The 57,671-nt window shown below is 51.6% G+C and carries 52 protein-coding genes and 1 pseudogene (1 of these 53 running past the window's edge); 24 read left to right on the forward strand and 29 right to left on the reverse strand.

The genetic code is table 11. From position 1 onward, the window contains the following. Nucleotides 1-14: 14 nt before the first annotated feature. From DES37_RS06835 to DES37_RS06845, 3 genes are all read left to right on the forward strand, one after another. A complete protein-coding gene (locus DES37_RS06835) occupies nucleotides 15-146 on the forward strand; it encodes a TraR/DksA C4-type zinc finger protein (protein WP_281271475.1) in 132 nt (43 codons plus the stop codon). Nucleotides 147-347: 201 nt separating this feature from the next. Then, entirely contained in the window at nucleotides 348-590 is a 243-nt protein-coding gene (locus tag DES37_RS06840; RefSeq protein ID WP_110025328.1) for an excisionase, read from the forward strand. Then, nucleotides 574-1,698 (forward strand): phage integrase Arm DNA-binding domain-containing protein, encoded by a 1,125-nt coding sequence (locus DES37_RS06845; RefSeq protein WP_110025329.1) that lies wholly within the window; start codon nucleotides 574-576, stop codon nucleotides 1,696-1,698. The genes DES37_RS06840 and DES37_RS06845 overlap by 17 nt, the downstream gene beginning before the upstream one ends. A gap of 112 nt (nucleotides 1,699-1,810) precedes the next feature. On the opposite strand, the gene icd is transcribed toward DES37_RS06845, so the two are convergent. Then, a complete protein-coding gene (icd, locus tag DES37_RS06850; protein ID WP_110025330.1) occupies nucleotides 1,811-3,061 on the reverse strand; it encodes an NADP-dependent isocitrate dehydrogenase in 1,251 nt (416 codons plus the stop codon). A 110-nt stretch (nucleotides 3,062-3,171) separates the two neighbouring features. Between icd and rluE the strand changes: the two genes are divergently transcribed. The 8 genes from rluE (at nucleotide 3,172) to DES37_RS06890 (ending at nucleotide 11,118) form a co-directional block, all read left to right on the forward strand. Beyond that, the gene (gene rluE / locus DES37_RS06855) at nucleotides 3,172-3,825 is read left to right on the forward strand and encodes a 23S rRNA pseudouridine(2457) synthase RluE (RefSeq protein ID WP_036108791.1); all 654 of its coding nucleotides are present in this window, start codon (nucleotides 3,172-3,174) and stop codon (nucleotides 3,823-3,825) included. Between the two features lie 17 nt (nucleotides 3,826-3,842). Further along, nucleotides 3,843-4,301, forward strand: a complete 459-nt coding sequence (locus tag DES37_RS06860; protein WP_110025331.1) for an NUDIX domain-containing protein — start codon at nucleotides 3,843-3,845, stop codon at nucleotides 4,299-4,301. A gap of 56 nt (nucleotides 4,302-4,357) precedes the next feature. Then, nucleotides 4,358-5,458, forward strand: coding sequence for a tRNA 2-thiouridine(34) synthase MnmA (mnmA, locus tag DES37_RS06865; RefSeq protein ID WP_110025332.1), 1,101 nt, complete (start codon nucleotides 4,358-4,360; stop codon nucleotides 5,456-5,458). Nucleotides 5,459-5,491: 33 nt separating this feature from the next. Beyond that, nucleotides 5,492-6,121 (forward strand): high frequency lysogenization protein HflD, encoded by a 630-nt coding sequence (gene hflD, locus DES37_RS06870; RefSeq protein WP_110025333.1) that lies wholly within the window; start codon nucleotides 5,492-5,494, stop codon nucleotides 6,119-6,121. A 20-nt stretch (nucleotides 6,122-6,141) separates the two neighbouring features. Continuing rightward, the gene (purB, locus tag DES37_RS06875) at nucleotides 6,142-7,512 is read left to right on the forward strand and encodes an adenylosuccinate lyase (RefSeq protein WP_110025334.1); all 1,371 of its coding nucleotides are present in this window, start codon (nucleotides 6,142-6,144) and stop codon (nucleotides 7,510-7,512) included. A 263-nt stretch (nucleotides 7,513-7,775) separates the two neighbouring features. Continuing rightward, the gene (gene phoP, locus DES37_RS06880; RefSeq protein ID WP_110025335.1) at nucleotides 7,776-8,450 is read left to right on the forward strand and encodes a two-component system response regulator PhoP; all 675 of its coding nucleotides are present in this window, start codon (nucleotides 7,776-7,778) and stop codon (nucleotides 8,448-8,450) included. Next, entirely contained in the window at nucleotides 8,447-9,916 is a 1,470-nt protein-coding gene (gene phoQ / locus DES37_RS06885; RefSeq protein WP_110025336.1) for a two-component system sensor histidine kinase PhoQ, read from the forward strand. Before phoP ends, phoQ begins: the two co-directional genes overlap by 4 nt. Nucleotides 9,917-9,993: 77 nt before the next feature. Then, nucleotides 9,994-11,118, forward strand: coding sequence for a ribosomal protein uL16 3-hydroxylase (locus DES37_RS06890; protein WP_110025337.1), 1,125 nt, complete (start codon nucleotides 9,994-9,996; stop codon nucleotides 11,116-11,118). Nucleotides 11,119-11,176: 58 nt separating this feature from the next. Here the strand turns inward: DES37_RS06890 and pepT are convergent, their stop codons facing one another. After that, nucleotides 11,177-12,406 (reverse strand): peptidase T, encoded by a 1,230-nt coding sequence (gene pepT, locus DES37_RS06895; RefSeq protein WP_036108335.1) that lies wholly within the window; start codon nucleotides 12,404-12,406, stop codon nucleotides 11,177-11,179. Between the two features lie 322 nt (nucleotides 12,407-12,728). On the opposite strand from pepT, the gene potA reads away from it, so the two are divergent. The 4 genes from potA to potD are packed head-to-tail and all read left to right on the forward strand — an operon-like array spanning nucleotide 12,729 to nucleotide 16,519. Continuing rightward, nucleotides 12,729-13,847, forward strand: a complete 1,119-nt coding sequence (gene potA, locus DES37_RS06900; protein WP_425451692.1) for a spermidine/putrescine ABC transporter ATP-binding protein PotA — start codon at nucleotides 12,729-12,731, stop codon at nucleotides 13,845-13,847. Further along, nucleotides 13,831-14,688, forward strand: coding sequence for a spermidine/putrescine ABC transporter permease PotB (potB, locus tag DES37_RS06905; RefSeq protein ID WP_110025339.1), 858 nt, complete (start codon nucleotides 13,831-13,833; stop codon nucleotides 14,686-14,688). Before potA ends, potB begins: the two co-directional genes overlap by 17 nt. After that, complete coding sequence (potC, locus tag DES37_RS06910; protein ID WP_036108326.1) at nucleotides 14,685-15,476, forward strand: spermidine/putrescine ABC transporter permease PotC; 792 nt, start codon at nucleotides 14,685-14,687, stop codon at nucleotides 15,474-15,476. Before potB ends, potC begins: the two co-directional genes overlap by 4 nt. After that, a complete protein-coding gene (potD, locus tag DES37_RS06915; protein WP_110025340.1) occupies nucleotides 15,473-16,519 on the forward strand; it encodes a spermidine/putrescine ABC transporter substrate-binding protein PotD in 1,047 nt (348 codons plus the stop codon). Before potC ends, potD begins: the two co-directional genes overlap by 4 nt. Before the next feature lie 101 nt (nucleotides 16,520-16,620). On the opposite strand, the gene cobB is transcribed toward potD, so the two are convergent. The 8 genes from cobB to DES37_RS06955 all read right to left on the reverse strand — a co-directional run bounded on the left by cobB (nucleotide 16,621) and on the right by DES37_RS06955 (nucleotide 26,127). Continuing rightward, nucleotides 16,621-17,451 carry a Sir2 family NAD+-dependent deacetylase gene (cobB, locus tag DES37_RS06920; RefSeq protein WP_110025341.1) on the reverse strand — a complete coding sequence of 277 codons (831 nt, stop codon included), beginning with the start codon at nucleotides 17,449-17,451 and terminating at the stop codon, nucleotides 16,621-16,623. Between the two features lie 212 nt (nucleotides 17,452-17,663). Beyond that, nucleotides 17,664-18,908, reverse strand: a complete 1,245-nt coding sequence (gene lolE / locus DES37_RS06925) for a lipoprotein-releasing ABC transporter permease subunit LolE (protein WP_110025342.1) — start codon at nucleotides 18,906-18,908, stop codon at nucleotides 17,664-17,666. Beyond that, the gene (lolD, locus tag DES37_RS06930) at nucleotides 18,908-19,612 is read right to left on the reverse strand and encodes a lipoprotein-releasing ABC transporter ATP-binding protein LolD (RefSeq protein ID WP_110025343.1); all 705 of its coding nucleotides are present in this window, start codon (nucleotides 19,610-19,612) and stop codon (nucleotides 18,908-18,910) included. Before lolD ends, lolE begins: the two co-directional genes overlap by 1 nt. After that, on the reverse strand, nucleotides 19,605-20,804 hold the full coding sequence (lolC, locus tag DES37_RS06935) for a lipoprotein-releasing ABC transporter permease subunit LolC (protein WP_036108311.1): 1,200 nt from the start codon (nucleotides 20,802-20,804) through the stop codon (nucleotides 19,605-19,607). Before lolC ends, lolD begins: the two co-directional genes overlap by 8 nt. Nucleotides 20,805-20,960: 156 nt before the next feature. Beyond that, nucleotides 20,961-21,482: a nitrogen fixation protein NifQ gene (locus DES37_RS06940; RefSeq protein ID WP_110025344.1), complete on the reverse strand. Its 522-nt coding sequence runs from the start codon at nucleotides 21,480-21,482 to the stop codon at nucleotides 20,961-20,963. Continuing rightward, entirely contained in the window at nucleotides 21,482-22,900 is a 1,419-nt protein-coding gene (gene nifB / locus DES37_RS06945; protein ID WP_110025345.1) for a nitrogenase cofactor biosynthesis protein NifB, read from the reverse strand. Before nifB ends, DES37_RS06940 begins: the two co-directional genes overlap by 1 nt. Before the next feature lie 165 nt (nucleotides 22,901-23,065). After that, a complete protein-coding gene (gene nifA, locus DES37_RS06950; RefSeq protein WP_036108304.1) occupies nucleotides 23,066-24,637 on the reverse strand; it encodes a nif-specific transcriptional activator NifA in 1,572 nt (523 codons plus the stop codon). Continuing rightward, nucleotides 24,634-26,127: a PAS domain S-box protein gene (locus DES37_RS06955; protein ID WP_110025346.1), complete on the reverse strand. Its 1,494-nt coding sequence runs from the start codon at nucleotides 26,125-26,127 to the stop codon at nucleotides 24,634-24,636. The genes nifA and DES37_RS06955 overlap by 4 nt, the downstream gene beginning before the upstream one ends. A gap of 353 nt (nucleotides 26,128-26,480) precedes the next feature. Between DES37_RS06955 and DES37_RS06965 the strand changes: the two genes are divergently transcribed. Beyond that, entirely contained in the window at nucleotides 26,481-27,011 is a 531-nt protein-coding gene (locus tag DES37_RS06965; RefSeq protein WP_036108299.1) for a flavodoxin, read from the forward strand. A 34-nt stretch (nucleotides 27,012-27,045) separates the two neighbouring features. On the opposite strand, the gene nifM is transcribed toward DES37_RS06965, so the two are convergent. The 14 genes from nifM to nifH form a co-directional block, all read right to left on the reverse strand. Continuing rightward, the gene (gene nifM, locus DES37_RS06970) at nucleotides 27,046-27,858 is read right to left on the reverse strand and encodes a nitrogen fixation protein NifM (RefSeq protein ID WP_110025348.1); all 813 of its coding nucleotides are present in this window, start codon (nucleotides 27,856-27,858) and stop codon (nucleotides 27,046-27,048) included. After that, nucleotides 27,855-28,298 carry a nitrogen fixation protein NifZ gene (locus DES37_RS06975; protein ID WP_036108293.1) on the reverse strand — a complete coding sequence of 148 codons (444 nt, stop codon included), beginning with the start codon at nucleotides 28,296-28,298 and terminating at the stop codon, nucleotides 27,855-27,857. Before DES37_RS06975 ends, nifM begins: the two co-directional genes overlap by 4 nt. Continuing rightward, nucleotides 28,291-28,560, reverse strand: coding sequence for a nitrogenase-stabilizing/protective protein NifW (locus tag DES37_RS06980; RefSeq protein ID WP_051691343.1), 270 nt, complete (start codon nucleotides 28,558-28,560; stop codon nucleotides 28,291-28,293). The genes DES37_RS06975 and DES37_RS06980 overlap by 8 nt, the downstream gene beginning before the upstream one ends. A 7-nt stretch (nucleotides 28,561-28,567) precedes the next feature. Beyond that, a complete protein-coding gene (gene nifV, locus DES37_RS06985) occupies nucleotides 28,568-29,704 on the reverse strand; it encodes a homocitrate synthase (protein WP_110025349.1) in 1,137 nt (378 codons plus the stop codon). A gap of 12 nt (nucleotides 29,705-29,716) precedes the next feature. Further along, nucleotides 29,717-30,925: a cysteine desulfurase NifS gene (gene nifS, locus DES37_RS06990; protein ID WP_110025350.1), complete on the reverse strand. Its 1,209-nt coding sequence runs from the start codon at nucleotides 30,923-30,925 to the stop codon at nucleotides 29,717-29,719. Between the two features lie 29 nt (nucleotides 30,926-30,954). Beyond that, the gene (gene nifU, locus DES37_RS06995) at nucleotides 30,955-31,791 is read right to left on the reverse strand and encodes a Fe-S cluster assembly protein NifU (RefSeq protein ID WP_036108286.1); all 837 of its coding nucleotides are present in this window, start codon (nucleotides 31,789-31,791) and stop codon (nucleotides 30,955-30,957) included. Between the two features lie 200 nt (nucleotides 31,792-31,991). Further along, the gene (locus DES37_RS07000) at nucleotides 31,992-32,456 is read right to left on the reverse strand and encodes a NifB/NifX family molybdenum-iron cluster-binding protein (RefSeq protein ID WP_036108283.1); all 465 of its coding nucleotides are present in this window, start codon (nucleotides 32,454-32,456) and stop codon (nucleotides 31,992-31,994) included. Continuing rightward, nucleotides 32,443-33,828, reverse strand: coding sequence for a nitrogenase iron-molybdenum cofactor biosynthesis protein NifN (gene nifN / locus DES37_RS07005; RefSeq protein WP_110025351.1), 1,386 nt, complete (start codon nucleotides 33,826-33,828; stop codon nucleotides 32,443-32,445). Before nifN ends, DES37_RS07000 begins: the two co-directional genes overlap by 14 nt. 9 nt (nucleotides 33,829-33,837) lie before the next feature. Continuing rightward, entirely contained in the window at nucleotides 33,838-35,214 is a 1,377-nt protein-coding gene (nifE, locus tag DES37_RS07010) for a nitrogenase iron-molybdenum cofactor biosynthesis protein NifE (protein ID WP_036108278.1), read from the reverse strand. 269 nt (nucleotides 35,215-35,483) lie between these two features. Then, nucleotides 35,484-36,143, reverse strand: a complete 660-nt coding sequence (locus DES37_RS07015; protein ID WP_110025352.1) for a NifB/NifX family molybdenum-iron cluster-binding protein — start codon at nucleotides 36,141-36,143, stop codon at nucleotides 35,484-35,486. A gap of 13 nt (nucleotides 36,144-36,156) precedes the next feature. Beyond that, a complete protein-coding gene (locus tag DES37_RS07020) occupies nucleotides 36,157-36,372 on the reverse strand; it encodes a NifT/FixU family protein (RefSeq protein WP_036108271.1) in 216 nt (71 codons plus the stop codon). A gap of 63 nt (nucleotides 36,373-36,435) precedes the next feature. Continuing rightward, nucleotides 36,436-38,001, reverse strand: coding sequence for a nitrogenase molybdenum-iron protein subunit beta (gene nifK / locus DES37_RS07025; RefSeq protein ID WP_110025353.1), 1,566 nt, complete (start codon nucleotides 37,999-38,001; stop codon nucleotides 36,436-36,438). Nucleotides 38,002-38,056: 55 nt separating this feature from the next. After that, on the reverse strand, nucleotides 38,057-39,505 hold the full coding sequence (nifD, locus tag DES37_RS07030; protein ID WP_110025354.1) for a nitrogenase molybdenum-iron protein alpha chain: 1,449 nt from the start codon (nucleotides 39,503-39,505) through the stop codon (nucleotides 38,057-38,059). Between the two features lie 62 nt (nucleotides 39,506-39,567). Continuing rightward, nucleotides 39,568-40,449, reverse strand: coding sequence for a nitrogenase iron protein (nifH, locus tag DES37_RS07035; RefSeq protein ID WP_110025355.1), 882 nt, complete (start codon nucleotides 40,447-40,449; stop codon nucleotides 39,568-39,570). Between the two features lie 587 nt (nucleotides 40,450-41,036). Between nifH and nifJ the strand changes: the two genes are divergently transcribed. Next, entirely contained in the window at nucleotides 41,037-44,549 is a 3,513-nt protein-coding gene (nifJ, locus tag DES37_RS07040) for a pyruvate:ferredoxin (flavodoxin) oxidoreductase (RefSeq protein ID WP_110025356.1), read from the forward strand. A 157-nt stretch (nucleotides 44,550-44,706) separates the two neighbouring features. Beyond that, on the forward strand, nucleotides 44,707-45,777 hold the full coding sequence (locus DES37_RS07045) for an acyltransferase family protein (RefSeq protein WP_110025357.1): 1,071 nt from the start codon (nucleotides 44,707-44,709) through the stop codon (nucleotides 45,775-45,777). A gap of 42 nt (nucleotides 45,778-45,819) precedes the next feature. Here DES37_RS07045 and DES37_RS07050 read toward each other — a convergent pair whose 3' ends face one another. Continuing rightward, entirely contained in the window at nucleotides 45,820-46,830 is a 1,011-nt protein-coding gene (locus DES37_RS07050; protein WP_036108259.1) for a GlxA family transcriptional regulator, read from the reverse strand. Between the two features lie 151 nt (nucleotides 46,831-46,981). Between DES37_RS07050 and DES37_RS26160 the strand changes: the two are divergent. From DES37_RS26160 to DES37_RS25620, 6 genes and pseudogenes are all read left to right on the forward strand, one after another. After that, nucleotides 46,982-47,047: pseudogene (locus DES37_RS26160) on the forward strand (twin-arginine translocation signal domain-containing protein); the annotation flags it as partial. A 42-nt stretch (nucleotides 47,048-47,089) separates the two neighbouring features. Next, the gene (locus DES37_RS07055) at nucleotides 47,090-47,926 is read left to right on the forward strand and encodes an alpha/beta fold hydrolase (RefSeq protein ID WP_200874784.1); all 837 of its coding nucleotides are present in this window, start codon (nucleotides 47,090-47,092) and stop codon (nucleotides 47,924-47,926) included. 224 nt (nucleotides 47,927-48,150) lie between these two features. Continuing rightward, the gene (gene mfd, locus DES37_RS07060; RefSeq protein WP_110025359.1) at nucleotides 48,151-51,597 is read left to right on the forward strand and encodes a transcription-repair coupling factor; all 3,447 of its coding nucleotides are present in this window, start codon (nucleotides 48,151-48,153) and stop codon (nucleotides 51,595-51,597) included. A gap of 223 nt (nucleotides 51,598-51,820) precedes the next feature. Then, the gene (gene ldtC / locus DES37_RS07065; RefSeq protein ID WP_110025360.1) at nucleotides 51,821-52,747 is read left to right on the forward strand and encodes a L,D-transpeptidase LdtC; all 927 of its coding nucleotides are present in this window, start codon (nucleotides 51,821-51,823) and stop codon (nucleotides 52,745-52,747) included. 507 nt (nucleotides 52,748-53,254) lie between these two features. Further along, nucleotides 53,255-53,887 carry a TetR/AcrR family transcriptional regulator gene (locus tag DES37_RS07070; protein ID WP_110025361.1) on the forward strand — a complete coding sequence of 211 codons (633 nt, stop codon included), beginning with the start codon at nucleotides 53,255-53,257 and terminating at the stop codon, nucleotides 53,885-53,887. 278 nt (nucleotides 53,888-54,165) lie between these two features. Further along, the gene (locus tag DES37_RS25620; RefSeq protein ID WP_170123740.1) at nucleotides 54,166-54,315 is read left to right on the forward strand and encodes a hypothetical protein; all 150 of its coding nucleotides are present in this window, start codon (nucleotides 54,166-54,168) and stop codon (nucleotides 54,313-54,315) included. A 64-nt stretch (nucleotides 54,316-54,379) separates the two neighbouring features. Here the strand turns inward: DES37_RS25620 and DES37_RS07075 are convergent, their stop codons facing one another. From DES37_RS07075 to nagZ, 4 genes are all read right to left on the reverse strand, one after another. Further along, complete coding sequence (locus DES37_RS07075) at nucleotides 54,380-54,928, reverse strand: glycine zipper 2TM domain-containing protein (protein ID WP_036108248.1); 549 nt, start codon at nucleotides 54,926-54,928, stop codon at nucleotides 54,380-54,382. Between the two features lie 286 nt (nucleotides 54,929-55,214). Then, on the reverse strand, nucleotides 55,215-56,519 hold the full coding sequence (locus DES37_RS07080) for an NAD(P)/FAD-dependent oxidoreductase (protein ID WP_036108246.1): 1,305 nt from the start codon (nucleotides 56,517-56,519) through the stop codon (nucleotides 55,215-55,217). Nucleotides 56,520-56,745: 226 nt separating this feature from the next. Continuing rightward, nucleotides 56,746-57,288, reverse strand: a complete 543-nt coding sequence (gene ycfP / locus DES37_RS07090; protein ID WP_036108245.1) for an alpha/beta hydrolase YcfP — start codon at nucleotides 57,286-57,288, stop codon at nucleotides 56,746-56,748. Nucleotides 57,289-57,324: 36 nt separating this feature from the next. Further along, nucleotides 57,325-57,671 carry the 3' portion of a beta-N-acetylhexosaminidase gene (gene nagZ, locus DES37_RS07095; protein WP_110025362.1) on the reverse strand. It continues 682 nt past the right edge of the window, so the window shows 347 of its 1,029 coding nt (coding positions 683-1,029); its start codon lies off the right edge, out of view — the gene reads right to left on this strand; it ends in the stop codon at nucleotides 57,325-57,327.

Raw genomic sequence — 57,671 nt, forward strand, 5'->3', positions numbered from 1 at the left:
TTAACCACAGTGCTATTTCCGCAACTCACTGCAAAGGCTGTGGCGAACCTATTCCAGAAAAGCGCCGTGTAGCCGTTCCTGGCTGCACCATGTGTATTGAGTGCCAGAACTTCACTGATAAACGTAAAAAGGCAGGTATCGCATGAGCCAACCTAAACCGCTTATGAACTATTCCCCGGGAGCTCTTATTTTCATGGGATTTATGGTGGTGGCGTTCATTCTGGCTGCTGGTTACTTAGCAGTGCTGGTTTTGGAATGAAAGTGGCCACCAGCTATTTGGCAGCGAATTTTAAAACCAGCAGTAATTTAATGGCCGGGTGCAGCCGGTCGTCACAAAGGGGGTAATAATGGCCAGATCTATACTACTTACAGAATGGGCAAAGGAAGAGTTCGGGGCTCCCGTTCCTTCCAGTGCAACATTGAGCAAGTATGCCAAAAACGGGATGATCTTCCCGCCCCCGGTCAAAGTGGGGAAACAATGGCGGGTTGAGCCTTCGGCTCGCTATGTTGGCATGACAGTAAAACCTGACGTTCATTCGAGCGATCACCCTTTACTCAGGAGAATACTGGAAGATGGCGAGACCACGTAAATACAACGTGGATATCCCGGGACTGTCATGCTTTACCGATGCGCGTACCAAAAAAGTGTACTGGCGTTATAAGCATCCTGTGACCGGGAAATTCCATGGGCTCGGCACCGATGAAAAATCGGCCCGTGAAATTGCGATAGAAGCCAATTCACGTCTTGCTGAAAGGCAAATGAAGCAGCTCATCAAGGCCCGGGATGAAATCAGCAGGCACTCAGGGAAAAGTATCACCGTACAGACATGGATTGGCAGGTACATGAAGATTCAGGAAGAACGGCTACAGTGTGGCGAAATTAAAATGAACACATATCGCCAGAAAGGGGCACCACTGAAATCATTTCTTGAACATTATGGAATGAAGCCAGTCGATGAAGTAAATGTCCGCGACATCGCTGACCTGCTTGATGAATATCGACAACGGGAACAACACCGTATGGCCCAGATTGTTCGTATGGTGCTAATTGATGTTTACAAAGAAGCACAGCATGCTGGTGAAGTTCCTCCCGGATATAACCCAGCTCAGGCGACGAAACAGCCAAGGAATAAAGTTCAACGAGAGCGGCTCAATATAGAAGAGTGGAAAGTTATTTTCGAAACAGCGAATGGCATGCCCCGTTATATTCAAAATACGATGCTTATTGCACTCGTTACCGGCCAACGGCTTGGTGATATAGCCCGAATGAAATTCAGTGATATATGGGATGGTTATTTGCACATTGAACAAAGTAAAACAGGAACTAAATTAGCTATTCCCCTGAGTCTTAAATGTGAAGCAATAGATACAACCCTTGAGCAGGTAATAGTACGGTGCAGGGATAAAATATTGAGTCCGCATATTATCCACCACCATCACACAACCTCTCAGGCTAAACGGGGTGGGGCCGTATCTGAAAAAACCATCACCTCCGGTTTCAGTAATGCCCGGGATAAAAGCGGCCTTCAATGGAAAAATGGAACGCCACCGACATTCCACGAACAACGTTCTCTGGCTGAACGCCTTTATCGAGATCAGGGTATTAATACACAACACCTGTTAGGGCATAAAAACCAGGCTCAGACAGACAAGTACCACGATGACAGAGGCAAGAACTGGCTGGTTGTTGCAGTGTAATTTTTCACCGGTTTTGCAGAAGAGTTTTGCAGGGATTTTGCAGAAGAATTTACGAAGCCATAAAAAAACGGGAACCCACTGGCTCCCGTTCTTCACTAACCTGCCACGCAGATTACATGTTCGCGATAATCGCGTCGCCAAACTCGCTACATTTCAGCAGTTTAGCACCATCCATCAGGCGTTCGAAATCGTAGGTTACGGTTTTGGCAGCGATTGCACCTTCCATACCTTTAACGATTAAGTCAGCTGCTTCGAACCACTGCATGTGGCGCAGCATCATCTCTGCAGACAGGATCACAGAACCCGGGTTTACCTTATCCTGGCCTGCATATTTTGGAGCGGTGCCGTGTGTTGCTTCAAACAGAGCACATTCATCACCAATGTTGGCACCCGGAGCAATACCGATACCACCAACCTGAGCCGCCAGCGCGTCAGAAATGTAGTCGCCATTCAGGTTCATACAAGCGATAACATCATATTCTGCCGGGCGCAACAGGATCTGTTGCAGGAAGGCATCGGCAATTACATCTTTAACAATAATGTCTTTGCCAGTATTTGGGTTTTTAATTTTCACCCACGGCCCGCCGTCAATCAGTTCACCACCAAACTCTTCGCGAGCCAGTTGGTAGCCCCAGTCTTTAAAGGCGCCTTCAGTGAACTTCATGATGTTGCCTTTGTGCACCAGCGTAAGGGAATCGCGATCATTTGTGATTGCGTATTCAATAGCAGCACGCACCAGGCGTTTAGTGCCGTCTTCAGAACAAGGTTTGATACCAATACCGCAGTGTTCAGGGAAGCGAATTTTCTTCACGCCCATTTCTTCACGCAGGAATTTGATAACTTTTTCAGCATCTGCGCTGTCGGCTTTCCACTCAATACCGGCATAGATGTCTTCGGAGTTTTCGCGGAAGATAACCATGTTGGTCAGTTCAGGGTGTTTTACCGGGCTTGGAGTGCCCTGATAATAACGCACCGGGCGCAGGCACACATACAGGTCAAGTTCCTGGCGCAAAGCAACGTTCAGGGAACGGATACCGCCGCCAACTGGGGTAGTCAGAGGGCCTTTGATGGCAACGCGGTATTCACGAATCAGATCAAGTGTTTCAGGTGGCAGCCAGACATCCTGGCCGTAAACCTGGGTAGATTTCTCGCCGGTATAAATTTCCATCCAGGAAATTTTACGCTCACCGTTATAGGCTTTTGCGACAGCGGCATCGACCACTTTCAGCATTGCTGGCGTAACGTCCACCCCGATACCGTCACCTTCAATAAATGGAATAATCGGGTTATTTGGCACGTCAATCTTGCCATTTTGCAGGGTGATCTTTTTACCTTCCGCCGGAACAACTACTTTGCTTTCCATTCACCTCTCCTTCGAGCGCTTCTGGTTACTCTTTTGTTAATAATTTGTAATGGCGCATCAATACTACCTGAATGTTTTACGCCATGCCAGGCACTTATGTTTACGTTATAATGCGTGAATCAACCTTACCTGAAAATACCATGAATAAAACTTCTTTTAGAAATCACCAGGATAAACGATTCAGCTCAAAACAAGGCACCAGAAATAGCAAACCAGCTGGTCCAAAACGGCTTGTTCTCTTCAATAAACCTTATGATGTCCTCCCTCAATTTACTGATGAATCTGGTCGCCAGACACTAAAAGACTATATTTCCGTGCCGGGCATCTATGCAGCCGGGCGTCTGGACCGAGACAGCGAAGGCCTGTTGCTGTTAACCAACGATGGAAAATTACAGGCGGCACTAACTCAACCTGGTAAGCGAACCGGTAAGATTTATTTTGTACAGGTGGAAGGTGAGCCCGATGAAGCCGCACTGGCAGCCCTGCGCAATGGCATTACACTAAAAGATGGTCCAACCTTGCCAGCCGGGGCGGAGCTTGTTACCGAACCCTCATGGGTTTGGCCGCGTAATCCACCCATCCGTGAGCGAAAATCCATACCAACCAGTTGGCTTAAAATCACGCTTTATGAAGGCCGCAACCGCCAGGTGCGCCGCATGACTGCACATGTTGGCTTCCCTACTCTGCGCCTGATTCGCTACGCAATAGGGCCTTATACACTGGAAAATATTCCCTGTGGGGAGTGGCGGGAGCTACCCGCTTAATGTGAAGGAAGAATACCATGCTAAAACCCCATGTTACTGTCGCCTGTGTTGTTCAGGCAGAAAACAAGTTCTTAGTTGTTGAAGAAAAAGTGCGCGGCAAAGCGACCTGGAACCAGCCTGCCGGGCATCTGGAAGCACGTGAAACACTGGTTGAAGCAGCAGAACGTGAACTGTATGAAGAAACCGGTATCATTGCCAGGCCACAGCATTTTTTACAACTGCACCAATGGATAGCACCGGACAACACACCGTTTTTACGTTTCCTGTTCGCTATTGATTTGCCTGAAATATGCCCAACAGAACCGCACGACAGTGATATTGACCGCTGCCTGTGGGTGGATGAACAAACCTTATTACAGGCCACAAATCTGCGCTCACCGCTGGTTGCAGAAAGCCTGCACTGTTATCGCAAAGGCGAACGTTATCCGCTGGCATTACTTGGTGCTTTTAACTGGCCGTTCACAAAGGATGCCTAACGGTTCGGCGCGTGCTAGAATACGCCGCTTCGAAGTTGATAGTCGTGAGTATCTCCATGTCAGAAAGCCAGAAAAAAGTAATCGTCGGGATGTCCGGCGGTGTTGACTCTTCCGTCTCCGCTTACCTGTTACTGCAACAAGGGTACAAGGTGGAAGGCCTGTTCATGAAGAACTGGGAAGAAGATGATGGCGAGGAGTATTGCACGGCTGCTGCAGACCTCGCAGATGCGCAGGCAGTCTGTGATAAGCTCGGTATTGAACTGCATACGGTCAATTTTGCAGCCGAATACTGGGATAATGTCTTCGAGTTATTCCTTGCTGAATACAAAGCAGGTCGCACGCCAAATCCGGATATTCTGTGTAATAAAGAAATCAAATTCAAAGCGTTCCTTGAATTTGCAGCAGAAGATCTTGGTGCCGATTATATCGCAACGGGTCACTATGTACGCCGTGCTGATGCCAACGGCAAAAGCCAGCTTCTGCGTGGTCTGGATGGCAATAAAGACCAGAGTTACTTTCTTTATACACTAAGCCATGAACAAATCGCGCAAAGCCTGTTCCCGGTAGGCGAACTGGAAAAACCACAAGTCCGTAAAATCGCTGAAGAACTGGACCTGGCCACCGCGAAGAAAAAAGACTCCACCGGTATTTGTTTTATTGGCGAGCGTAAATTCCGTGAATTCCTTGGCCGCTATTTACCTGCACAGCCAGGGAAAATCATCACCGTTGATGGCGATGAAATTGGTCAACACCAGGGGTTGATGTACCACACACTCGGCCAGCGTAAAGGGCTGGGGATTGGTGGTACAAAAGAAGGTAGCGAAGACCCGTGGTATGTGGTGGATAAAGACGTTGCCAACAATATTCTGATTGTGGCCCAGGGCCATGAACACCCACGCCTGATGTCCACAGGGCTGGTTGCGCAGCAGTTACACTGGGTATCCCGTGAACCACTCTCTGCGCCTCTGGAATGCACAGTAAAAACACGTTACCGCCAGGAAGATATTCCCTGCACCGTCACCCCTCTGGATGACGACCGGATCGAAGTGCGCTTTGCCACACCGGTTGCAGCAGTAACCCCTGGCCAGTCTGCGGTATTTTACACCGGAGAAATCTGCCTGGGCGGTGGGGTAATAGAACAACGTATTCCTCTGTAAATCATTCCCGCTGCACAAAAGAAAGGAGTTTGCGTGGCTAAGCAATATCATGACATTACTCTGGCGCTTGCGGGCGTCAGCCAGGCGGCAATGTTAGTGCAACAACTTGCCCACCAGGGGCATTGTGACACGGATGCGTTACATGTCTCACTAAACAGTGTGCTCGACCTCAACCCACCATCTATGCTTGCGGTCTATGGCGGCCAGGAAGCCAACCTGAAACCCGGGCTCGAAGCCTTACTGGGTGTGCTTAATGCAGGCCAGCGCCATGGTATTGTTGCTGATATTACCCGTTATACGCTGAGCCTGGTGGTGCTGGAGAAAAAGCTCTCCGCTAACGCGAATGCACTGAACACACTCGGTGAACGTATTCAGGGGCTGCAACGCCAGTTGGATCATTTTGATGTCATGTCCGATACCTTAATAAGCGCAATGGCCGGTATTTATGTGGATGTTATCAGTCCACTGGGGCCGCGCATTCAGGTTACCGGTTCGCCTGCCGTGCTGCAAAGCTCGCAAGTGCAGGCTAAAGTGCGCGCCACACTGCTCGCCGGTATCCGCGCTGCAGTGCTGTGGCGCCAGTCAGGCGGTAGCCGCCTGCAACTTATGTTTTCCCGAAATCGCCTGTCCACACAGGCACGGCAAATTCTTGCTCAATGTTAACCTCTCAGGAGTTACTACTGATGGAATTATCCTCACTGACCGCCGTTTCCCCCGTTGATGGACGCTACGGTGATAAAGTCAGCGCCCTGCGCGCTATTTTCAGCGAGTTCGGTCTGCTGAAATTCCGCGTCCAGGTCGAAGTTCGCTGGCTGCAGAAGCTGGCCGCACACACAGCGATCAAGGAAGTTCCTGCTTTTGCTGCAGACGCAAACGATTTCCTCAACAATATCGTCGCCGGCTTTAATGAAGAAGACGCGGCACGAATCAAAACGATTGAGCGCACGACGAACCACGATGTTAAAGCTGTGGAATACTTCCTGAAAGAGAAAGTCAGCGAAGTCCCTGAACTGCATGCAGTTTCTGAATTTATTCACTTTGCCTGCACATCTGAAGATATCAATAACCTGTCTCATGCGCTGATGCTGCAAACCGCGCGCGCTGAAGTCATCCTGCCGTGGTGGCGTAAAATTATCGATGCGGTTAAAGACCTGTCACAGCAATACCGTGATATTCCGCTGTTATCGCGTACTCATGGTCAACCTGCTACGCCATCCACCATTGGTAAAGAAATGGCTAACGTCGCTTACCGTATGGAGCGCCAGTACCGCCAGTTAGAACAGGTTGAGATTCTGGGTAAAATTAATGGTGCGGTAGGTAACTATAATGCACACCTGGCTGCTTACCCGGATATCGACTGGCATAAATTCAGCGAAGAATTTGTCACGTCTCTGGGGATTCAGTGGAACCCGTACACCACGCAGATTGAACCACACGATTATATTGCTGAACTGTTTGACTGTGTTGCCCGCTTCAACACCATTGTGATTGATTTCGACCGGGATGTGTGGGGTTACATTGCCCTGAACCACTTCAAACAGAAAACCATCGCGGGTGAAATTGGCTCATCCACCATGCCACACAAGGTTAACCCTATCGATTTTGAAAACTCAGAAGGTAACCTGGGCCTGGCAAATGCGGTTATGCAACATCTGGCCAGCAAGCTCCCGCTTTCTCGCTGGCAGCGCGACCTGACAGACTCCACCGTATTACGTAACCTCGGCGTGGGTGTGGGTTATGCGCTTATTGCCTGGCAGTCCACGCTCAAAGGCATCAACAAACTGGAAGTAAACCGCGACCACCTGCTGGAAGAATTGGATCACAACTGGGAAGTGCTGGCAGAGCCTATTCAGACAGTGATGCGCCGTTATGGTATTGAACAGCCATACGAAAAACTGAAAGCATTAACCCGTGGTAAACGTGTCGATGCAGAAGGGATGAAACAGTTTATTGATGGTCTGGAATTACCGGAAGAAGAAAAAACCCGCCTCAAAGCGATGACCCCGGCTAACTATATTGGCCGCGCCATTCAAATGGTGGATGACCTGAAATAACAGTCCAGTGTGAACGCTGCCACCTGGTGGCGTTCACCTTTATCATTTATGTTTAACTCGCGTTTATTTACTTATCCGTTTCACGGGCAGAATCCCTGCAAATATTTACACTTCTCACCCTGCACGCCGGAATAAGTCACGTACAATCTCCCTGTTATTTTGCCAGAGCCGCTTTGCCATGAAGCTGTTTCAATAAATTCGCCTTCTGTGCGAAAATGGTAAAATGAAATAAGCCTGGTTATATGAAGTTATGAGGACTACCAATGCGCGTACTGGTTGTGGAAGATAACGCGTTATTACGCCATCACCTGAAAGTTCAATTGCGTGAATTGGGCCATCAGGTTGATTCAGCGGAAGATGCCAAAGAAGCGGATTACTTCCTGAAAGAACATGTGCCGGATATTGCCATTGTTGACCTTGGCCTTCCGGATGAAGACGGCGTATCAATGATTAGCCGCTGGCGTAGTGAGCATATTACGCTCCCTATTCTGGTGCTCACTGCGCGTGAGAGCTGGCAGGAAAAAGTTGAAGTGCTTGGTGCCGGAGCAGATGACTATGTGACCAAGCCTTTCCACCTGGAAGAAGTGGTTGCCAGAATGCAGGTATTAATGCGCAGAAACAGTGGCCTGGCATCGCAGGTTATCACTCTGGCACCTTTTCACCTTGATTTGTCTCGCCGGGAATTATCCATTAACGGCACTCTTATCAAGCTAACCGCCTTTGAATATACCATTATGGAAATGTTAATTCGTAATAATGGAAAGGTTGTCAGTAAAGAAGCATTAATGCTGCAACTGTACCCGGATGCAGAATTAAGAGAAAGCCACACTATTGATGTATTAATGGGGCGGTTACGTAAAAAAATACAGTCACAACATGCAGGTGAAGTCATTATCACGGTACGGGGCCAGGGTTACCGTTTTGAACTGGTGCCATGAAACGCGTTTACACGTGGTTATTCCCCCTCTCCCTGCGCCTGCGCTTTTTGCTGGCAACAGCGGCAGTCGTCACCATACTGTCGCTGGCCTACGGCTTTGTCGCCATTGCTGGCTATACAGTCAGTTTTGATAAAAATACCTTCCGCCTGCTACGTGGCGAAAGCAATATGTATTACACGTTTGTTCACTTCAGTGACGGTAAACTGACAGTTGATTTTCCTCCTGAGCTGGATGCGCAAAGCCCAACCCTTGCCATGATTTACGATAAACACGGCAAATTGCTCTGGCAGCAACGCCAGGTATCCTGGGTAAAAGATAATATTCGCCCGGAGTGGCTTAAGTCTGACGGTTTCCATGAAATTGAATCATCGCTGAGCGCCAGCCGGGCATTGCTGAGCAACAACAACGAAATGCAGCAAGCCCTGCAAACGTTGCATGACGATGAAAACAGTGCCTCCATGACGCACTCAGTTGCCATTAACCGCTACCCGGCAACCGCTACGTTACCAGCGTTGACCATTGCAGTTGTCGATGCCATTCCGGTGGAGCTGAAGCGCGCAAACAAGGTCTGGAACTGGTTCATGTATGTGCTGGTTGCCAACATACTGCTGGTTATTCCCCTGCTCTGGCTGGCCGCGCGCTGGAGTTTGCGCCCCATCGAATCCCTTGCAGGCGAAGTACGGGAACTGGAATCCCGCCATCGTGAACACCTTAACCCGGAAACCACACGTGAGCTGACCAGTCTGGTACGCAATCTGAACCAACTGGTGACATCGGAACGCGAGCGCTATACCAAATATCGCACCACACTTACTGACCTCACTCACAGCCTGAAAACCCCACTGGCTGTTTTGCAGTCCACCCTTCGAGCCCTGCGTACAGAGAAAATGGATGTCAGCCAGGCGGAAAGCATTATGCTCGAACAAATCAGCCGTATTTCCGGCCAGATTGGTTATTACCTGCATCGTGCCAGCGTCCAGGGCAACGGAGTATTGCTGAACCGTGAACTTCACCCGGTAGCACCAATTCTTGACAGCCTGGCATCGGCACTCAACAAAGTTTATCAAATCAAAGGGGTGGATATTCGGCTGGATATCTCCCCCGAAGTGGCTTTCATTGGTGAAAAAAATGACTTCATGGAAGTGTTGGGTAACGTGCTGGATAACGCCTGTAAGTATTGTCTGGAGTTTGTCGAAGTCCGGGCCAGCCATTGCGATGAAGGCCTGGTTGTCGTTGTTGATGATGACGGGCCAGGTATTCCGGAAGCTCGCCGGGCCGGGGTGTTCGAGCGCGGCCAGCGTATTGATACTCTCCGCCCAGGCCAGGGGGTCGGGTTGGCTGTTGTTCAGGATGTTGTTGAGCAATATGACGGGGATATCCGCCTGGCAGAAAGCCACCTTGGCGGCCTGTCAATGAGGATACTATTTCGCCGCCAGGATGGTGTCACAACCGACCAGTTCTATTAAAAAAACGTTACAGTTCACCGTGCATCCTCATCATCATCCGTTATAATCCGCCAAGGTCATCGCCCTCAGGAACAAATATGGAATACCACGCAGATATAAACTGGCCCGACTTTATTCAGCGCTACTGGCAAAAACGCCCGGTAGTGCTTAAACGAGCGCTGAAAAACTTTATTGACCCAATCTCCCCCGACGAATTAGCCGGGCTGGCCATGGAGAGTGAAGTTGACAGCCGCCTGGTCAGCCACGATGACGGGCAATGGCAAGTCAGCCACGGGCCGTTTGAAAGCTTTGATCATTTGGGTGAAACCAACTGGTCTTTGCTGGTTCAGGCGGTTGATCACTGGCATGAACCCAGTGCGGCACTGATGCGCCCGTTTCGCGCGCTACCTGACTGGCGAATTGATGACCTGATGATTTCATTCTCCGTACCTGGTGGCGGTGTGGGGCCGCACCTGGATCAGTACGACGTGTTTATTATTCAGGGAACAGGCCGCCGCCGCTGGCGGGTGGGTGACAAAACGCCGATGGTGCAGCATTGCCCACACCCTGATCTTCTGCAGGTAGATCCCTTCACTGCCATTATTGATGAAGAGCTGGAGCCCGGTGATATTCTCTACATCCCACCCGGTTTTCCCCATGAAGGCTATTCGCTGGAAAATGCACTGAACTATTCAGTGGGTTTCCGGGCGCCGAGCGGGCGCGAATTAATCAGTGGGTTTGCAGACCATGTATTGCAACGTGAACTGGGCGGTAAACGCTTTGAAGACCCCGATGTCCCTTCCCGGGCCCATCCGGCAGAGATTTTACCCTCAGAGCTTGATGGCGTTCGTGCCATGATGCTGGCGCTGGTTAATGATGAAGACCAGTTCAATAGCTGGTTTGGTGAATTTATCAGCCAGTCTCGCCATGAACTGGAGATCGTGCCACCTGAACCGCCTTACCAAAGCGATGAGGTGTACGATGCGCTCCAGCAGGGTGAAGAATTGAACCGCCCGGGAGGGCTGCGCGTGTTGCGCATTAATGATGCGGTGTTCGTCAACGGCGAGAAACTGCACAGCCCCAACCAGCAGGCACTTTTCGCACTGGCAGATAACCTGGCAATTGGGAAAGATAAGCTGGGTGATGCCCTGGAAGACCCGTCATTCCTGGCAATGCTGACAACGCTGGTAAACAGCGGTTACTGGTATTTCGAAGCCGAATAACGCAAGAGCCGCGCACACAGGCAGAATAGTGCGCGCGGCTTCGGTCATGCCGGGGTTTTCATTCCCCACGTTGTGCGGTCAGTTCCGCAATTCTCACAATAACACTGACCGCCTTTTCCATACTTTCCAGGCTGATAAATTCATGTTTGCCGTGGTAGTTATACCCACCGGTAAACAAATTAGGGCAAGGCAGCCCTTTGAAAGACAGTTGGGCGCCATCTGTGCCACCGCGAATCGGTTTCAGCACTGGCTCAACATCACAGTCCAGCATGGCCTGGCGAGCCAGCTCAACAATATGCGGGTGCGCAGCCACCTGTTCATGCATATTGTAATAGCTGTCTTCAATGGTCAGTTCGATATAGCAGTCCGGGTGCAGGCCCTTACCCACTTTTTTCGCAATATCCATCATGCGGCGTTTGCGAGCTTCAAATTGTTTACGGTCGAAATCACGGATGATGTATTGCATATCCGCCCGTTCAACCGTGCCTTTCATTGAATGCAGGTGGTAAAACCCTTCATAGCCTTCGGTTGTTTCCGGCGCTTCTTCCGCCGGGACTTCTGCGTGGATACGTGCAGCCAGTGACAACGCATTCACCATCACCCCTTTAGCGGTGCCCGGGTGCACATTGTTGCCAACAATTTTGATGTTCACAGAAGCCGCATTGAAGTTCTCTGCTTCTAACTCCCCCAGGCCACCGCCATCAACGGTATAAGCCCAGCGGGCATCAAACGCCCCGACATCAAAATGCTTTGCGCCCTTGCCTACTTCTTCATCGGGCGTGAAAGCAACGCGAATATCACCATGAGGAATGTTCTTGCCCTTAAGTACAGCCAGTGCCGTCATAATTTCAGCCACGCCTGCTTTATCGTCTGCCCCTAACAGCGTTTTGCCGTCGGTAGTAATCAGCGTCTGGCCCAGCAACTGGTGTAGCACGGGAAACATTACAGGAGAAAGAATTTCATCGCCCATACCCAGTGCGATATCACCACCCCGGTAGTTCTCAACAATTTGCGGATTCACATTTTTGCCACTGGCATCAGGCGCTGTGTCCACATGGGATATAAACCCAATAGCAGGAACCGGTTGCGCCACATTTGCGGGCAGTGTCCCCATCACTGTTCCATGCTCACTGAGCGTGACATTTTGCAGGCCCATTTCTTCCATTTGCGCTTTTAACAGCTGCAATAATTTCCACTGGCCTTCTGTGCTGGGCACATGCCTTACGCCCGGCTTTGATTGCGTATCCAGCACAACATACTGCAAAAAACGCTCAAGTAATTTATCCATGTAGTCACCCTCACTCTCTGTGGTTTCATTATCACGAAGCCATAAAAGCAAAATATTGTTTCAGGTCACTTTTTCCGGGCAATCGTCAATAAATAATCTTCTGGTTGTGGATCAATTACTGTGCATCCTTCTGTCATAACAAGGTGCTTTGATTAAACGTAGTTTAAATATGGCGTTTTTCACCTAAGCCAGGCGGAACAATCATTGGATGTAGGGTCCGTTTGCCGTAGAATGCCAGCCCTTAATCATGAACCCGACCTCAAGGTGGTTAATCACAAACCCCGTATCGGCACTGATACGTCATTTAGGGACTGAAGCACAATTGAACACACAATCACGTTCGCTCTCACCGTTAGTGCAACTGGCGGGGATTCAAAAATCATTTGATGGTAAAACAGTTATTTCTGATTTATCACTGACCATCAATAACGGCGAATTTCTGACTCTTCTTGGCCCTTCCGGGTGCGGGAAAACCACCGTTCTGCGGCTGATTGCCGGTCTTGAATCTGTTGATAGCGGGGCTATTCGCCTTGAGGATCACGATATCACTCAGGTACCAGCCGAGCAGCGCCATATCAATACTGTATTCCAGAGCTACGCCCTTTTCCCGCACATGACGGTGTTTGATAACGTGGCCTTTGGGCTGCGGATGCAAAAAACCCCGTCAGCGGAGATTTCCCCGCGCGTAATGGACGCACTGAAAATGGTGCAACTGGAAAGCTTTGCCCAGCGTAAACCACACCAGTTATCTGGTGGCCAGCAGCAACGTGTGGCCATTGCTCGCGCCGTGGTAAATAAACCGCGCCTGTTGTTGCTGGATGAGTCGTTGTCGGCACTGGACTACAAGTTACGCAAGCAGATGCAAAATGAACTCAAAGCCTTGCAGCGTAAACTCGGTATCACTTTCGTGTTTGTTACCCATGATCAGGAAGAAGCACTCACCATGAGTGACCGTATCGTGGTTATGCGTGACGGGAAAATTGAGCAGGATGGCAGCCCGCGGGAAATCTACGAAGAACCGAAGAATTTATTCGTCGCGAGTTTTATTGGCGAAATAAATATCTTCTCTGCGACAGCAATTGAGCGTGTGGATGAGCAACGCGTGCGTGCCAGTGTAGAAGGCCACGAATGCCATATTTATGTCAATTTCCCGGTCGAGCCCGGCCAAAAACTGAACGTTCTGGTGCGCCCGGAAGACCTGCGGGTTGAAGAAGTACATGGCCATGCGCAAACTGAAGGGCTGATTGGTTATGTGCGTGAGCGTAACTATAAAGGGATGACGCTGGAATCCACGGTTGAACTCGAAAGCGGCAAAATGGTGATGGTCAGTGAATTTTTTAACGAAGATGATCCTGACTTTGACCACTCGCTTGATCAAAAAATGGCTATCAACTGGGTAGAAAGCTGGGAGGTTGTGCTGGCAGATGAAGAGCTCGCGTAAATTCCAGAATATTGTTATCGCGACCATCGTTGGCTGGCTGCTGTTGTTTGTTTTCCTGCCCAACATGATGATCATCGCCACCAGTTTCCTGACGCGTGATGACGCCAACTTCGTCAAGCTGGTATTCACGCTGGATAACTATACCCGCCTGCTGGACCCGCTCTATGCAGAAGTGCTGCTGCACTCGCTGAATATGGCATTGATGGCAACACTTGCCTGCCTGCTGCTGGGGTATCCCTTCGCATGGTTTCTGGCGCACCTGCCGGAAAAAGTCCGCCCGTTATTGCTGTTTCTGCTGATTGTACCGTTCTGGACCAACTCACTGATTCGTATCTATGGGCTGAAAATTTTCCTCAGCACCCGCGGTTACCTGAACGAGTTTCTGCTGTGGACCGGGATTATCGATACCCCAATACGCATTATGTACACCCCTTCGGCGGTAATTATTGGCCTGGTGTATATCCTGCTGCCGTTTATGGTGATGCCGCTGTACTCCAGTATCGAAAAACTGGATAAACCTTTGCTGGAAGCAGCAAAAGACCTGGGTGCCAGTAAATTCCAGACCTTTCTGCGCATTATTATTCCCCTCACCATGCCGGGTATTATTGCCGGTTGCCTGTTGGTGATGTTGCCTGCGATGGGGCTGTTTTATGTCTCCGACCTGATGGGCGGCGCGAAAAACCTGCTTATTGGTAATGTGATTAAGAGCCAGTTCCTGAACATCCGCGACTGGCCGTTTGGCGCGGCCACCAGTATTACTCTGACACTGGTAATGGGCCTGATGCTGCTGGTTTACTGGCGTGCTGCACGCCTGCTGAATAAAAAGGTGGAACTGGAATGATCGGTCGCCTGTTGCGCGGCGGTTTTATGTCCGCTATTTATGCGTATCTGTATATTCCCATTATCATCCTGATTATTAACTCGTTTAATACATCACGCTTTGGGATCAACTGGCAGGGTTTTACCACGAAATGGTACAACCTGCTGGTCAACAACGACAGCCTTATCCAGGCAGCACAACACTCCCTGACGATGGCAGTTTTCTCTGCCACATTTGCCACACTGATTGGTTCATTAACGGCTGTTGCACTTTACCGTTATCATTTCCGCGGTAAACCTTTCGTCAGTGGCATGTTATTTGTGGTGATGATGTCCCCGGATATCGTCATGGCGATTTCATTACTGGTGCTGTTTATGCTGTTGGGCATTTCCCTGGGCTTCTGGTCATTGCTGTTTTCTCACATTACCTTCTGCCTGCCTTTTGTCGTGGTCACCGTGTACTCCCGGCTCAAAGGCTTTGATGTGCGTATGCTGGAGGCAGCCAAAGACCTGGGAGCCAGTGAACTGACTATCTTACGCCAGATTATTCTGCCGCTGGCGATGCCCGCCGTTGCCGCAGGCTGGTTATTAAGCTTTACGCTGTCGATGGACGACGTAGTTGTCTCGTCGTTCGTGACCGGGCCGGGCTATGAAATCCTGCCACTGAAGATTTACTCAATGGTAAAAGTCGGCGTTTCACCTGAAGTGAACGCGCTGGCCACCATTTTGTTAGTGCTCTCACTGGCATTGGTTGTTGTCAGTCAACTCATCCTTCGTGATAAAACGAAAATTCAGGGGACGTTAAAATGAAAAAATGGTCACGCCACCTGCTTGCCGCTGGCGCGCTCATGCTGGGTGCCAGCGCCGCCCATGCAAACGACAAAGATACAGTCTATTTCTACAACTGGACTGAGTATGTGCCGCCGGGCCTGCTGGAGCAGTTCACCAAAGAAACCGGTATCAAGGTTATCTATTCGACTTATGAGTCGAATGAAACCATGTACGCAAAGCTGAAAACGTATAAAACCGGTGCCTATGACCTGGTAGTGCCATCCACATACTATGTGGCAAAAATGCGCAAAGAAGGCATGTTGCAGAAGATTGATAAAAGCAAACTGAGCAACTTCCATAATCTTGACCCGGCGATGCTCAATAAGCCTTTTGACCCGAACAATGACTACTCCATTCCTTATATTTGGGGTGCAACCGCCATTGGGGTTAATACCGATGCCATTGACCCGAAAACGGTCACCAGTTGGGCAGACTTGTGGGATCCGAAATACAAAAACAGCTTGTTGCTGACCGACGACGCGCGCGAAGTCTTCCAGATTGCTCTGCGTAAACTGGGTTATTCTGGCAATACTACAAACCCTAAAGAAATCGAAGCGGCATACCACGAACTGCAAAAGCTGATGCCTAATGTCGCGGCATTTAACTCCGACAACCCGGCTAACCCATACATGGAAGGCGAAGTTAACCTGGGTATGATCTGGAACGGTTCAGCCTTTGTGGCACGCCAGGCAGGTACTCCACTGGATGTCATCTGGCCGAAAGAAGGCGGGATTTTCTGGATGGATAACCTGGCTATTCCGGCTAATGCGAAAAATGTCGACGGGGCACTGAAGCTGATTAACTTCCTGCTGCGCCCGGATATTGCCAAACAGGTTGCCGAAACCATTGGTTACCCGACACCAAACCTGGCGGCACGAAAACTCCTGCCAAAAAATATCGCTGAAGATAAATCGCTCTACCCTGACGCCAGCACTCTGGAAAAAGGTGAATGGCAAAATGATGTGGGCGATGCCAGCACGCTGTACGAATCGCTGTACCAAAAACTGAAAGCCGGGCGTTAATTTAATGCGCAACGACCTGGGCTGATTTCGCTGAAGTGGCCCATTCAGGCAATAAAAAACCGCGTTTACCGCGGTTTTTTATTATTCACAGAACATGTATCTCAGGCCTGTTTCAGGCTTTGCAGCAATTTTTCGACGTACTCCGGTACGACTTCACTTGCCAGCCCATAATGGCACTCTTCGAACTCGTTACCTACCTGGCTTGGCTCCAGGTTCAGTTCTACGGTGTGTGCCCCTTGCAGGCGTGCTTCGTGTACAAACCCTGCAGCCGGGTAAACATGGCCAGATGTACCAATCGCAATAAAGTAGTCAGCACCGGCCAGTGCGTGGTAAATCTCATCCATACCCAGTGGCATTTCACCAAACCATACAACATGTGGCCGTAGTACGGCCGGAATTTGGCAGCAATGGCAACGGTCCTGCGGCGTTACATCCTGGTTCCATTTGTAGATATGGCCACTTTGGGAGCAACGTACTTTCAGCAGTTCACCGTGCATATGAATAATATGCTTATTACCTGCACGCTCGTGTAAATTGTCGATATTCTGCGTAACCAGTAAGAAATTCTCACCTAATTCAGCTTCCAGGCGTGCCAGAGCCAGGTGAGCCGCATTGGGTGTTATGTCTGGTGCCTGAAGCTGGCTACGGCGTGCGTTGTAGAACGCCTGCACTAACTTCGGATCTCGTGCGAACCCCTCGGGGGTTGCCACATCTTCCACCCGGTGCTCTTCCCACAGCCCGTCTGCTGCACGAAAAGTACGGATACCTGATTCTGCTGAAATACCTGCGCCCGTGAGGACGACAACTTTTGGTTTTTCCATCGTTTCCGGTACCATTCTGTCTCTGAAAAAAATACGCTGGCGTAACCGCTCCCGGAGGCGACGCTTATTTTTTTTGAAACGACACTGTTGGTGTAAACGCCGCGATTGCATATCAACCCCTGGTTGTATTCCTGAATGCCGGGCTACGCCCTCTCCATCTTCACCCAGGCGCACAGCTTTGCCAAATTAAACCCATAGCAAAACAGTGCGCAACTTCAAAAACAGGGCCATTTACGGCCACTCATTATTGTGGGCGGCAAGCGGCAATTCCGCTTCTGGTCTTCAGGGTAGAAGCCTTCGCTTCTCCCTGCAACTCCGTCTTTTTATTGCCCGCTGAGCACTCTGGCCGGATCTATCCGGCTGGCACGCCGTGCCGGGTACCAACTGGCTAACAGGCTCAGTACAATGGCGGTCAGCAATACAATCACCACATCTTCCCAGTGCAGTTCCGAGGGCAGGAAATCAATGAAATAGATATCGCCGGATAAGAAGTGGTGGCCGATTAATTTTTCAATCCCACCAATGATGGCTGTCAGATTCCAGGCACCGAGCACACCAATTACCACACCGCTCAGGCTGCCAACTAACCCGGCCATCAGACCGTACCAGACAAACACCGCACGAATCAGTCCATCTTTCGCGCCAAGAGTACGTAATACAGCAATATCGCTGCTTTTGTCTTTTACCGCCATCACCAGAGTGGAAACAATGTTAAAACAGGCCACGCCGATAACCAGCACCATAGCCAGGTACATAATTGCGCGGATCATCTGGATATCACGGTACATATAGCCGTAAGTGCCAATCCAGCTTTTGATATAAACATACGCATTGGTAACTTCACCGGCATCCCGCACCAGTTTATTGGCGTGGAAAACATCTTTCACTTTAATGGCAATACCTGTAACACTGTCTCCCATATCCAGATATTGCTGCGCATCAGCCATTGGTACCATGGCAAAGCTGTGATCAAGCTGGCCGCTCAGTTGTAAAATACCACTGACATGCAGGCGGATACGCTTCGGCTGCAGCAGTTTTCCGGCACTGTCTGAGTTGGGGATCATGATAGAAATCCAGTCGCCCTGATGAACTTTAAGTGCATCGGCCACGCCTTTACCCAGAATAATTTGCTGCTCACCCGCACGGAAATTATCCCATGCATGGTTTTGCACAAATTGCGGCAAAGCGCTGATATGGGTTTCCTGCGAGGGATCCACACCTTTGACCTGAATAGCACGCAGGCTGGTTCCACTTTCTACCAGCCCGGTGAAGTTCACATAAGGGGCCGCGCCAACAATACCTTTAACTTTCTCAATACGCCCAAGAACAGACTTCCATTGCACAAAAGGCTGGTTTACTGGCTCAATTTCACCATGTGGAACAACGGCCAGAATGCGGTTATCCAGTTCCCGTTCAAAGCCATTCATTGCACTCAGGCCGATAATCAAAACCGCAACACCCAGAGCGATGCCAATGGTGGATATCACCGAAATCAGCGACACCATGCCACCTTTACGACGCCCGCGGCTAAAGCGCAGCGCCACTCGCAAAGAAAGAGGCGACGCCATTAGCGGCCCTCCATAATAGTCAGTTCCGGGTTCAGGTGCCCGTCACGCATTTCCAACTGGCGTGACATCCGTTTTGCCAGGTGCAAATCATGAGTCACGACCAAAAATGCGGTGCCCTGTTGCCGGTTCAGTTCTCCAAGCAGCGCGAAGATGCTGTCTGCATTACGGGCATCGAGGTTACCGGTGGGTTCATCGGCCAGCACCAGACGTGGGTTATTTACCAGTGCACGGGCAATGGCCACACGCTGACGCTCACCGCCAGATAATTCAGATGGCCGGTGGTGGCCACGATGCTCCAGCCCAACCGCCGCGAGCATTTCACGGGCTTTCGCTTCAATTTCAGCCGGCTTACCTTTGCCAATCAGCAAAGGCATTGACACATTTTCCAGCGCCGTAAAGTCGGGCAGCAGATGGTGAAACTGATAAATAAAGCCCAGTTCGCGGTTACGCAATTCCGCACGTGCTGAAGAAGACATCTTGCTCAGGGATTTACCACCAAACACCACATCACCGGATGTCGGTGTATCCAGCCCGCCCAACAAGTGCAGCAAGGTACTTTTCCCTGAGCCAGAACTCCCGACAATCGCCATCATCTCGCCAGGTTCAATGGCAAAGCTCACGTTATGCAGCACATCAGTTTGTACCGCACCTTCCTGGTAGCGTTTGCACAAATTGTCGCATTGCAACAGGTTAGGATTACTCATAACGTAAAGCCTCAGCAGGTTGAGTGGCGGCAGCGCGCCAGGAAGGGTACAACGTTGATAACAGTGCAACAGCCATAGCGGCCAGCGCAATCACTGTTACCTGAACCGGGTTAATATCTACAGGAAGCGCAGCGCCATCCAGCATCGCACCAATAATTGGCATCAAAGTATTAAGCTGGCTGGCGAGCAAAACGCCAAGCCCTGCACCCGCCAGTGCACCAATCACACCGGCTCCTGCGCCCTGGACCATGAATACCGCCATAATCTGGCCGCGAGTCAGCCCCTGGGTTTGCAAAATAGCGACTTCACTCTGCTTCTCCATGACCAGTAAGCCAAGAGAGGTAATAATATTAAATGCGGCGACGGCCACAATCAGGCTCAACAACAGCCCCATCATGTTTTTCTCCATACGCACCGCCTGGAAAAGCTCGCCTTTGCGCTCACGCCAGTCATGCCAGACCATGCCTGCTGGCAATGCCTGTTGGCTCAGGGTATCCACCGCCAGCGGGTTATTCAGCCATAACCGCCACCCGGTAATGTTACCAGGGGTATAACGCATAATACGGGAAGCATCTTCGATATTAACCAGCATCTGGTAGCCATCGACTTCGCTGTTCGCCGCAAATGTCCCGATAACGGTGAACAGGCGCTGGCTGGGGATCCGCCCCATTGGGGTGAACTGGCTGGCAGATGGCACCATCAGGCGAACTTCATCGCCTGTGCGCACCCCCAACTGCCCGGCGAGCTGCTCGCCAAGAATGATGTTGTATTTCCCTGGTGCCAACTGGCTTTGTTTCACGCCCACCAGGTAGGGTGTCAGCGGGTCAGCCTGAGCGGGGTCAATGCCCAGCATTACGCCAACCGCAACATTGCGCGCACTTTGCAGAACGACATCACCGGTGGTTAACGGCGCAACCCGTTTCACCCCAGTAAGGTGCAATGCACTGGCAGGTTGTTTTGCGGGGTTAACGGACCCGGAAGACGAAGAAATGACAGCCTGAGGCATCAGGCCAAGGATATTGTTTTGCAGTTCTTTTTCGAACCCATTCATCACAGAAAGTACTGTGACAAGCGCCATCACACCCAACGTAATACCGATGGTAGAAAGCCAGGAAACAAAACGACCGAAGCGGTCTGCTGCACGGCCACGCATATAACGTAGCCCGATAAATAACGCGACAGGTTGGTACATGAAGTCCGTCTGGTTGCGGTTTTCCAAAATTTTGAGGAGTATATAAGTGAACGCCAGTCAAGTAAATGAGATATAGCCGAAGCGCTCCGAATGTCCGCCATTTTATTATTTTAGAATCAGCCAGTTAAATAAACCGTAACCACGCATTACACCCTGTCAGTGCTCACCTTCAGGCGCAAAGCAATGCACCCACTCACAACAGTCGTCGCAACTTGGTGAGCGGCAAACCAGGTCGCCTTCCTGCTGCAGGCAGCGCTGGCGGTAGAAGAACTTTTTCCAGCGCATTTTTTTATCATTCATTACCACCAGTTGTGGAAAACAATCCTGCATCAATTCCCCCAGTTCCGCTCTGGAGTCCAGCCCCAGGTCTTCCCACAAATGGTTGAAACCCATTGCGGCACTGGCAAGCAACCAGTGCACAGGCAACGGACTTTGTGCATACCCTTTCAGCCACAAAGCCAGCTGGTCGCGCTCCGCCAGGCGTGGTTGTAACAAAGTGGTAGCCAGAGAGCGCCTGGCCGCTATCTCCGCTGCCACAGGCGGTGTTTCATCACATTGCAGAGTGCGCGACAAAAGAGACCAGGCCCCGCTATCGAGGCCCATTAATTCAGGAAAATGCCCGCGCCCGCTGGCATAGTTGTCATACAGGCGTTGTAACCAGTAAAGGGTTTCCGGCATCAGGCTGCCCCCTGTTCATCCAGCAAATTCCCTGCCTGGCGGCGTGCCTCCCACCACCGGCTCAGCACGTCTGTTACATTCTGCCAGGCACCTTCAATACAAGGCTGAATCCCCTGCTGTTCCAGTTTCACCCAGGGGCCATAACCAATACGGGCACTGAATACGGCTTTTACGTCGCCAAGCAGCGCCAGTATTGCGGCCATGCGCACTTCAGGTGCCTGAGTACTTTCACCTTCAGCTTCACAGGAATCCGGCCCTTTGCAGTATTGCGGCATAAAACGCTCATTAACCAGTACCACACCGGCATCTGAGAGGCTGTAGATCTGTACCCGCTGAGCATGCCCGAAATGGCAGTCAATCACATCGCCACGGGAAGTGGTTACCGCAACCAGGCAGGCTAACGGGTCATCGGAAGCACCACGGGTTGCAATACGCGCCTGGATGGCGGCACGTTTATGTACCTGATCCGGGCCCGGGCGCGCCTGTTTTTCCATTTCTGCCAACGGCAGGCTCTGGCTACGGTCTTCCCCCAACATGCCAATGGCATCTGCGCGGCACTGTTTACAATGCGCCATTTGCGGCATCATTGGGCTACATTCGGCACGTACTGCATCCACCATCGCGCTGTCGGGTTCCGGTTGCCCGTTAAGGCCAAACACCGTGCCATGTTCAGGCCTTGCAATCAGTGGCATCACATTGTGTAACAGTGCCCCCCAGCCACGGACAGCCTCACTTACCCGGGCCAAATGCCGGTCATTAATGCCTGGAATCAACACGGAATTGATTTTCACCAGTATGCCTTTTTCTGTCAGCTTCCTGACGCCTTCTTCCTGCCGTGCCAGCAGGATTTCCCCGGCCTCACGGCCGCTATAGCGCTCACCGTCCACCCACAGCCAGGCGTAGATTTGTGCAGAAATATCCGGGTCGATGGCGTTAACAGTGACGGTGACATGGTCCACGCCGCTATCAATAATGCGGTCGGTCACGGACGGTAGCATCAGGCCATTCGTAGAAAGGCACTGCTTCACATCAGGTAACTGTTCGCGCAGTAACGCAAGTGTGGAAAATGTCCGGCCAATATTGGCCAGCGGGTCGCCAGGACCGGCGATACCCACCACTGACAATTGCGGCATTACACTGGCAACTGCGACCGCTCTTGCCACAGCCTGTTCCGGTGTCAGAACTTGTGACACCACTCCCGGACGGGATTCGTTGCTGCAATCATATTTACGGTTACAGTAATTGCATTGCAGATTACAGGCTGGCGCCACGGCCAGATGCATGCGGGCATACTGGTGATGTGCACTGGATGAGTAACACGGGTGATGCGCAACTTTGCTGGCCTGCAGCGCAGTGAACTGAGCACTGTTGTCTGTGCGGCAACTACGCGCGGTTTGTGATGAAGGACAAGGCGCCATAATCTCTTCCGGTTCGTGAATGATATCCCACTATTGCAAAGGCTGAACCAGTTTCTTAAAGAAATTAAAACCATTAAAAACATACAGTTAAATAGCATCCTTGCCATAAAAAATTGTCAGTATTGTCGCACAGACCTGACAATGTGCCAAAGATCACAATATTTTTCAGAAACGGTGCATGTTGATATCCATAATCTGGATACGGTAGGCCACCTGACGCGGCGTCATACCCAGCAAACGGGCGGCTTTCGCCTGAACCCAGCCCGTTTTTTCCAGCGCCGCAATAATACGCTGCCGCTCATCCAGACTTTGATCCAGCCAGTCTTCATCAGGCACCGGGCTGGCGGTCATTTTGCTGACCAGCGGCAGTGCCTCATTGTGGTTGAACAAAATCACGTCGCGGTCTATTACACCGTTGTCACTCATCACTGCCGCACGTTCAAGGCAGTTTTCCAGTTCCCGTACATTGCCCGGCCACGCATAGTTCAGTAACAGGCGAATGGCGCCATCGGTAATACGTAATGAACGCCCCTGATGCGCGGCAATTTTATTCACCAAATGCCGTGCCAGCAGGTCGATATCGTCCTGGCGTTCCCGCAAGGGTGGAAGGGAAACCGGCATAACATTCAGGCGATAATAGAGATCCTCGCGGAAGTTCCCGGCCCGCACTTCTTCTTCCAGGTTCCGATTAGTCGCGGCGACAATACGTACATTCACTTTGAGGGTTTCGTCACCCCCCACACGCTCCATTTCCCCTTCCTGGAGGATACGCAACAATTTGGCCTGGAAAGACGGGCTGCTTTCACCAATTTCATCAAGAAACAGTGTGCCGCCGTCTGCCAGTTCAAAACGCCCTTTCCGCTGACGCACTGCTCCGGTAAACGCCCCTTTCTCGTGGCCAAACAGCTCACTTTCCAGCAAGTTATCCGGCAGCGCCGCGCAGTTGAATTTTACAAAAGGAGCAGCCGCTCGTGGCGATGAGTAATGAATTGCATTGGCAACCAGTTCTTTACCCGTGCCGCTCTCTCCACGCACCAGCACCATCGTATCCCAGCGCGCAACCTGCTGAATAACCTCACGAATTTGTCGCATGGTGGGGCTGCTACCCACCATATTTTCGAAACTGAAGCCGCGTGGTGTCTGGCAATTTACTGGCTGAGACGGTTGTGGTGCGGCGGTTGTGGTTTTCGGCTGGCTGTAGTGCGTGAGCCGGACTGTTTGTGCAATCAGGCTGGCAATGGTTTCTAAAAAGCGCGTGCTGGCAGGCAGGCGTGATTCAAACAGCGCCATCGGTTGTGCCGCCAGAACACCAATCGGTTTATCTTCTCCAGGGATAGGCACGCCAATGAAAGGTAAGTCGTAATCATACAGGCTTAACCGGTCAAGAAAGCGCTGGTCATCTGCCACGCGCGGCAGCACAACGGACTGAGCAGAACTCAGAATTGTGCCAACCAGTCCCTCGCCAGGACGGTAACGAACCTGGCTACTGCTGCCGACAACATGCTGCCTGTCACAATGCAAAGCCTCTACAGTAAGAGCGCCTCGTTCATGATTGAACAGGCATATCATACCGTGTTGCATAAACGCATCGTCGTGCAGGATACGTAAAACTGCCTGCAGAGTATCGCTGACACTGTTGCAGCGGCCGAGTTCAAGGCTGATACGCTGAACTGCGGTGAATTGTTGCGACAGATCAAAACGCCAAACGACATTGCCCGTATCCGGGGACTGGGTCATTTTGTACCTCCTGTCGGAGCTGCCGGCAACGGCAGCCTGATAGTTAAGCAACTTCCGCCTTCGGGGTCAGATGTCAGGTCAATAGCCCCCTGGTGATTGGCAACCAGGGTTTGCATCAGGCGCAGTTCCATGCCCTGCCCCGGGCCGGTTGCTGTCGTCTGATTGTGGCTATATCGCGCCCGATGGACGGGAATATTGTCAGTAAGGTAGAGAGTCAGCCCGCGCTCATCACGGCTGCCAATTATTTGCATTTCCAGTTGAAAAGGTTGTAATTCCTGTACCAGGACCAGTGCACGGTCCAGCCACAGGCTCAGGACAGCCAGCACCTGAATTCGGTGCCCGAAGGCCTGTATCGCACTGTCTTCGATTGAGACATTCAGCGTATGGCAAGGTTGAAATCGGGTATGGTAAAGCGCAGAAAGATCGGCCAGTAGCGGCTTAAGAGGCCACCATCCTGGTGGTTCATTATCTAATTCCGGGCGGCATGCCTGCAGGCGGCTGACAGCGGCTTCGCCCTCACGCCAGGCAGATTCCAGCGCCATATTGCCATGCTCATCGCCATTTAACCGGCGGGCAGCGGCCAGCATATTGATTGGGCAGTTAAGTTGCACCAGGGCTGCATCGACTGATTCGCGAATCGCCGCCAGTAATTTCCCGTAAGTTAACTGCTGTTTCAGGCGGTCAAGACGCCCCTGTTGCTGCTGTTGATGCTGTTCGGTGCAGTCGCTCACCAGTACCAGTGTGCGGGGCTGTGCGTTATCGGTAAAATAGCGGCTCGCTTCTTCACTTACCCCGGGTAAAGGCCAGTAGCTCAGGTTGAACCAGCGCCGTTTCCCCCGCACAATAAGCGGCAGAATCTTGCCTTCCTGCTGGCGGGCTTCATTATGCTGGTAGCCAAGCAAAGACAGGGCTTCCATACCACCGCAATCCGCACACAGCGTTTTATAGGCAAGGTTGTCCATTACTACCTTGCCTTCTCCATCAGTCACAACCACGGCTGCCGGAATGTTATTTAGCACGGCGGTAATTAAGGTCATATGGTTGCGCAGGCGTTGCTGCAGCGCATAGTTGTCGCTGATGTCTTTCTGCATCGCCAGAAAATAATCAACTTTCCCGCTGCCACCGAAAATGGGCGTGATATCGACTTCACCTAAATAAAGGCTGCCATCACACCGCTGGTTAATCAGCTGCCCGCGCCAGGGAATGCCCTGAGTAAGGTGGTGCCACATTTCGTCATACACGGTGCGCGGTGTTTGCCTGCTTGCCAGAATGCGATGGTTTTGCCCAATGAGTTGCGAGGCGGTATAACCCGTTAACTGGCAAAATGCATTGTTACAATAGACAATACGCGCGTCGGCATCAGTAAGAGAGATTGCCACAGCGGATTGTGCCACCAGCGCGGTGAACAGTGCATTTTGCTGGTGTAGCAACGTATCGGCAATTTCGCTCTGTGGATAAACATCCGATACGAACGATAACGTATCACTCATCCTCTCCCCCTTATTCACTACCTGGTGTCACGTTTGCGACAATGTTTGGTGCGTAAAGCCAACAAAATTGGTTACGGATAACACATGCGAAAAGCGTGCAATCAGGCGGGGAATAGACCTGATATATGCATGGGTATTGACGTAGCGCAAATTTTGGCCGCTTTTTCATCGTCAGGCTGTGATCCACCGTGTTGTTTGCTCACTGTTTTGCTTGCCACTCCTGCTATTCCGATCACTTTTAGTGCATTTTTGCGCCAGTTTTGTGCACCTGAAACTCTGGCACGTTGTTCGCACTATCAGGTGAAAATCATGGCGTCAGATTCCTGGCGCTGAGCTCACCTGAGGAGTCAGTTATGGCAAATGTCGGCATTTTTTTTGGTTCTGATACGGGGAAAACCCGCAAGATTGCGAAGTTGATTCATAAAAAGCTGGGAGACGCGGCAGATACCCCCGTAAACATCAACCGGACATCGCTGGAGGCATTCTTGTCTTACCCGGTGTTAATGCTGGGAACGCCTACATTAGGTGACGGGCAGTTACCGGGTATTGAGTCTGGTTGTGAGTCCGAGTCCTGGCTGGAGTTCCTGGATTCATTGCAAGGTGTGGACTTAAGTGGCAAACACATTGCCTTATTTGGTCTGGGTGACCAGGTGGCTTACCCGGATAACTTTGTCAGTGCACTGAAACCCTTGTATGACGTACTGAGCGCATGTGGCGCGAAACTGATTGGTGACTGGCCAAATGAAGGCTACAGCTTTAACCATTCTGCTGCATTAATTGGTGAAAAATTCGTGGGCCTGGTTCTCGATCAGGATAACCAGTATGACCTGAGTGAAGAGCGCCTGGATAGCTGGCTGGAACAAATTACCCCATTGTTTGCCTGAAATGTACGACTCTCTGCCTGCTGGCAGAGAGTACTCAGTGTGCTGCCGGTAACGTTAACAGGCTGGACAGCCACTGCTGCTGGTAACGTTTTCTTGCCTGCTCAGTTAACCAGGCGCGTGATTTTTCCAGCGCCACCGCTTCATCCAGCGCTTCAGCAGGGCGAATGTCCTCACACAGCAAAAGATGCAACCCCAGCACTGTTTCCACCACCTCACTCAACTGGCCTTTTTCAAGGGAAAACAGGCAACTGTCGAGCTCCGGGTACAACAACCCCGGGCTTATCCAGCCCAGTAATCCACCTTCCATTGCACTGGGGCAATGGGAAAAGCGCAACGCCTGGTCGGCAAAGCAGCCCGGGGATTCAGTAACAGCCTGAACAATTGCGGCAATTTGCGCGCGTTCCGGGGCCCTGTCCTCATCGTTGTCACAAGTCAGGAGAATATGCCGTGCTTTTCTCTGGGCCGGGCGGCAAAAACGCGCTGCATTCGCCTGGTACCAGGCAACCACTTCCTGGTCATCGGGCGGCGGAGCCTTGCGGGCAACCCGGTTCATCACCGAAGTTACATGCGCCTGATGGACAGCAACCGCCTGCTGTTCGTCATGAGTAAACCCATGTGTATCCATAAAACCGGCCTGTTCTTTGCGCACCAGCGCCGCCAGTTGCCCCACTGAATTATCGGCCGGGTAATGACGGCAAATTGCCAGTTCCAGAGCCATTTGCCGGGTAAGCTGTGCCTGAAAAGCGCTCTGTTCAGCAACAGGGATTTCTTCAGGCAGGCATTGCCAGTGGCGTTTGGCCAGTTGCAGTGCAGCAAAGCGTTGCCAGGGCAGTTGAGCTGTATTCATCCGGCCTCCACCTGGCGCAGTAACCGGGCGGGCACTTGCAAAAAACGGTCGCCAAACTGAACAGTAAAGCTTTCGCCCTGCAAGCCTTGCCCAGTGGCTGTTATCTTGCCAACCGCGCCGGGTGCCGCAACAACCTGCCCTTTCAGGGTCAGTGTCGCGTTGACTTCAACCTGGTCGCCGTACTGGAATAACCCGGCGTCCCAAAAAACTTCTGCGGCGATAAGTTCACTTTCGCGGCACCCTACCACCCGGCCTTCAGAGGGAAAATGCACCTGGTAGACAATATGTTCTTGCAGGTACACCCCCCATTCCCTCACATAACCAATACTGCCCCGGCGCACTAGCTGATCACCTTTTTGCAGGCCAGGATAAGTACCGTCATTGCGTACCGTGCGCACCACGCGGACTTCATCACCAAAGGAAAACCGTGGTTTATTCATAAGATGCCTCTTGATCCTCGCAGACCGCAAGATAGCTTTCATTGAGCAAACGGCGGGCCAGTTGCCAACCCGGGTCAGTGTCACTTTCCAGGCTGTTACGCAATGGAACTGCGTCCTGCAGGCGCTGGCGAAACTCGCGCAGGATTAGTACCGATGCACGCTGTAAGCGTTCAGGTTCGCAGGGCACCTCGAAGAAGGAGAAAAAGCTTTCCAGCGAATCCAGCGCATTAACGCCAGGTAATTGATAAAACCACTCCATCATTGCCCCCTTAACCAGAGCAGGCCAGGTCACCCGGGCAGGTTTGTTGGTACATCTGTAACAACTCCAAATCACCCGGGTTGCGTTTCAGGCGCTCAGCAAACCCCTGTACTGCACGCAGTAATGAGTCACATTGTTGTTCGCTCAATATGTATCCCATGCGGGCGAAGACACCGCTTACCGCCTGATGCCCGGAATGTTTGCCCAGCACCAGGTTATATTCCCGCCCCAGGATCGCCGGGTCTATTCCCTGGTAGCTTTGTTTATGGAGCAGTAACGCCGCCACATGCAGGCCCGATTCATGGGTAAAGACCTGGCCCCCCACCAGCGGCTGCTGGGCATCAATCGACCTGCCCGCGGCAATCGCTACCAGTTGGCACAAGTCGTACAGGTGTGTCAGGTCAACACCACTGCTGGCGCCAAGGCAGGTCATCAGTGACACCACCACACTTTCTAAGGCGGCGTTTCCTGCCCGCTCACCTAACCCAAGCACGGTGGTATTGACATGGGTTGCTCCGGCGCGCACTGCAGCGAGCGTATTGGCAGTTGCCAGACCCAGGTCATTATGGGCATGCATTTCCAGTTGGCCAGGCCAGTGAGACCGCAAGGTGGAAATGCGGTTCCAGGTACTGAAGGGATCCATAATTCCCAGCGTGTCGGCAAACCTCAGGCGCTGTGCCCCGGCCTCACCAGCCAGTTCGGCAATACGTTGCAGTTCATCATCAGTGGCCCTTGATGCGTCTTCACACCCGACACACACCTGCATGCCCTGCTCACGAGCCAGCATAATCAGCTTTTTCAGGCGCGCGGCGACATCGGACCAGGGCTGGTGCAGCTTGTATGACATCAAAAAACCGGAGGACGGAATGGAGATGTCCACCCAGTTCATACCCAGTTCAGCACTCGCCAGAATTTCCGGGGCATTCATTCGACACCAGGTCATCATTGCCGTGTCTGGCAAATGCTCACGCAATTCGCGAATGCGCCGGCACTCTTCTTCGCCCATCGCTGGCGTGCCTACTTCCAGTTCTTTTACCCCGGCCATCACCAGTGCCCGGGCGATGGCTAACTTTTCGTTAGCCAAAAACGCAACGCCCGGGCTCTGCTCGCCATCCCGCAATGTTGTATCGTTAATCACCACATCCATCGCAGACCTGCCTTAACCGTAAGTCGGCAAAAAGTCCTGAGTAATCGCCGCCTCTGGCTTACCTTCCTGCCAGTAAGGCGACAGTGTACGCAACCGGGAAACAATCGCCGGGAGTTGCTCAATGACGTAATCAATCTCTTTCTCGCGGGTGTAACGTGACAGAGAAAAGCGAATACTGCCGTGGGCCGCAGTGTAGGGAATCGACATTGCCCGCATCACATGGGAAGGCTCCAGTGACCCGGAGGTACAGGCGCTGCCACTTGATGCCGCAATCCCCACCTGGTTCATCAACAGTAAAATGGCTTCCCCCTCGATAAACTCAAACGCGATATTCAGTGTATTGGGGGTTCTTGGCTGGCCCTGGCCCATCACCAGTGCATGAGGAATTTGCGCCACCAGGCCTTGTTCCAGGCGCGAGCGCAGCGCTTCAATGCCACTTTGCATCATGGGCATATGAATATCTGCCAGCTCACTGGCCGCGCCCATTCCCACAATACCGGCGATATTTTCGGTGCCAGCCCGGCGGCCACGCTCCTGGTGCCCGCCACGCAGGAAGGGGCGGAAACGTGTATTGCGGCGGATATACAGCGCACCAATGCCTTTTGGCCCGTGGAATTTGTGGCCGGAGCAGGAAAGCATATCAATGGCGGTATTTGCCAGCGATATTGGGCATTTCCCAACAAACTGCACTGCATCACAGTGAAAGAGGATGTCCTGCTCATGGGCCATCTCCGCCATTTCTGGCACAGGGAAAACCACGCCAGTTTCATTGTTGGCCCACATCACAGTGACCAGCGCGACATTGGGGTTTAGCAGAGCGCGGTACTGCTCCAGATCCAACGCCCCTTGCTCATTGACGGCCAGGCGATGAATGGTATACCCCATGCGTTCAAGGTTTTCGCAAACCGCGAGCGTCGCAGGGTGTTCCACCGCCGTCGTAATTATCTCTTTTTTCTCAGGCGCCAGGGTCACCGCCGAATGGATAGCGGTAGATGTCGCTTCCGTGGCACAAGAAGTAAACACAATTTCACTTTCATAGCTTGCGCCTAATAACGTAGCCAGCTGTGCCCTTGCCCGGGCCAGTGCCACGCGTCCCGGCCCGCCGAAGTCATGAATAGAGGACGGGTTACCATAATGCTCAGTGAGATAAGGCATCATTGCTTCGAGCACCATCGGGTCAAGACGCGTAGTTGCATTATTATCAAGATAAACAGGTTTCATTCCGACTTCCTCTCTCAGTCAATAAACACTCAGGCAGCAATCACTTCCATGTAACAACCCATCCGTTCAACCAACTTCTGCTGAAGCCAGCTCAGTGTCATATCGGTCATCATGCAGCCACTGCAGCTGCCGCTCAGGCAGACGCGCACCTGGCTCCCTTCCACACTGACCAGTGACATATCGCCACCGTCCGCCTGGATATAAGGCCGTAATTCCGCAACGGTATCGGCTACTGTCTGCCAGGCCGGGTCATTTTCTGCTGCAACAGGTACCGCTATCTGGGTTGCAACTGCCGGGGCTTCTTTAAGAATTTGTTCGAGTGCCAGTTCAATTTTTTCATGGCACGCTGTGCATCCCCCACCCGCTTTGGTGTAGTTGATAACTTCCTGCAAAGTGGTCAGCCCGTTGGCAAGCACCGCCCGGCGAATTTGGCCTTCATCTACCGCGAAACATTTGCAGATAAGCGCACCTTCTTCGTGGTCATCTTCAAGGGTTTCACCGTTATACTGGGCAATAGCGGCTCGCAATGCCTCCTGGCCCATAACCGAGCAGTGCATTTTTTCCGGTGGCAGGCCATCGAGATAGTCGGCAATTTGTTGGTTGGTCAGTTGCCCGGCTTCTTCCAGCGTATGGCCGATAATCAGTTCCGTCAGTGCGGATGATGACGCGATGGCACTCCCGCAACCAAAGGTCTGAAACCCGGCATCAAGAATCACCCGGGTTTCAGGGTCAACCCGCAGCATCAGCCGTAATGCATCGCCACAACTCAGTGAGCCTACATCGCCCACAGCGTTGGCATCCGCCACCACTTTGGCGTTGCGCGGGTTAAAAAAATGGTCTTTCACTTTTTCTGAGTAATTCCACATAGCCTGGCTCCCAATAGGGGGAGTAACCCCCGTTGTTGTCGTGTCGCCTGCTGTGTTTTGTCAGCCTGCGCTTTAGGTATCAGCAAATGCGATGCCACCTAAAAACTCTTTTTAAAACAATGCGAAATATAAAAACTGTCAGGTTTGCAAATTCGCAATGTGGGCATTTATGTCGGGTTTGTCACAGAAATGACATCAACTTACTGGCTGGCGTCTTCTTCCCAGTGTGTTTCCTGAAGCAGCCTGTCAAAACGGTCTGGCTCACGCTGGCGGCGCTGGGTGCGTTGTTCGTTTTCCGCCCAGCACGCCTGGATCTGTTCCAGCAACTGTGCAATCGGGGTTCCCTGGCTGACACGCACCGCTCTCACCCCCACCTGTAGTAACTGGCGAAATACCACATCACCAATTGCCACACAGTAGAGCGATACACAATCTTCGAGAGCCTCAATACGGCTGTTGAGCTTTTGCTCCTGGTGGCCACATACCACTGTAAAATCGACCACTTTCAGCAGTGTCACCTGGTCTTCGCGCACGCCGTACACCACCAGCCGGGGCGTGGCACCAAAATGTTGGTCAACATGGTGATAATCTGAACTGGCGAATGCCACACGCATTGACCAGTCGCTGGTGCACACAGTGCGAAAATTACGGTTAACAGGATGCATGGACCTGCTCCTTATCGGCTGCGCCGGCAAATTGTTGTTTCAGAGGAGAGCGCCATACTGGCGTGTGGTGATGGCGTTCCTGCATCAGATTCGCCAGTTCAAACAGCGTGTCACGGATACCGGCATAGCCCTGGCGCATACGCCGGAAAGTGCCTATCTGGTCATAGATGGGGAAGCCGGCACGAATCAGCGGGATCTTCATGTGATTTGCCAGGTCTGCCCCGTGGGAGTTACACACCAGTAAATCAACCGGTGATGCCTCCAGCAGGTGTGCCATATCCTCCAGGTCACCAATTTTGACCTGGTCTACCGGCAGCGTTGCCAGGCCCTGCTGGTTAGTGGCTGCAATCACCGGGCCGGGTACCATGCCCTGGCTGACAGCAAAATCACACCATGCAGACAGCACATCACTTTCACCTGCCAGCGCAATATGCCTGCCCTGAAGCCATAAGTGGCAGTCAATCATGGCATCCTGCAACTGCCCGCGCTGGCGGGTTATCCATTCAGGTACATCATGCCCGGCAAGCTGGTGTAAATAGCTGATAAACTTATCGACTTGTGCCAGTGTCATTAAATGAGGCAGAGCCAGCACGTCACCGCGGCTGCGTTGTTGTATCAGGCTGGCAGCGCGGCTTAATGAGCCCCCAATGACGATAGTGCCCATGCTCTGCCCCATTTGTTCAATCGCCCGCAGTGGCGTTCCCCCCTGGCTGACCGGGGTGAAATCGCCGGTCGCCAGGTGGCCGTCCATCGACATTGACAAATCTGGCAGGATCACAGGTTGCAGGCCAAACGCCTCCACATAGGTGCGAATAAGCTCGATATCACCGGGGGTGGTACTGTGGCTCAGTAAAATATTTACCCGTTTATTACGTTGGCGGGGTTGCGGCTCAGCAGGCACCCACTGAGTGATAACCTGCTCCACCAGCGCACTAAACCCATTTTCCAGCGAGCCATAAAAATCCGGCGTATTGACTGTCAACAATGCGACAGACTTAAAGCGCGTTTCCGTTGCCCGAAATTGCCCAATTGCCCGAGATAAATCAGCCCCCTGCGCTTCGGACAACCCGGTACTTATCAGCACAATCATGCCGGGGGAGTGTTTGCCGCATAGTGTCGTCAGTGCCGTTACGATATTGTCGTCAGAGCCCATCACGGTAGTCGTGGGATCCATGGCGGTTGACTGAATGGGAACCGGCTCGCGAAAGTGCTGTATAAAAAAGACTTTGGCAAAAGAGCTGCACCCCTGTGCGCCGTGAACCAGCGGCATCGAATGCTCCAGCCCCAGGCTTGCCAGAATAGCGCCGAGAGGTTGCCCACTTTTAATTGGGCTGGTTGCCAGCGGTTTTTGATTACGAATTACGGTTGCCATAACACAGCCTTAGCCCAGCCAGGGCGCACGTTGATGGGATTGCGCCCAGACAGGGCTTTCCAGCGTCAGGCACAACGACTGTGCCATCGCCACCAGGCCGGTATAACCGGCATAGGCATGTTCACGCTCCTGGTTGATATCCAGAAACGGCAGGCGGGCTTTCCATGCGGTATACATGTTGCGCCCACCCGCAATCATCATGTCGGCGTTGTAGCGGTACACCACATCCAGCAAAGTGCGGGCATTCCCTTCTTCGAGCATGATGGCGTCTTCCCCCATCAACTCGCGGATCCGTTGCTTATCTTCTTCGGTTGATTTCCGGGTGCCGGTTGCCACTACCTGCATTCCCAAATCCTGGAGTGCCGAAACAATTGACCAGGACTTCACACCGCCGGTGTAAAGCAGCACTTTGCGGCCAGCCAGGCGTGCACGATAAGGTTGTAATGCCTGTTCAACCCAGGCTTCTTCGCGGGCAATAACTGCTTCGGTGCGCGTTAGCAAATCGTCATCGTTGAGCAGTGCCGCCAGTTTAAGTAAGGAATCCCGCATTGCGCGGATCCCATAAAAACTGCCTTCAAACCAGGGTGTCTGGTAACGCTCCTGCAACTGGCGGGCTACGTTAATCAATGCCCGGGAACAAACCAGCATGTTCGCCTGCGCACGGTGCATGGTCTGGATTTCCTGGAAACGGCCATCGCCGGAAAGGCTGGCAAGCACCCGGATGCCCAGTTCATCCAGCAAGGGTTGTACCTGCCAAAACTCACCGGCAATATTAAACTCGCCAATCAGGCCAATATCATGGCGATGTTCCGGTGCAACCGGGCTGCCCTCAGGCCAGGGCGCGGGTTCACGCTGACCTATCACTTTTTTCACCAGCACTTCGCCGGCAATACGGTTACCCAGGTTTTTGTTGCCGTAAAAACCGGCCGCATCAACGCACACCACAGGTGTTCCTGTATCCTGCTCTGCAGCCCGGCATACCGCTTCTATGTCATCACCTTCCATTGCCGGTACACAGGTGTTGTAAATAAAGACTGCCGCGGGGTGGTAATGCTGCACAATGTGCCGAACGGCGTGGAACAGGCGGCGTTCTCCGCGCCCCATGATGACATCCTGCTCGCTCAGGTCGGTGGTGAATCCCAGGCGGTTAATCTCCGGCCCGGAACTCTGGCTACCACGGTTATCCCATGAACTGCCTGCACAGCCGATTGGCCCGTGAACAAGATGCGCAACATCCGCAAGAGGTAAGAGTGTGATTTGGGCGCCATCAAAAGCGCAACCGCCAACAGTCGCACCGGGCTTGGGTGCGCTGCATCCCATTTTCTGCTTGTGATTATGTTCACAGGCAGGTTCATCAAGTAATGCCAGTATTTCATTACCTTTCATTGCAGTCTCACCTTGTTGTTGGCCCAGTAACAAGTAAGGTGCAAGAGTCATTCCATAATCAACTTATTGATTTTTAAAGTTTTAATTTTGTAGGTTTTATAACAAAAGGAATGGACATCACAAAAAAATGGCGACAGTGTCTGTCGCCGAAGTGTGTGAATCACGTACTACTTGTGGTGCACCTGGCGGTGACACCCTGCGGTTGTTAGCCGCTTATCCATTGCTGCTCGCAATGTTTTTTTGCCGAACTTAATGAATTGTTGCCGATATCAAAAAACACGTTGCTCCAGCGGGTTATCCCGGCCGAGGCGGCGTGCCAGCCAGGGTGGAAGGCTGCTGGTCAGCATCTGCAGCACACTCTGGCATTGATCCTCTATGGTTGTTCCGGCTGTCACTTTCATGGGGTGAATATTATAGCGAATCAGCCTTGCCGCAGCCGGCCCGCCTATTGCTTCACAAAACAACAACTGGCAGTCGTCCACCAGCCGTGCCCGGGTCTCGTTATCTTCCTGGTCAGCAACTACCGCGAAACGACGCAACCCGGTTAACCAGTAACCGTCTTCATCGAAACCATAGATAAAGAACAACCGGCACTGGCCAAAGTGACCATCAATGTTGAGACCATCCTGAGAGGCAAATGCCGCCTGAATTTGCGCTGGCCGGTGAGTGGGCGGCACAACACTTAAATGCTCAGGCAATTCACCGTGCAGGCAGGCCGAAACCTGTTGCCAGCGGGCAAATGTCATGCAGTCGGCATCACCAGGGTAGGAGGCTTCCAGTTGCGAAATGGACAGCCCTTCCAGCCAGCTTAACGAGGGCGATGGTGCTTTATCGCCGCCCAGCCAGCTAATCACCTGCTTAGGGGGAAGCTCTGGCAGCACCTGAATCAGTGCAAACAGACGCCAGAACAGTTCATCATCACTGGACATTGTCTTGCTCCTGTTATAACGCAGCACGTGTGGCCCGAAGTGAAACAGGGAAAACGGGTCTGGGTACCTGCGGGTGGACGTGATATGCCCGACCGCCTTCCAGCTCAATCCGGCCGCCCCAGTTGTCATGCTGATCAAACTCGACCGCAGTCACTTTGGCTTCCAGATCAAGTTTTGCTATGTAGCAATACAGCGCCTGATCGCGCTGACGAAAAATCACCATTGGCACAGGGCATCCTCCTCATTATCAGACCCGACAAAGTATCGGGTCTTTGATCAGCGACATAAACCGTTAACGAACCAGGTCAAAGTTGTAGTCAGTTTTGCCGAGTTTCATGGTATCCCTGTCGAGTTTTTCGAGGACGGCGTTGACCAGGGTTGTCAGGATGGTCATGGCGCCTTCGTAGCCCCAGGTTGCCTGGCGGTGTAAATGATGGCGGTCAAACAACGGGAAGCCCAGGCGAATCAGTGGCACTTCAAACTGCTCACCTTTTGCCAGTGTGTCGCGCTGAATAAACTTGCCGTAGGAGTTACCAATCATAAAGTCAGGCTTGTTGGTGAACATCAATGAGCGGAAATGCCACAAGTCGCAGTTGATATACACTTCAGCTTCCTGCCCGTACGGGGAATCTGCCAGCATTTTTTTCATGGCTTTCATCCAGCGCTTGTTGCCGTTGTGGCACAACACGGTGGTAGGTTCACAGCCAAGTTCCATTAAAAACTGCGTCATCCCCATCAGGAAATCCGGGTCGCCATACAGTGCGAAGCGTTTACCATGCAACCAGGTGTGGGAGTCAATCATCATATCGACTAACCGGCCACGTTCCTGAGTCAGGCTGTCGGCAATGGGCTTCCCGGTCAGTGAACTGATGGTCATCAGCAGTTTGTCTGTCGCATCAAGGCCAATCGGAACCGCGACATCCGTTGCAGGCTGGTTCCACAACTCCTGAACCACTTTTTTGGTTTTAGTCAGGTGCCAGGGTTGCAACAGCAGGGTGTCGATAGCATCACCTGCTTCACGCATTTCCTGTTGACTGGTGCCGCCCGCGTACATGCGGTAGTGGCCATCTGCCGGGGTATCCAGCACTTCAGACGGGTCTGACAAAATGCTGCAGGCGACACCCATTTGCGCCATCATGCGTTTAATAACCCGGTAGTTACCCAAATAGGTTTCAAAACCGGTTACCACATTCAGTTTTTGGCGAGTGCCTGGCGCTGCAGGTTTATTCGGGTCCGCCAGCGTTTTTGCAACACCCTCAAACATGTTGTCCCAGCCCGTCACATGGCTGCCGATAAAGCTCGGCGTATGGGCAAATGGAATGGGCATATCTTCAGGAACATGGCCGTCTTTTTTCGCGTTACCGATAAACGCGTGGAGGTCATCACCGATAACTTCCGCCATACAGGTCGTTGATACGGCTATCATCTCTGGTTTGTACAATGCAGCCGCATTTTCCAATCCGCTGTTCATGTTGTTATTGCCACCAAACACCGCTGCATCTTCGGTCATCGAATCCGATACACAGGCAATGGGTTCTTTAAAATGGCGGCTAAAGTAGGTCCGGAAATATGCCACGCAGCCTTGAGAACCATGGACGTACGGCAAAGTATTGCTAAAACCCAGGGAACACAGCACTGCACCTAATGGCTGGCAGGCTTTGGCCGGGTCAACGGTCAGGGCTTCGCGTTTGAAATTAAGATCCTGGTATTCCTGAGTGGTAGTCCACTCAAAGACTTCCTGGACACGTTTTGGGTCATGGCCTTCTTCGAGGGCCCGTTTGCTCCGGAACAAATCTTGGTATTCATCCTGCTCGAACAAGGGATAGCAGGGCTGAATGTTATCAGCAGATTGACTCATTTTTTTCGCTCCTCCCGCGCCACAAATCTGTGAACTGACGGGTCATCAGGATAATTCAGGCGGTTTTTAACCAGGGTGCCGTCAGGGCGCTCCAGCTCGGATTATTCAGGGTCATGTCCATGTCACGGGCAAAAATGGCAAAGCCGTCATAGCCGTGATACGGGCCGGAGTAATCCCACGAGTGCATTTGGCGGAAAGGCATGCCCATTTTCTGGAAAATGTATTTTTCTTTAATACCAGCAGCAACCAGGTCAGGCTTGAGCGCTTTCACGAACTCTTCCAGCTCGTAACTACTCGCATCATCAAACAGCAATGTGCCAGTTTTCAGCTCCGGTAATGTGCGGTCGTAGTCATCGTTGTGGGCAAATTCGAACCCGGCACCAATGATTTCCATCCCCAGGTCTTCATAAGCACCGATCACATGGCGGGAACGCAAACCACCGATATAAAGCAACACTTTGAGCCCTTCCAGCCGTGGCCGGTATTTGGCAATAATGGTGTCTGCCATGACCTGATGACGGGCAATCACCTCTTCCGCTTTTTGCTGGATAGTTTCGTCGAACTGAGCAGCAATTTTGCGCAATGATTCAGCGATTTTGGTCGGGCCAAAGAAGTTATATTCCATCCACGGAATGTTGTTCTGCTCTTCCATATGGCGTGCGATGTAGTTCATTGAGCGGTAGCAGTGCACGAGGTTAAGTTTCACTCGTGGCGTGTTTTCCATTTCAATCAATGTGCCATCACCTGACCACTGAGCGACAACTCGCAGGCCAATTTCTTCAAGCAAAATACGTGACGACCAGGCATCCCCACCAATGTTGTAATCACCAATAATCGCGATATCGTAAGGCGTGGATTCAAACGGCTGGTCTTTGCGATTATCCAGGATCCAGTCACGGATGACGTCGTTCGCAATATGGTGCCCTAAAGACTGGGATACCCCACGGAACCCTTCGCAACGCACCGGGATGACCGGTTTGCCAATTTTTTTGCGGCTGGCATTGGCTACGGCTTCAATGTTGTCGCCAATTAACCCCACCGGGCATTCAGACTGAATACTGATACCTTTGGTCAGCGGGAACAGCATTTCGATTTCGTCGATGACTTTATCGAGTTTTTTATCCCCACCGAACACAATGTCGCGTTCCTGAAAATCGGTGGTGAAGTTCACTGTCCCAAAGCTGTCGATACCACTCATCCCGGTGTAGTAGTTACGGCGCCCGGCACGGGAATACTGCCCGCAACCAACAGGCCCATGAGAAATGTGCGCCATATCTTTGATTGGCCCAAAGACCACGCCCTTGGAACCTGCGTAAGCGCAGCCGCGCACCGTCATTACGCCTGGCTGGGATTTACGGTTAGAAATAATACACTTGCCAACCGACTCCATTTCCTGGTCGGTGGACATAATGTGTTTTCGGCGTTCTTTACGCGTTTTTTCGGGGAAGACTTCCAGGACTTCCTCGACAATCGCCTGATGTTGCTCTGTCAGTGTACTTGACATGTTCTACTCCTCATCTCCGCGGCTGCAGACCCTACACAGCCTGCGCCGCAGGTGAAATGGACTCAGGCTGCGTTTTCCTCAGCTGCCGTTTTCCCGATAATGCTGGTGTCTTCTTCTTCCAGCACGCCGAATTCCATCAACAACTCTTCCAGTTCATCCATCGTTACCGGAGTCGGAACCACTTTCATGGTGTTATTGATGATTTTGCTTGCCAGTGCGCGGTATTCATTGGCCTGGCTGCAGGTTGGGTCGTATTCAATAACGGTCATACGGCGGATTTCCGCACGCTGAACAATATTGTCGCGTGGTACGAAGTGAATCATCTGAGTGCCCAGCTTTTCAGCCAGGGCCATGATCAGTTCGTCTTCACGGTCTGTCTGGCGGGAGTTACAAATCAGCCCGCCCAGGCGCACTTTCCCGGATTTTGCGTATTTAACAATGCCGCGGGAAATATTGTTGGCGGCATACATCGCCATCATTTCGCCAGAGCAAACAATGTAGATTTCCTGTGCTTTGTTTTCGCGAATTGGCATGGCGAACCCGCCACATACTACGTCGCCCAGTACGTCGTAGAACACAAAATCCAGGTTGTCTTCATAAGCCCCTTCCTCTTCAAGGAAGTTAATGGCTGTAATAACACCACGGCCAGCACAACCCACACCCGGTTCCGGACCACCTGATTCAGCACAACGGACGTTGCCGTAACCAATTTGCAGGACATCTTCCAGTTCCAGGTCTTCTACAGAGCCCACTTCAGCCGCCATTTCCATAATGGTGTTCTGTGCTTTTGCATGCAGAATAAGGCGAGTTGAGTCTGCTTTTGGGTCGCAGCCCACAATCATCACCTTTTTGCCCAATTCAGCCAGGGCAGCAACCAGGTTCTGAGTTGTGGTGGATTTACCAATCCCACCTTTGCCGTAAATTGCACATTGACGCATTGCCATAATCATTTCTCCTGTGAGTGATGTGTTACCACTCCTATAAGTGCAGAGAATGTACCAGCGTGAACAAAAACTTATATCTTTATGATTTTTAAATATTTTTAATGTACGCCTTTGTCATATCCGCGCAGCAGACAAGACAAACTCCGAACCAATTGTCGGGTATGTTGTGGTAAATAAGACAAAGTGGACAGCGCGCACAATCCCACTGGCACAATGTGATCCCGGTTGGAAAAATACGTGGTAATAGAGAAGAGAAAGTGAACGGGAGAGCCAGCAAGGTTTGCCCGGTTCCACAGTGACCTGAGCGGATTAAACCAGGAGCAATACGCTACAACCCGAAAGACAAACCCCACAGATTGTTCACAGCGCGACAGGTTGTCGCCTGTTGTGTCTTGTTTCGCCCAAACTTGCCATAACAATTTTGTTACCCGGCAAAACAAAATATTCTTATCTGCCTGATAAATATCAAATTTAAAACCACACTCTAGAATGGCACAGACCATGCTTTCTGGGTTGATAGCGGAATTTACCCGCCTTTGACATCAGACCTCAGCGGTCTGGTTCCTGTCTCGCAAGAGGATGATGATATGGCGCAGAAAATGAAGACGATGGATGGTAACGCCGCCGCCGCCTGGATTTCTTATGCATTTAGCGATGTCGCAGCAATTTACCCCATCACGCCGTCCACCCCGATGGCGGAAAACGTGGATGAATGGGCAGCCAAAGGGCAAAAAAACCTGTTTGGCCAGCCTGTTCGCCTGGTGGAAATGCAATCTGAAAGTGGTGCAGCAGGCGCCGTACATGGCGCATTGCAGGCGGGTGCCTTAACCAGCACCTACACCGCTTCCCAGGGGTTGTTATTAATGATCCCTAATTTGTACAAAATTGCCGGTGAACTGCTGCCCGGTGTATTTCATGTCAGCGCCCGCGCCCTGGCGACCCACGCACTGAACATCTTCGGCGACCACCAGGATGTAATGGCTGTGCGCCAGACCGGGTGCGCAATGCTGGCTGAAAGCAGCGTCCAGGAAGTTATGGACTTGTCTGCTGTCGCACATCTGGCCGCAATTAAAGGCCGGGTTCCCTTTATTAACTTCTTTGATGGTTTTCGGACTTCCCACGAAATCCAAAAAATTGAGGTGCTGGAGCACAGCCAGTTGGAGCCGTTACTGGACCGCGACGCGGTGAACCAGTTCCGCCGCAATGCGCTGCACCCTGACCACCCGGTGGTACGCGGAACCGCACAAAACCCGGATATCTATTTTCAGGGCCGGGAAGCGGCTAACCCCTTCTATTTTGCTTTGCCGCAGTTGGTTGAGGACTACATGCGGCAAATCAGCGCCATTACCGGCCGTGACTACCGTTTATTTAACTATTACGGTGCGCCAGACGCGGAAGATATCGTGATTGCAATGGGGTCGGTGTGTGAAACGCTCAAAGAAACGGTGGATTACCTTAATCAGCAAGGCCACAAAACCGGTTTCCTGAATGTACACCTGTACCGGCCATTCTCAGTCAGCCATTTTCTGGCAGAGTTACCGGCAAGTGTTAAACGGATTGCCGTGCTCGACCGCACCAAAGAGCCGGGCGCGCCCTGCGAACCACTGTGCCTGGATGTACGTAATGCATTCTACGCCCTGGAAAAACGCCCACTGATAATCGGTGGGCGTTACGGCCTGGGAGGCAAAGATATTATTCCTGCCCACCTGGTCTCTGTGTTTTTAAATCTGCAGCGCCGTATCCCGCAGGATAACTTCTCTGTGGGTATCGACGACGATGTAACCGGCATGTCTCTGCCTGTACCTCCGGCCATGCCTCGCCTGGCATCCGACGATATCACTGCCTGTAAATTCTGGGGGATGGGGTCCGACGGCACTGTTGGCGCCAATAAAAGCGCCATTAAAATTATCGGTGACCATACACCGCTGTATGCCCAGGCATATTTTTCCTACGATTCGAAAAAATCGGGTGGGATCACCGTCTCTCACCTGCGTTTCGGCAAACACCCTATCACTTCGCCCTACCTGATTCAGGAAGCGGATTTTGTTTCCTGCTCTCAGCAGTCTTATGTCAGCCAGTACGATTTACTGGAAGGGATTAAACCCGGCGGAACACTGCTGCTTAACTGCACCTGGCAACCGGATGAACTGGATGCACACCTGCCTGCTTCACTGAAACGCGCTCTGGTTGAACGGGATATTCACCTTTACACCATCAACGCGGTGGATATTGCCCGCGAGCTCGGCCTTGGTGGGCGGTTTAATATGATAATGCAGGCGGCATTCTTCAAACTCAGCGGGATTATGCCGCAAGAGGAAGCTGCCGGTTACCTGAAAGCCGCTGTAGAAAAAAGTTACGGGAAAAAAGGCCCGCAAATAGTCGCTATGAATAATGCGGCGATTGATAAAGGCATGGGCGCAATTACCGCCATTGCCCTCCCGGCAAGCTGGGCAGATGCCCACGACCATACACCAGTTGATACGGTGCTGGTGCCTGAGTTTATTCGCAATATTGTTCAGCCCATGAATCGCCAGCAAGGTGACAGCCTGCCGGTTAGTGCCTTCCAGGGGCGTGAAGATGGCAGTTTCCCTTCCGGCACCAGTGCCTGGGAAAAACGCGGCATTGCGCTGTCGGTGCCAGTCTGGCAGGCGGAAGGCTGCACCCAGTGTAACCAGTGTGCTTTTATCTGCCCCCATGCTGCCATTCGCCCGGTATTGATGACAGACGATGAGCGTGCAACATTGCCCGAAACGCTGCTTGCCCGCCCGGCAACTGGTGCCAAAGAGTGGCACTATCATTTGGCGGTGTCACCGCTGGATTGCTCCGGTTGCGGTAACTGTGTGGATGTTTGCCCGTCACGCGGGAAAGCACTGGCGATGGCACCACTCAGTGTACCTAACGCTCAAACCGAAGTCTGGGCCCGCTTAATGGAACTGCCTCTTAAACCGCACCCATTCCGTAAAAGCACGGTTAAGGGCAGCCAGTTTGAAACGCCGTTACTGGAATTTTCAGGCGCCTGTGCAGGGTGTGGCGAAACACCTTATGCCCGCCTGATAACCCAATTGTTTGGCGACCGGATGATGATTGCCAATGCGACCGGCTGCTCATCTATTTGGGGTGCCAGCGCGCCGTCCACCCCCTACACCACAAACCATGCGGGGCATGGCCCGGCCTGGTCTAACTCGCTGTTTGAAGACAACGCCGAGTTTGGCCTGGGTATGGCATTAGGCGGGCAGGCGATTCGTTCACAACTGGTCAGTGATGTAGAAGCCGCTATTTCGTTACCGGTCAGTGAGCCGTTGCGCAATGCAATGGCTACCTGGCTTGAAAACCAGAAACAGGGTGAAGGCAGCCGCCAGTGGAGTAATGAATTACTGGCTCACCTGGCTAGTGAACAGGAAAGCCACCCAACGCTGGCGCGTATTTACCAGAATAAAGATTACCTGACTCGCCGTTCTCAGTGGATCCTCGGGGGAGATGGCTGGGCTTATGATATAGGCTTTGGTGGCCTCGACCATGTGCTGGCAAGCGGTGAAGATATCAATATTCTGGTATTTGATACCGAGGTTTACTCCAATACCGGCGGTCAGTCTTCCAAATCGACTCCTGTGGCAGCCATTGCCAAATTCGCCAGCGACGGGAAACGCACCCGTAAAAAAGACCTGGGGATGATGGCAATGAGTTACGGCAATGTTTATGTCGCACAAGTCGCCATGGGTGCAGATAAAGCCCAAACGCTTAAGGCGATTATGGAAGCTGAAGCCTGGCCCGGACCTTCACTGGTTATCGCTTATGCCGCCTGTATCAACCACGGCCTTAAAGCCGGGATGGGGTGCAGTATGCGTGAAGCGAAAAAAGCGGTCGATGCGGGATACTGGCACCTGTGGCGCTATGATCCTGCCCGGGAAGCGATGGGGAAAAACCCGTTCACCCTCGATTCCGAAGAGCCGGAAGAAGATTTCCAGGAATTTCTTATGGGCGAAGTTCGCTATGCCGCACTGGCCCGCCAGTATCCGGAAATGGCAAACGAACTGTTTGAAAAAACGCACCAGGACGCCAAACAGCGTTTTGCCCAGTACCAACAACTTTCCGACCGATAACCGCCCTCTGAGCCGAATAAGGATGTTCGGCATTTCCTCCCGGCTTGTGAGGATTTTCTTAAAGTCTTTTGGACTGCCGGAAATACAGACTTATGCTATGGGTGTATTTCCGGAACTTTTCTTATGCTGTGGTTTTCGTTGTATCTCAGGATTAATTATGAAAGCCAAAGCCCTCTGGATAAACCAGATAAAAGGTTTGTGTATCTGTCTGGTCGTTATTTACCACTCTGTGATTACTTTTTATCCGTATCTACTCGAAATGGAAGATACTCACAGCGTATTTTTAGCCAAATGCTGGGTTTACCTGAACCTGTATATGGCACCTTTTCGTATGCCGGTATTTTTCTTTATTTCTGGCTTTTTAATCACACGCTATATCAATGACGTCCCCTGGGGAAACAGTATGCGCAAACGTATATGGCCCATACTTTATGTCCTCGCTTTATGGGGCGTCATTCAGTGGTTATCCCTGGTCAGTATTAATCAGTGGCTGGCACCGGAAAAAATATTAAGCACCAGTAATGCGGCGTATTCCGAAACAACGGCCGATTTTGTGGCCCGGATGGGTACTGCCAGTACCAGCCTGTGGTATTTGTATGCAATGATTGTTTACTTCCCACTGTGCAAATTACTCTCCCGCTATAAAGCCGTATTATTGCCAGTAATTATGCTGATAAGCATTGCTATCAATTTCTTCCCAACACCGTTTTGGGGGATGAATAGTGTGATTCGTAACCTGGTCTATTACGCCACTGGTGCATGGTTTGGTGCCCAACTGGTGCCCTGGATTAAAACACACGCATTAAGGGATAATCTGCTGTGGTTTACTGCTGCAATTATTTTTTCTTTTGCTATGTACAACCTGAAAATTAACCTGTTCCTTTCTTTGCTGTCGATTGTGCTTATCATGCGTGTATTCTGGTTACTTGAAGGCAAGCTGCAACCAACAGAACACAGTATAATGAACCAACTGGGTACCAACACCATCTCGATTTACACTACACACCGCATCATTATTGAAGCATTGAGTTTATGGTCGTTGTCGTTAATCAAAGGCGATGTCCTTTCCACACCGGTGATTTTGGGTATTCTGCTGGTTTATCCGTTTATCAGCCTGGCAATTTGTACCGCCGTGGGGATGGCAGCACGCAAAGTGTCCCAGCGCCTGTTCAGCGATATTCTCTTTACTCCGCCACTCCCCGTCGCGACACAAAGCCCGGCGCGTTAACCCAGAGCCAGAGCGGATACCTTCATCTATCCGCTCTGGCACTCACTGTGCGTTACTGGTTAAATTCGCAGCAAGCACACTGAAGCGCTGGCGGTATATTCCCGGTGTCAGCCCGGTCAGCTTGTGGAATATTTTGCGAAAAGCCGCCGGGTCTTTATACCCCACTTGCCAGGCAATCTGTTCCACTGGCTGCACTGTCAGTTCAAGAGCCTCGCGAGCCTTCATAATGCGTATTTGTTGCAAATACTCCACCGGGCGCAGGCCTGTTGCTTTAGTAAAACGGCGCAAGAATGTGCGCTCAGACATCCCTTCTTTTTCAGCCAGTTCAGAAATCACCTGCGCTTCACCGGCGCTGGCATGCAGGTAATGTTGAACGCGCAGGATAACGTCGTCACCATGGTTAAACTGGGGAATGAACACAGCAAAAGGCCGCTGATACAGGCGGGGTGGGTCAAGCAGCAAGAAGCGCGCCGTTGAAAGCATCACCTCCGCACCAAGAAAACGCTGCACAAGTGACAACCCCAGGTCAGCCCAGGCAAGGATGCCACCAGCGGTGATGATATCGCCATCATCAATAACCATATTGTCTTCCGCGACATTAACCTGCGGGTAGCGGGCCGCCAGTTGCCGGGCAAACGCCCAGTGGGTTGTCACGCGCCGGCCATCCATCAGCCCGGTCTCTGCCAGAATAAATGCGCCTGCACACACAGAACACAGTGTACTCCCCTGGGTATGCATGGTTTTCATCCAGGTAGCCGCGGCTGGCGGAATATGCATGTTTTCGGGCATGACTATACTGGGCGGCACAATAATATGCGCCAGCACATGGGGCTCGCCCGGGTGGCTGTCCCAGATACAGGTTACGCATTCACCTTCATCTTCTACTTTCCAGTGAGACACACGAATAACCGGCATGGCTCCATGGCCAGAGGCTTCCTGCGCCCATTCGCCAGAAATGCGAAACAGGTCCGTCAGCCCGTAAATCGCGGCTAACTGGCATTCCGGGTAAATTAACAGGCCAATTTCAGCCACAACGTTCGCTGTTTTTACCATTTGTCTGTTTTACCTCTCATGATGTCATTTTCGCCTCGGTTCAAACCCTGTGCCGCAGTCTATCTTATCCCCTGTCAAAACGTTACTGGTCCCTGAACAGGGACCTGAAGAGGCCGGAATGAATGAAGCCGCCGGTACACCCTTTGCAAATATGAGCAGGCGGGATGTTATCAAGCTGGGAGCAGCCGCAGCAGCACTGGCTGTACTACCCTTTACATCTGCAGCCCAACCGTTTCAGTCCACAACAGGAGTAAAGAACATGGCTACACTGACAACTCAAGATGGCGCAGAAATTTTCTATAAAGACTGGGGCCCGCGTGATGCCCAGCCAATTATGTTCCACCATGGCTGGCCGTTAAGTGCCGATGACTGGGATGCACAGATGCTGTTTTTCCTGTCTCAGGGATTTCGCGTTATCGCCCATGATCGCCGGGGACATGGCCGCTCTTCACAAATCAGTAGCGGCCATGATATGGACCACTATGCCGCTGATGCTGCTGCAGTCGTTGCTCATCTGGATTTACATAATGTCGTCCATGTGGGTCACTCCACCGGTGGTGGTGAAGTAGCACGCTATGTCGCGAAATATGGTCAGCCTGACGGGCGTGTAGCTAAAGCTGTACTGATGAGCGCAGTACCGCCTTTAATGGTCAAAACGGACAGCAACCCGGAAGGCACCCCGCTGAGCGTATTTGATGGTTTCCGTAAAGCTCTTGCTGAAAACCGTTCACAGTTTTACCTCGATGTCGCCTCCGGGCCGTTCTACGGCTTTAACCGGCCAGATACCAAAGTTGTGGACGGCATGGTTTATAACTGGTGGCGTCAGGGCATGATGGGGTCAGCACTGGCACAGTACCTGGGCATCAAAGCCTTTTCAGAAACTGACCAGACTGAAGACCTGAAAACGATTACCGTACCAACCCTGGTAATGCAGGGAGATGATGACCAGGTGGTGCCTTATAAAGATGCCGCCCTGCTGCAGGATAAACTGCTGAAAAACAGTACGCTGAAGGTCTACCCCGGGTTCCCTCATGGCATGCTGACAACCCATGCAGAAACAATCAATAACGATATTCTTGCTTTTATTAAAGGATAAGCGAGGTACTCGTTAATCACAAAAATGCCACCCAGCGTAAGCCTGTTCATGCGTTGGGTGGTGGCTCTTGCGAAAACATATTTATCTGCCTGTAATGAATCCCCCGCCCCGGGTTGCTTCTCGCCAACGAACAAGGATAATAACGACACGATTTCTGGAACACGCCCAGCGAGGATGCAGCCGTTGCTGTTCCCGGGCCAGCAATGAGATGCCTTATATCTGCTATGTCGGAAAACTACCGTTATACTCTGCCCGTTCGTGCAGGCGATGTCCGCCAGCTTGGTGAATTAACTGGCGCTGCCTGCGCCACCGAAGTTGCTGAAATGGCCGCACGCCACAAGGGCCCGGTCATTCTGGTTGCGCAGGATATGCAAAATGCGCTACGCCTTCAGGATGAAATTCGCCAGTTTTATAGTGGCCCGGTATCCAGTCTTGCAGACTGGGAAACCCTGCCTTACGACAGTTTTTCGCCACATCAGGATATTATTTCTGCGCGTCTTGCCACGCTGTACCAGCTTCCGTCAATGGAGCAAGGTGTATTAATTCTGCCCGTCAGTACGCTTATGCAACGCGTTTGCCCGCACAGTTTTCTGCACGGCCATGCACTGCTGATGAAAAAGGGCCAGCGCCTGTCCCGGGACATTCTGCGCGGCCAACTGGAACAGGCCGGTTACCGCCATGTGGATCAGGTCATGGAGCATGGTGAATACGCTACCCGCGGTGCATTGCTGGACCTCTACCCCATGGGCAGCGAACACCCTTACCGCATTGATTTTTTTGATGACGAGATAGACAGCCTGCGCATCTTTGATGTCGACAGCCAGCGAACCCAGGAAGAAGTGGAAAATATCCATTTACTGCCTGCTCATGAATTCCCCACCAGCCAGGCTGCGATTGAAGTTTTCCGTAGCCAGTGGCGCGATAAGTTCGAAGTAAAACGCGACCCGGAGCATATTTACCAACAAATCAGTAAAGGCACTCTGCCAACCGGGATTGAATACTGGCAACCACTGTTTTTCAGTGAGCCACTAAGCGACCTGTTCCGTTATTTCCCGGCAAACAGCCTGATTGTGACCACAGGAGATACCGAAAGCAGTGCGGAACGCTTCTGGCAGGATGTTACCGCACGTTTTGACAGCCGGGGTGTGGACCCCATGCGCCCGTTATTACCACCGGATTCACTGTGGCTGAAAACGGATGGTCTGTTCGCTGCACTGAAAGAGTGGCCCCGTGTCCAGCTGAAAACTGACCTGCTGGCGGAGAAGTCCGCCAATACAAACCTTGGCTACCAGGCTCTGCCGGACCTGGCTGTTCAGGCTCAGCAAAAAGCGCCTCTCGATAATCTGCGCAAATTTTTAGAACAATTCACCGGGCCAGTTGTGTTCTCGGTTGAAAGTGAAGGCCGCCGTGAAACACTGGCGGAATTGCTGGGGCGTATCAAGCTCAGATTAACCACCATTAACACACTCAGTGAAGCGACGGGTAATGGCCGCTACCTGATGATAGGTGCCAGTGAGAAAGGCTACATTGATACTTTGCGCCAGCGAGCGTTTATCTGTGAAAGTGACCTGCTGGGTGAACGTGTTGCCCGCCGTCGCCAGGATAACCGCCGTACACTGAACCCCGACATCCTGATTCGTAACCTTGCCGAGTTGCACCCAGGCCAGCCAGTGGTCCACCTGGAACATGGTGTGGGGCGCTATGCCGGCATGACAACCCTTGAAGCGGGCGGCATCACTGGTGAATACCTGATGCTCACCTATGCAAATGACGCCAAATTATATGTTCCGGTGTCATCATTACATTTGATTAGCCGCTACGCTGGTGGTGCAGAAGAAAATGCCCCACTCCACAAACTGGGCGGTGACGCCTGGGTTCGGGCACGGCAAAAAGCGGCAGAAAAAGTGCGCGATGTGGCGGCAGAGCTTCTGGATATTTATGCGCAACGCGCTGCCAAAGCTGGTTTTGCTTTTAAGCACGACCGCCAGCAGTACCAACTGTTTTGTGAAAGTTTTCCGTTTGAAACCACGCCGGACCAGTCTCAGGCAATAAACGCCGTGCTTAGTGATATGTGCCAACCACTGGCTATGGACCGGCTGGTGTGTGGCGATGTGGGTTTTGGTAAAACAGAAGTCGCCATGCGTGCTGCTTTCCTGGCTGTCGAAAACCACAAACAGGTGGCTGTACTCGTGCCCACCACACTGCTGGCACAACAGCATTTCGACAACTTCCGCGACCGTTTTGCCAACTGGCCGGTACGTATTGAAATGCTCTCCCGTTTCCGCAGTGCCAAAGAGCAAACCCAGATCCTCGAACAGGCCAGTGAGGGGAAAATCGATATTCTGATTGGCACGCACAAATTATTGCAAAGTGACGTGAAGTGGAAAGACCTGGGATTATTAATTGTCGATGAAGAGCACCGCTTCGGTGTCCGTCATAAAGAGCGTATAAAAGCCATGCGTGCCGATGTTGATATTCTGACACTGACCGCGACACCAATCCCCCGCACGCTCAATATGGCAATGAGTGGCATGCGTGACCTTTCCATCATTGCCACGCCCCCGGCCCGCCGCCTGGCGGTGAAAACCTTTGTGCGTGAATACGACAGCCTGGTGGTGCGTGAAGCCATCCTGCGTGAAATTTTGCGTGGCGGCCAGGTGTATTACTTATACAACGATGTCGAGAATATCCAGAAGGCTGCCGAGCGCCTGGCCACACTGGTACCAGAAGCACGTATCGCCATTGGGCACGGCCAGATGCGTGAACGGGAACTGGAACGGGTCATGAACGATTTTCACCACCAGCGTTTCAATGTGCTGGTGTGTACAACGATTATCGAAACCGGTATCGATATCCCAACGGCAAATACCATCATCATTGAGCGAGCCGACCATTTCGGCCTGGCTCAGTTACACCAGCTACGTGGCCGAGTTGGGCGCTCTCACCACCAGGCTTATGCCTGGCTGCTTACGCCCCATCCGAAAGCCATGACACCCGATGCACAAAAACGGCTTGAGGCAATTGCCTCTCTGGAAGATTTAGGTGCGGGTTTTGCGCTGGCAACCCACGACCTGGAGATCCGCGGGGCCGGGGAATTACTGGGTGAAGACCAAAGCGGTCAGATGGAAACAGTTGGCTTCTCTTTGTATATGGAACTGCTGGAAAATGCAGTCGATGCGTTGAAGGCAGGCCGGGAACCCTCCCTTGAGGACCTGACCAGCCAGCAGACTGAAGTTGAATTACGCATGCCAGCCTTGCTGCCTGAAGATTTTATTCCCGACGTCAATACCCGGCTTTCGTTCTATAAACGGATTGCCAGTGCGAAACAGCCTGGCGAACTGGATGACATCAAAGTGGAGCTGATTGACCGTTTTGGTTTATTACCAGACCCGGCGCGCAACCTGCTGGAGATTGCCGCTCTGCGCCAGCAGGCACAAAAACTGGGGGTGCGTAAAATTGAGGCCAACGAGAAAGGTGGCATGCTGGAATTCGCGCCACAAAACAGTGTTGACCCGGGTTGGTTAATTGGGCTGCTGCAAAAGCAACCCCAAACCTGGCGGCTCGACGGGCCAACCCGCCTGAAATTTTTCGTCGATTTAGCTGAACGCAAAACCCGCATCGACTGGGTACGGCAGTTCATGCAACAACTGGCAGACAACGCACTGGCCTGATGTATCCCGGCTTCCCGTAACCAGTTCACCGTTACGGGAGGCCGGGCAAAGTTTTACAAAATATTGCAATACGCCAGGAAATCCTCACATCCGCCTGCACCATAATTTGTTTTTTTGCTTTAACTGGTGAAGGACATCCTGGGCTATGTCAGCAAATAAGCAGCAGTCATCCAAAACATCCCCCCTTTTCTCCCCCGAACGCAAGTGGTCCGTGAGTTGCGCCATGCTGCTGTTAGCCAGCCTGTGGAGTGGCTTCAGTGATGCCCAGACCTGGCCATTACCCGCGCCAGGCAGCCGCCTGGTTGGGGCAAACCAATTCCATGTGGTACAGGATGACGGCGGTTCGCTGGAAGATATTGCCAGCCAGTATGGTGTGGGTTTTCTGGCTTTGCGCCAGGCAAACCCGGGTGTGGATCCCTGGCTGCCTTTAGCCGGAACCGTACTGACCATTCCACATCAGGTGTTACTTCCTGAAACGCCTCGTGAAGGCATAGTGGTAAACCTGGCGGAATTACGCCTCTACTATTACCCCCCCGGCAGTAACCAGGTGGCTGTCTACCCTATTGGCATTGGTCAGTTAGGTGGCGACACATTCACGCCAACAATGGTTACCCGGGTTTCAGAGAAACGCGCAAACCCTACCTGGACACCCACCAAAAATATTCGTGCACGTTATCTTGCACAAGGTATTGAATTACCGGCAGTGGTGCCCGCCGGGCCGGATAACCCAATGGGCCACCATGCTATTCGCCTGGCGGCGTATGGCGGGGTATACCTGATTCACGGCACAAATGCTGATTTTGGCATTGGTATGCGGGTGAGTTCAGGGTGTATTCGCCTGCGTGATGGCGATATCGAAACGTTGTTCAGGCAGGTAACCCCAGGCACACCAGTGCGCATTATCAATGAGCCAGTAAAAACCAGCCAGGAGCCTGACGGGCTGTACTGGGTGGAAGTGCATCAGCCCCTTTCACAGTCACTGGATGACGACCCACAGACACTGCCATTAACTTTGTCTGGCCGGAGCCAGTCGCTACTGGATTCCCCCGCTGTTAATGCAGGCGTAACAGAGCAGTCAATGAACTTGCGGGCTGGCATGCCGGTCAACATCACACACCAGCTACGCGAACCCGGCGCGCAAACGCTGTAATCACACTGGGTTAGTAGTTACATAACCGCTCTGAATACGGGAGTGGCAACCGGTAGCGCTAACCCTGTAATTGCCCGGCCCATTGGCTGATGCCACGCGAAATGGCACAGCACCCGGTTCATCGCTTTTTGGTGACAGTCCCTGATCTGGTTCACTTATTGTTACTTACCTGTGGCTTAGCGGCGCCGTAGTCACTGCCACTGTCTGCAGGCCTGAAGACGCAGACTGAACTTCAACAGCAGCATGATCAGTATGTTTTTCTTCAATTTTTATTCATTTTTCATTCCCTACAGACCAATTAAACAGATTAATTTCCAGCCATTAATTAATGTTTTTTGCTGTATGCTGGCTTGTTCAAATAAATTTATTAATTATCGATAATAAATTAATAACCAGTTTAGATTCAATGCTATAGGTATTTTCTATTTTTTGCTTTTCTTCTGGTTCGTGAGCGTGGTGATCTCTATAATGTGGCTTCACTTAACGACACACAGGTAAAACGGCACCATGACAACTGATGTTTCAGGTTGTGTAAAAAAAAGCCGTGGCCGTCCAAAAGTGTTCGACAGGGAAGACGCACTGGATAAAGCCATGGCACTATTCTGGCAGCATGGCTACGAGGCCACATCACTGTCGCATCTGGTTGAGGCGACAGGCGCGAAAGCTCCCACTCTCTATGCAGAGTTTACCAATAAAGAAGGGTTATTCCGGGCAGTGCTGGACCGGTATGTCGCACGTTTTGTTTCTCAGTATGAGGCGCAATTATTTGCCAGTAGCAAGCCACTGGCACAGGCATTAAAGGACTATATGGTGGCGGTAGCTCTGTGCTACACCAGCAAAGAGACTCCCCAGGGGTGCTTTATTATCACCACATCTTCAGCACTGGCAGCGTCCAGTGAAAAGGTGGCAGAGATGATCAGGCTGCGTCATGTAAAGCAGGCGCAAACCCTGGTAACTTTTTTGGCGCAACGCCAGGCGAGTGGCGAGCTTACGGCCAGTTGCCAGTGCTCCATTCTGGCTAATTATCTTTCCTGTATCATTCAGGGAATGTCAGTCAGTGCCCGCGAAGGCGCATCGTTTGAAACCCTCGAGGAAATAATCAATACCGCGCTCGGTTCGCTGCCAGGTATTGCACAATAACGTGATAATGTGACTGAGGCTGCTTGTTTTGTCTCAGTCCTGCCACCCTTTCACCCTTTCATTGCAAAAGAGAATCACTCGCTTTTCCCTCAATAAATAGGCAAAAACGATTAAATATATCCATCCTGTTAACCTAGATTTAATTGGTACACTGCGGATTATTTACACACTAATAATTATCTTAAATAGTCCACTCAGCACCCTACACAGAACAGGCATTTCATTCCTTTGCTTTATAACAAAGCAATTTATTGGACACACAGCAGAAGGAAGACAGAATGATTTTGCTATTACCCATGCTCAAAGTACTGGTCGTTATTTCGTTGCTGTTCGGGCTTTGGTTGATATGTGGTAGCTCTTCGCTGTTCGCTATTCTTGCCATTATTATCACTGGCGGGCTTTGGTTTAAAAGGCAGGATTTGCTTTGATCGCCTGGTAAAAAAGACCTGTTATCGCACAGGTCTTTTTTTGCTGGCCGGGTGATTCTGCTATTCAGGATTTGTTTACTGTATCGCTTAGCACCAGTTGGCCATTTTTATCCAGTGGTATCTGGCTACCAGGGTTGTGATCCATGCGGATTTTACCCTGCTGGTTACCTATCTGGTAAGTGACATCATAGCCAAGGGTTTTCTCACTGGTGTCATAAACCGTTTTACAACGCTGTTCACTGGTACTGTAGGTATCTTTATCCTGCATTGTACCCTGTACCTGATTACCTGCATAACCGCCACCCAGCGCACCTATCACTGTGGCGACGTCTCGCCCGTGCCCACCACCAAACTGATGGCCAATTACTCCACCTGCTACTGCTCCCAACACCGAGCCTGCGATGCGGTTTTCATCCTGTACCGGGCGGCGATGGGTAACAGTGACATTGCGGCATTCTTTACGGGGGGACTTCACAGTAGAAGTAATAGCTTTCGATGAAATAACCTGAGCGTATTCTGGCCCACTATGAAATACATCCAGACCGGCGACAGCCGCAATCCCCATAGCCGCAGCTACGCCAATGCCTATTCCCGCTAACATTGATTTATTCACAGGACACCTCCTGATAAGACAGGTTTTTATTGTGAGCAAAAATCCAGGAAACAGGGATCAGACGAAAAGAGAAAATCGGGTTATCTGAATATAATTGAGATTTATCCTGGTGGGATATTACGCTATGCGAAAGCTAACTATTTCCCTCTTGAATAGTAAGGCTTTTACCGGAACGATAGTTTTCCCTACCGGTAACCGTGCCAGTCAATGTTATTCAGGGCGGGTCATCGGCTACAAAAAAGGCTCCTTTACAGGAGCCTTTTAACAGGCAAGATTGCCTGACGAATTAATGCAACTTCAGACGCGGGCGAATAATACGGTTGATACGCCCAACCAGCATCATCAAACCGGTCTTAAAATACCCGTGCAGTGCTATCTGGTGCATACGATACAGGGAAATATACACAAACCTGGCGATACGCCCCTCGACCATCATTGACCCACGCATCAGGTTGCCCATCAGGCTACCTACTGTAGAGTAGTTCGACAGCGAAACCAGTGAGCCGTGATCTTTATAGGTATAGGGCTTCAGATCTTTTCCGCTCATCTGCGCCAGAATATTATGCATCGCACACGTTGCCATTTGGTGTGCAGCCTGAGCACGTGGTGGGACAAAGCCCCCTTCAGCGCGGGCACAGGAAGCGCAGTCACCAATCGCAAAAATATCCGGGTCGCGGGTCGTCTGCAGGGTGGGCTCCACAACCAACTGGTTAATACGGTTTGTTTCCAACCCGCCGATTTCTTTCATGAAATCAGGCGCTTTAATACCCGCAGCCCAGACCATCAAATCGGCTTCAATAAATTCGCCATCTTTGGTATTCAGGCCGTTGTCTTGTGCACTGGTTACCATGGTTTTGGTCAGAACGCGCACACCCATTTTGGTCAGTTCACTGTGAGCGGCGCCAGAAATCCGCGGCGGCAATGCAGGAAGAATGCGTTCCCCCGCTTCCACCAGCGTCACGTTCAGCGCTTCGTTCGTCAGGCCTTTATAACCATAGCTGTGTAACTGTTTCACTGCGTTATGCAGTTCAGCAGAAAGCTCAACCCCAGTGGCACCACCACCTACGATGGCAATGTTCACTTTGCCGTTTGCACCGAGATTAGCGGAATGTTTCAGGAACAGGTTCAGCATTTCATGGTGGAAACGACGTGCCTGATGTGGGTTATCAAGGAAGATGCAATGCTCTTTCACACCGGGCGTATTGAAATCGTTAGATGTACTGCCCAGAGCCATAACCAGGGTGTCATACGGCAGATTGCGTTCAGGAACCAGCAGTTCACCTTTTTCATCACGCAACTCAGCCAAAGTAATCACTTTCGCTTCGCGGTTAATATCCACGACCGAACCCAGTTGGAACTGGAAATGGTGATTACGTGCATGTGCAAGGTAACTCAGGGCGTCCACGCCTTCATCCAGCGAACCGGTTGCTACTTCATGCAGCAATGGTTTCCATAAATGACTGTGGTTGCGGTCAACCAGTGTCACTTTCGCTTTCTTACTACGGCCCAGTTTTTTTCCTAACTGAGTTGCCAGCTCCAGTCCGCCAGCACCACCGCCAACAATCACAATTTTTTTCAATGGTGTAGTCAACGTGACCCCCTCAAATTATTAACCAATTGTTAAGTAACGGTTATAAAAATAACTTTTACTTAACAATAGGTTGCTGAATCGAATCGCCCAAAACAGCCTGAGAATACCATGAACGGTGCATTGGTCATACCAAATTTGATATGAATCAAATTTTTCTGGCTAAATTTAACGCAAAAGGGCTGGCCAAAGGCCAGCCGGGGGGAGTTACAGGAAAGTAATGGGGGCGTTAGCCGAGGGTTTTGAAAGCTTTAATACGCTGCAGATGCGGAGAAATATTCTTGAACTTGTGAGTTTCGTTATCATCCCAAACAATTTCGTAATAAGGATGCAGTAACGCTGCAGATTTCTGGTTGTCCAGCGCTTCGTCGTGGCGCGACAGGATTGCCAGGCAACGATCACGGTTCTTCTCCCGGAAGTTATCGACACATTTTGTGGCAATATCAAGATACTCTTCCGGCCGGTCTATTTTCCCTTCCATATTTTCATAAGGATGCAGGTTAGGGTTGAAAATAACCTGGCGAACATCGCAGAGAAAACCAATGCGCTCAGCCCAGAAACCACCGAGACCGACACCACAAATCAATGGCCGTTCATCAACATTCAGCTGCAGCATTTTATCTACTTCTTTAAGCAAGTGCTGCATATCGTGTTTCGGGTGCAGCGTGCTGTAACTGATCAAACGGACATCCGAATCAATAAACTGAAGTTGCAATACCTTCTCATGGTTACCAGGACTGTTTGAGTCGAAACCGTGCAAATAGATAATCATCGCATCCTCACCGTACCAGTTTTTGCCGCTCAGGCACTATGACTGCCCCGCCTTCCTTGCCTGCCATTGCTCATCCAGCGCGGTCAGTTTATGGCTGACTGACTTCCAGATTGCGGATGACAGGAGTTCCTGACGGGAAAACGAACCTTTATGATACAAACCCGTAACACGCTCTGCATTGATCGGTGACAGGTTATCCAAAACACTAACAGCTCCGTTGCGGTTATTACAAACCAGAATCATATCGCAACCAGCATCAAGAGAGGCTCGTGCTCTTTCAGCATAAGTTCCCATAATTGCCGCACCTTCCATTGACAGGTCGTCAGAGAAAATCACGCCATTAAACCCTAACTCCTGGCGCAATACTTGCTGCAACCACCAGG

Source organism: Mangrovibacter plantisponsor (genome assembly GCF_003182475.1).
In the GTDB taxonomy this organism is placed as follows: Bacteria; Pseudomonadota; Gammaproteobacteria; order Enterobacterales; family Enterobacteriaceae; genus Mangrovibacter; species Mangrovibacter plantisponsor.

Coding starts and splice junctions, on each gene's coding strand:
- nifE (WP_036108278.1), bottom strand. CDS start 35,214: ATGAAAGGTAATGAAATACTGGCATTACTTGATGAACCTGCCTGTGAA.
- DES37_RS06965 (WP_036108299.1), top strand. CDS start 26,481: ATGGCAAATGTCGGCATTTTTTTTGGTTCTGATACGGGGAAAACCCGC.
- DES37_RS06975 (WP_036108293.1), bottom strand. CDS start 28,298: ATGAATAAACCACGGTTTTCCTTTGGTGATGAAGTCCGCGTGGTGCGC.
- potD (WP_110025340.1), top strand. CDS start 15,473: ATGAAAAAATGGTCACGCCACCTGCTTGCCGCTGGCGCGCTCATGCTG.
- phoP (WP_110025335.1), top strand. CDS start 7,776: ATGCGCGTACTGGTTGTGGAAGATAACGCGTTATTACGCCATCACCTG.
- DES37_RS07015 (WP_110025352.1), bottom strand. CDS start 36,143: ATGTCCAGTGATGATGAACTGTTCTGGCGTCTGTTTGCACTGATTCAG.
- phoQ (WP_110025336.1), top strand. CDS start 8,447: ATGAAACGCGTTTACACGTGGTTATTCCCCCTCTCCCTGCGCCTGCGC.
- nifH (WP_110025355.1), bottom strand. CDS start 40,449: ATGGCAATGCGTCAATGTGCAATTTACGGCAAAGGTGGGATTGGTAAA.
- ycfP (WP_036108245.1), bottom strand. CDS start 57,288: ATGATTATCTATTTGCACGGTTTCGACTCAAACAGTCCTGGTAACCAT.
- cobB (WP_110025341.1), bottom strand. CDS start 17,451: ATGCAATCGCGGCGTTTACACCAACAGTGTCGTTTCAAAAAAAATAAG.
- ldtC (WP_110025360.1), top strand. CDS start 51,821: ATGCTGCTGTTAGCCAGCCTGTGGAGTGGCTTCAGTGATGCCCAGACC.
- potB (WP_110025339.1), top strand. CDS start 13,831: ATGAAGAGCTCGCGTAAATTCCAGAATATTGTTATCGCGACCATCGTT.
- DES37_RS06845 (WP_110025329.1), top strand. CDS start 574: ATGGCGAGACCACGTAAATACAACGTGGATATCCCGGGACTGTCATGC.
- lolC (WP_036108311.1), bottom strand. CDS start 20,804: ATGTACCAACCTGTCGCGTTATTTATCGGGCTACGTTATATGCGTGGC.
- rluE (WP_036108791.1), top strand. CDS start 3,172: ATGCGTGAATCAACCTTACCTGAAAATACCATGAATAAAACTTCTTTT.
- mfd (WP_110025359.1), top strand. CDS start 48,151: ATGTCGGAAAACTACCGTTATACTCTGCCCGTTCGTGCAGGCGATGTC.
- DES37_RS07000 (WP_036108283.1), bottom strand. CDS start 32,456: ATGCATCCTGTTAACCGTAATTTTCGCACTGTGTGCACCAGCGACTGG.
- purB (WP_110025334.1), top strand. CDS start 6,142: ATGGAATTATCCTCACTGACCGCCGTTTCCCCCGTTGATGGACGCTAC.
- DES37_RS06980 (WP_051691343.1), bottom strand. CDS start 28,560: ATGATGGAGTGGTTTTATCAATTACCTGGCGTTAATGCGCTGGATTCG.
- lolD (WP_110025343.1), bottom strand. CDS start 19,612: ATGAGTAATCCTAACCTGTTGCAATGCGACAATTTGTGCAAACGCTAC.
- pepT (WP_036108335.1), bottom strand. CDS start 12,406: ATGGATAAATTACTTGAGCGTTTTTTGCAGTATGTTGTGCTGGATACG.
- nifD (WP_110025354.1), bottom strand. CDS start 39,505: ATGTCAAGTACACTGACAGAGCAACATCAGGCGATTGTCGAGGAAGTC.
- DES37_RS06940 (WP_110025344.1), bottom strand. CDS start 21,482: ATGCCGGAAACCCTTTACTGGTTACAACGCCTGTATGACAACTATGCC.
- nifS (WP_110025350.1), bottom strand. CDS start 30,925: ATGAAACCTGTTTATCTTGATAATAATGCAACTACGCGTCTTGACCCG.
- nifK (WP_110025353.1), bottom strand. CDS start 38,001: ATGAGTCAATCTGCTGATAACATTCAGCCCTGCTATCCCTTGTTCGAG.
- nifJ (WP_110025356.1), top strand. CDS start 41,037: ATGGCGCAGAAAATGAAGACGATGGATGGTAACGCCGCCGCCGCCTGG.
- DES37_RS06860 (WP_110025331.1), top strand. CDS start 3,843: ATGCTAAAACCCCATGTTACTGTCGCCTGTGTTGTTCAGGCAGAAAAC.
- mnmA (WP_110025332.1), top strand. CDS start 4,358: ATGTCAGAAAGCCAGAAAAAAGTAATCGTCGGGATGTCCGGCGGTGTT.
- nifB (WP_110025345.1), bottom strand. CDS start 22,900: ATGGCGCCTTGTCCTTCATCACAAACCGCGCGTAGTTGCCGCACAGAC.
- icd (WP_110025330.1), bottom strand. CDS start 3,061: ATGGAAAGCAAAGTAGTTGTTCCGGCGGAAGGTAAAAAGATCACCCTG.
- DES37_RS07050 (WP_036108259.1), bottom strand. CDS start 46,830: ATGGTAAAAACAGCGAACGTTGTGGCTGAAATTGGCCTGTTAATTTAC.
- nifU (WP_036108286.1), bottom strand. CDS start 31,791: ATGTGGAATTACTCAGAAAAAGTGAAAGACCATTTTTTTAACCCGCGC.
- DES37_RS07055 (WP_200874784.1), top strand. CDS start 47,090: ATGGCTACACTGACAACTCAAGATGGCGCAGAAATTTTCTATAAAGAC.
- DES37_RS25620 (WP_170123740.1), top strand. CDS start 54,166: ATGATTTTGCTATTACCCATGCTCAAAGTACTGGTCGTTATTTCGTTG.
- DES37_RS07045 (WP_110025357.1), top strand. CDS start 44,707: ATGAAAGCCAAAGCCCTCTGGATAAACCAGATAAAAGGTTTGTGTATC.
- nifN (WP_110025351.1), bottom strand. CDS start 33,828: ATGGCAACCGTAATTCGTAATCAAAAACCGCTGGCAACCAGCCCAATT.
- DES37_RS07070 (WP_110025361.1), top strand. CDS start 53,255: ATGACAACTGATGTTTCAGGTTGTGTAAAAAAAAGCCGTGGCCGTCCA.
- potC (WP_036108326.1), top strand. CDS start 14,685: ATGATCGGTCGCCTGTTGCGCGGCGGTTTTATGTCCGCTATTTATGCG.
- DES37_RS06890 (WP_110025337.1), top strand. CDS start 9,994: ATGGAATACCACGCAGATATAAACTGGCCCGACTTTATTCAGCGCTAC.
- nifA (WP_036108304.1), bottom strand. CDS start 24,637: ATGACCCAGTCCCCGGATACGGGCAATGTCGTTTGGCGTTTTGATCTG.
- DES37_RS06955 (WP_110025346.1), bottom strand. CDS start 26,127: ATGAGTGATACGTTATCGTTCGTATCGGATGTTTATCCACAGAGCGAA.
- DES37_RS06840 (WP_110025328.1), top strand. CDS start 348: ATGGCCAGATCTATACTACTTACAGAATGGGCAAAGGAAGAGTTCGGG.
- nifV (WP_110025349.1), bottom strand. CDS start 29,704: ATGGATGTGGTGATTAACGATACAACATTGCGGGATGGCGAGCAGAGC.
- lolE (WP_110025342.1), bottom strand. CDS start 18,908: ATGGCGTCGCCTCTTTCTTTGCGAGTGGCGCTGCGCTTTAGCCGCGGG.
- nifM (WP_110025348.1), bottom strand. CDS start 27,858: ATGAATACAGCTCAACTGCCCTGGCAACGCTTTGCTGCACTGCAACTG.